43 protein-coding genes and 1 tRNA gene (1 of these 44 running past the window's edge) are annotated in these 57,671 nt (G+C 53.7%); 23 read left to right on the top strand and 21 right to left on the bottom strand.

Features of this window, described 5'->3' with window-relative positions:
• A protein-coding gene (gene ffh, locus AC5DDB_RS22935; RefSeq protein WP_491742088.1) for a signal recognition particle protein crosses the window boundary here: on the top strand, nt 1–78 show its 3' portion. Its footprint begins 1,440 nt before the window's first position; 78 of the gene's 1,518 nt are visible here — the last part of the coding sequence; the start codon falls outside the window, past its left edge; its stop codon occupies nt 76–78.
• A gap of 350 nt (nt 79–428) precedes the next feature.
• Nucleotides 429–1,700: a GAF domain-containing sensor histidine kinase gene (locus tag AC5DDB_RS22930; RefSeq protein ID WP_491742087.1), complete on the top strand. Its 1,272-nt coding sequence runs from the start codon at nt 429–431 to the stop codon at nt 1,698–1,700.
• 121 nt (nt 1,701–1,821) lie between these two features.
• On the opposite strand, the gene AC5DDB_RS22925 is transcribed toward AC5DDB_RS22930, so the two are convergent.
• The 5 genes from AC5DDB_RS22925 to AC5DDB_RS22905 form a co-directional block, all read right to left on the bottom strand.
• On the bottom strand, nt 1,822–2,238 hold the full coding sequence (locus AC5DDB_RS22925) for a hypothetical protein (RefSeq protein WP_491742086.1): 417 nt from the start codon (nt 2,236–2,238) through the stop codon (nt 1,822–1,824).
• Between the two features lie 198 nt (nt 2,239–2,436).
• Nucleotides 2,437–3,372, bottom strand: coding sequence for a DUF1559 domain-containing protein (locus tag AC5DDB_RS22920; RefSeq protein ID WP_491742085.1), 936 nt, complete (start codon nt 3,370–3,372; stop codon nt 2,437–2,439).
• 394 nt (nt 3,373–3,766) lie between these two features.
• Nucleotides 3,767–5,440: an ABC1 kinase family protein gene (locus AC5DDB_RS22915; protein WP_491742084.1), complete on the bottom strand. Its 1,674-nt coding sequence runs from the start codon at nt 5,438–5,440 to the stop codon at nt 3,767–3,769.
• A gap of 113 nt (nt 5,441–5,553) precedes the next feature.
• Nucleotides 5,554–7,500, bottom strand: coding sequence for a DUF8689 domain-containing protein (locus tag AC5DDB_RS22910; RefSeq protein ID WP_491742083.1), 1,947 nt, complete (start codon nt 7,498–7,500; stop codon nt 5,554–5,556).
• Between the two features lie 113 nt (nt 7,501–7,613).
• Complete coding sequence (locus AC5DDB_RS22905; protein ID WP_491742082.1) at nt 7,614–8,468, bottom strand: hypothetical protein; 855 nt, start codon at nt 8,466–8,468, stop codon at nt 7,614–7,616.
• Between the two features lie 536 nt (nt 8,469–9,004).
• On the opposite strand from AC5DDB_RS22905, the gene AC5DDB_RS22900 reads away from it, so the two are divergent.
• The 6 genes from AC5DDB_RS22900 (at nt 9,005) to AC5DDB_RS22875 (ending at nt 22,640) form a co-directional block, all read left to right on the top strand.
• Entirely contained in the window at nt 9,005–10,990 is a 1,986-nt protein-coding gene (locus tag AC5DDB_RS22900) for a GAF domain-containing sensor histidine kinase (RefSeq protein ID WP_491742081.1), read from the top strand.
• A gap of 12 nt (nt 10,991–11,002) precedes the next feature.
• Nucleotides 11,003–12,007 (top strand): 4-hydroxythreonine-4-phosphate dehydrogenase PdxA, encoded by a 1,005-nt coding sequence (gene pdxA / locus AC5DDB_RS22895; protein ID WP_491742080.1) that lies wholly within the window; start codon nt 11,003–11,005, stop codon nt 12,005–12,007.
• Nucleotides 12,008–12,287: 280 nt separating this feature from the next.
• Entirely contained in the window at nt 12,288–14,891 is a 2,604-nt protein-coding gene (locus AC5DDB_RS22890) for a DUF1553 domain-containing protein (protein WP_491742079.1), read from the top strand.
• 623 nt (nt 14,892–15,514) lie between these two features.
• On the top strand, nt 15,515–16,969 hold the full coding sequence (locus AC5DDB_RS22885) for a DUF1501 domain-containing protein (RefSeq protein ID WP_491742078.1): 1,455 nt from the start codon (nt 15,515–15,517) through the stop codon (nt 16,967–16,969).
• A 162-nt stretch (nt 16,970–17,131) separates the two neighbouring features.
• Nucleotides 17,132–21,433 carry an LVIVD repeat-containing protein gene (locus tag AC5DDB_RS22880; protein ID WP_491742077.1) on the top strand — a complete coding sequence of 1,434 codons (4,302 nt, stop codon included), beginning with the start codon at nt 17,132–17,134 and terminating at the stop codon, nt 21,431–21,433.
• A 166-nt stretch (nt 21,434–21,599) separates the two neighbouring features.
• Nucleotides 21,600–22,640, top strand: a complete 1,041-nt coding sequence (locus AC5DDB_RS22875; RefSeq protein WP_491742076.1) for a ThuA domain-containing protein — start codon at nt 21,600–21,602, stop codon at nt 22,638–22,640.
• A 34-nt stretch (nt 22,641–22,674) separates the two neighbouring features.
• On the opposite strand, the gene AC5DDB_RS22870 is transcribed toward AC5DDB_RS22875, so the two are convergent.
• Nucleotides 22,675–23,553 (bottom strand): UbiA-like polyprenyltransferase, encoded by an 879-nt coding sequence (locus AC5DDB_RS22870; RefSeq protein ID WP_491742075.1) that lies wholly within the window; start codon nt 23,551–23,553, stop codon nt 22,675–22,677.
• A gap of 142 nt (nt 23,554–23,695) precedes the next feature.
• Between AC5DDB_RS22870 and AC5DDB_RS22865 the strand changes: the two genes are divergently transcribed.
• The 4 genes from AC5DDB_RS22865 (at nt 23,696) to AC5DDB_RS22850 (ending at nt 26,738) form a co-directional block, all read left to right on the top strand.
• On the top strand, nt 23,696–23,950 hold the full coding sequence (locus AC5DDB_RS22865) for a FliM/FliN family flagellar motor switch protein (RefSeq protein WP_491742074.1): 255 nt from the start codon (nt 23,696–23,698) through the stop codon (nt 23,948–23,950).
• Nucleotides 23,951–24,114: 164 nt separating this feature from the next.
• On the top strand, nt 24,115–24,927 hold the full coding sequence (locus tag AC5DDB_RS22860; RefSeq protein WP_491742073.1) for a DotU family type IV/VI secretion system protein: 813 nt from the start codon (nt 24,115–24,117) through the stop codon (nt 24,925–24,927).
• Between the two features lie 118 nt (nt 24,928–25,045).
• On the top strand, nt 25,046–25,753 hold the full coding sequence (locus AC5DDB_RS22855) for a hypothetical protein (RefSeq protein ID WP_491742072.1): 708 nt from the start codon (nt 25,046–25,048) through the stop codon (nt 25,751–25,753).
• A 145-nt stretch (nt 25,754–25,898) separates the two neighbouring features.
• A complete protein-coding gene (locus tag AC5DDB_RS22850; protein ID WP_491742071.1) occupies nt 25,899–26,738 on the top strand; it encodes an ExeA family protein in 840 nt (279 codons plus the stop codon).
• Between the two features lie 112 nt (nt 26,739–26,850).
• Here the strand turns inward: AC5DDB_RS22850 and AC5DDB_RS22845 are convergent, their stop codons facing one another.
• Nucleotides 26,851–27,342, bottom strand: coding sequence for a hypothetical protein (locus AC5DDB_RS22845; RefSeq protein WP_491742070.1), 492 nt, complete (start codon nt 27,340–27,342; stop codon nt 26,851–26,853).
• 410 nt (nt 27,343–27,752) lie between these two features.
• On the opposite strand from AC5DDB_RS22845, the gene AC5DDB_RS22840 reads away from it, so the two are divergent.
• Entirely contained in the window at nt 27,753–28,697 is a 945-nt protein-coding gene (locus AC5DDB_RS22840; protein WP_491742069.1) for an AAA family ATPase, read from the top strand.
• 78 nt (nt 28,698–28,775) lie between these two features.
• Nucleotides 28,776–29,378: a P-loop NTPase family protein gene (locus AC5DDB_RS22835; protein ID WP_491742068.1), complete on the top strand. Its 603-nt coding sequence runs from the start codon at nt 28,776–28,778 to the stop codon at nt 29,376–29,378.
• A gap of 39 nt (nt 29,379–29,417) precedes the next feature.
• Here AC5DDB_RS22835 and AC5DDB_RS22830 read toward each other — a convergent pair whose 3' ends face one another.
• Both AC5DDB_RS22830 and AC5DDB_RS22825 read right to left on the bottom strand, forming a co-directional pair.
• Complete coding sequence (locus AC5DDB_RS22830) at nt 29,418–30,743, bottom strand: PQQ-binding-like beta-propeller repeat protein (RefSeq protein WP_491742067.1); 1,326 nt, start codon at nt 30,741–30,743, stop codon at nt 29,418–29,420.
• Nucleotides 30,744–31,351: 608 nt separating this feature from the next.
• The gene (locus AC5DDB_RS22825; protein ID WP_491742066.1) at nt 31,352–32,842 is read right to left on the bottom strand and encodes an AAA family ATPase; all 1,491 of its coding nucleotides are present in this window, start codon (nt 32,840–32,842) and stop codon (nt 31,352–31,354) included.
• Between the two features lie 109 nt (nt 32,843–32,951).
• Between AC5DDB_RS22825 and AC5DDB_RS22820 the strand changes: the two genes are divergently transcribed.
• Nucleotides 32,952–34,124, top strand: coding sequence for a M20 family metallopeptidase (locus tag AC5DDB_RS22820; protein ID WP_491742065.1), 1,173 nt, complete (start codon nt 32,952–32,954; stop codon nt 34,122–34,124).
• Between the two features lie 15 nt (nt 34,125–34,139).
• On the opposite strand, the gene AC5DDB_RS22815 is transcribed toward AC5DDB_RS22820, so the two are convergent.
• The gene (locus tag AC5DDB_RS22815) at nt 34,140–35,105 is read right to left on the bottom strand and encodes a glycoside hydrolase family 16 protein (protein ID WP_491742064.1); all 966 of its coding nucleotides are present in this window, start codon (nt 35,103–35,105) and stop codon (nt 34,140–34,142) included.
• Between the two features lie 249 nt (nt 35,106–35,354).
• Here AC5DDB_RS22815 and AC5DDB_RS22810 point away from each other — a divergent pair, with 249 nt between their 5' ends.
• The gene (locus AC5DDB_RS22810) at nt 35,355–35,738 is read left to right on the top strand and encodes a group I truncated hemoglobin (RefSeq protein WP_491742063.1); all 384 of its coding nucleotides are present in this window, start codon (nt 35,355–35,357) and stop codon (nt 35,736–35,738) included.
• A 23-nt stretch (nt 35,739–35,761) separates the two neighbouring features.
• On the opposite strand, the gene AC5DDB_RS22805 is transcribed toward AC5DDB_RS22810, so the two are convergent.
• From AC5DDB_RS22805 to AC5DDB_RS22795, 3 genes are all read right to left on the bottom strand, one after another.
• Entirely contained in the window at nt 35,762–36,613 is an 852-nt protein-coding gene (locus AC5DDB_RS22805) for a hypothetical protein (RefSeq protein WP_491742062.1), read from the bottom strand.
• 9 nt (nt 36,614–36,622) lie between these two features.
• Complete coding sequence (locus tag AC5DDB_RS22800; RefSeq protein ID WP_491742061.1) at nt 36,623–37,807, bottom strand: aromatic ring-hydroxylating oxygenase subunit alpha; 1,185 nt, start codon at nt 37,805–37,807, stop codon at nt 36,623–36,625.
• 233 nt (nt 37,808–38,040) lie between these two features.
• Nucleotides 38,041–39,417, bottom strand: a complete 1,377-nt coding sequence (locus AC5DDB_RS22795) for a DUF2254 domain-containing protein (RefSeq protein WP_491742060.1) — start codon at nt 39,415–39,417, stop codon at nt 38,041–38,043.
• 478 nt (nt 39,418–39,895) lie between these two features.
• Between AC5DDB_RS22795 and AC5DDB_RS22790 the strand changes: the two genes are divergently transcribed.
• Nucleotides 39,896–40,414, top strand: a complete 519-nt coding sequence (locus tag AC5DDB_RS22790) for a hypothetical protein (protein WP_491742059.1) — start codon at nt 39,896–39,898, stop codon at nt 40,412–40,414.
• A gap of 5 nt (nt 40,415–40,419) precedes the next feature.
• Here the strand turns inward: AC5DDB_RS22790 and AC5DDB_RS22785 are convergent, their stop codons facing one another.
• Both AC5DDB_RS22785 and AC5DDB_RS22780 read right to left on the bottom strand, forming a co-directional pair.
• A complete protein-coding gene (locus tag AC5DDB_RS22785) occupies nt 40,420–40,983 on the bottom strand; it encodes a hypothetical protein (RefSeq protein ID WP_491742058.1) in 564 nt (187 codons plus the stop codon).
• Between the two features lie 119 nt (nt 40,984–41,102).
• Entirely contained in the window at nt 41,103–42,830 is a 1,728-nt protein-coding gene (locus AC5DDB_RS22780; protein WP_491742057.1) for an OprO/OprP family phosphate-selective porin, read from the bottom strand.
• Nucleotides 42,831–43,472: 642 nt separating this feature from the next.
• Here AC5DDB_RS22780 and AC5DDB_RS22775 point away from each other — a divergent pair.
• Nucleotides 43,473–44,249: a TIGR01457 family HAD-type hydrolase gene (locus AC5DDB_RS22775; protein WP_491742056.1), complete on the top strand. Its 777-nt coding sequence runs from the start codon at nt 43,473–43,475 to the stop codon at nt 44,247–44,249.
• Between the two features lie 200 nt (nt 44,250–44,449).
• Here AC5DDB_RS22775 and AC5DDB_RS22770 read toward each other — a convergent pair whose 3' ends face one another.
• Nucleotides 44,450–45,112 carry a hypothetical protein gene (locus tag AC5DDB_RS22770; RefSeq protein WP_491742055.1) on the bottom strand — a complete coding sequence of 221 codons (663 nt, stop codon included), beginning with the start codon at nt 45,110–45,112 and terminating at the stop codon, nt 44,450–44,452.
• 123 nt (nt 45,113–45,235) lie between these two features.
• Nucleotides 45,236–46,495: a hypothetical protein gene (locus tag AC5DDB_RS22765; protein ID WP_491742054.1), complete on the bottom strand. Its 1,260-nt coding sequence runs from the start codon at nt 46,493–46,495 to the stop codon at nt 45,236–45,238.
• Nucleotides 46,496–46,858: 363 nt separating this feature from the next.
• On the opposite strand from AC5DDB_RS22765, the gene AC5DDB_RS22760 reads away from it, so the two are divergent.
• Nucleotides 46,859–47,212, top strand: a complete 354-nt coding sequence (locus AC5DDB_RS22760) for a hypothetical protein (protein ID WP_491742053.1) — start codon at nt 46,859–46,861, stop codon at nt 47,210–47,212.
• Nucleotides 47,213–47,817: 605 nt separating this feature from the next.
• Here AC5DDB_RS22760 and AC5DDB_RS22755 read toward each other — a convergent pair.
• The 3 genes from AC5DDB_RS22755 to AC5DDB_RS22745 all read right to left on the bottom strand — a co-directional run bounded on the left by AC5DDB_RS22755 (nt 47,818) and on the right by AC5DDB_RS22745 (nt 52,705).
• Nucleotides 47,818–48,528 carry an alpha/beta hydrolase gene (locus tag AC5DDB_RS22755; protein WP_491742052.1) on the bottom strand — a complete coding sequence of 237 codons (711 nt, stop codon included), beginning with the start codon at nt 48,526–48,528 and terminating at the stop codon, nt 47,818–47,820.
• 164 nt (nt 48,529–48,692) lie between these two features.
• Nucleotides 48,693–49,562, bottom strand: a complete 870-nt coding sequence (locus AC5DDB_RS22750) for a toll/interleukin-1 receptor domain-containing protein (RefSeq protein WP_491742051.1) — start codon at nt 49,560–49,562, stop codon at nt 48,693–48,695.
• Between the two features lie 143 nt (nt 49,563–49,705).
• A complete protein-coding gene (locus tag AC5DDB_RS22745; protein WP_491742050.1) occupies nt 49,706–52,705 on the bottom strand; it encodes a vitamin B12-dependent ribonucleotide reductase in 3,000 nt (999 codons plus the stop codon).
• Between the two features lie 675 nt (nt 52,706–53,380).
• Here AC5DDB_RS22745 and AC5DDB_RS22740 point away from each other — a divergent pair.
• Genes AC5DDB_RS22740 through AC5DDB_RS22730 form a run of 3 tightly spaced genes read left to right on the top strand, consistent with a single transcriptional unit; the run spans nt 53,381 to nt 55,664 of the window.
• Nucleotides 53,381–53,992 carry a hypothetical protein gene (locus tag AC5DDB_RS22740; RefSeq protein ID WP_491742049.1) on the top strand — a complete coding sequence of 204 codons (612 nt, stop codon included), beginning with the start codon at nt 53,381–53,383 and terminating at the stop codon, nt 53,990–53,992.
• On the top strand, nt 53,989–54,720 hold the full coding sequence (locus AC5DDB_RS22735) for a hypothetical protein (RefSeq protein WP_491742048.1): 732 nt from the start codon (nt 53,989–53,991) through the stop codon (nt 54,718–54,720). The genes AC5DDB_RS22740 and AC5DDB_RS22735 overlap by 4 nt, the downstream gene beginning before the upstream one ends.
• A gap of 17 nt (nt 54,721–54,737) precedes the next feature.
• Nucleotides 54,738–55,664 carry a DUF1559 domain-containing protein gene (locus AC5DDB_RS22730; RefSeq protein WP_491742047.1) on the top strand — a complete coding sequence of 309 codons (927 nt, stop codon included), beginning with the start codon at nt 54,738–54,740 and terminating at the stop codon, nt 55,662–55,664.
• Between the two features lie 56 nt (nt 55,665–55,720).
• Here the strand turns inward: AC5DDB_RS22730 and AC5DDB_RS22725 are convergent, their stop codons facing one another.
• Nucleotides 55,721–56,623, bottom strand: coding sequence for a DUF58 domain-containing protein (locus AC5DDB_RS22725; protein WP_491742046.1), 903 nt, complete (start codon nt 56,621–56,623; stop codon nt 55,721–55,723).
• Nucleotides 56,624–56,883: 260 nt separating this feature from the next.
• On the opposite strand from AC5DDB_RS22725, the gene AC5DDB_RS22720 reads away from it, so the two are divergent.
• Nucleotides 56,884–56,957 (top strand) — tRNA-Met (locus AC5DDB_RS22720).
• The last annotated feature ends 714 nt before the right edge of the window (nt 56,958–57,671 follow it).

Below are 57,671 nucleotides of genomic sequence, written 5' to 3'. Positions count from 1 at the left end.
GACACCACCAAACTCCGCGAAGACAAAAAGAAGAAACGCAAAGAAGCGAAAAAGAAACGCAAAAAGAACCGTAAGTAGATTCGCGGCGGTGCAGTTTCCGTGGAAGTTGCAACTTGACAGCCAAATATCCGGGATACAATGCTAGAGCTAAGAGAGCTTGCGAAAGACTCTCAAACCTCTAGCATCCGCCTCTGAACATCCGGCGATTAATCCCAGTCTCCCCCAAGTGACTCTCTCACAGGGGGCGATGTTGACTTTCAAATCTTCAAAATTCCACACCGTACAACTGTCTTCTATTTCCATCTTGGAGGCGGCCGCGTCGTTGTTTTGCAACCTCCACCCGTCAGACAGTTCGATCAATAATAATCTGCTTTCGTCTAACTTCCGTTTCGGCATGGCTGCTTATGAGTGAGTCAACGAGCGATCAAGTGTTTGATCCTGCGCGTCTGGAGAAACTGCAACAACTTGCACTTCTCGACACGCCTGCGGAAGAGGCGTTCGATCGGTTGACTCGGCTGGCCGCATTGCTGATTGAAGCCCCCGTGGCATTGGTTTCACTTGTGGACGACAAACGACAGTTCTTCAAGAGCTGCGTCGGTCTGCCGACCCCCTGGTCACAAACTCGGCAAACGCCACTTTCCCATTCCTTTTGCCAGCATGCTGTGCGTTCCGGCCAGCCATTAATTATCGAGGACGCCCGTTGTCATCCGTTGGTCGGCGAGAACTTGGCGATTCGCGACTTGAACGTGATCGCCTACGCCGGCATTCCTCTCGTGACATCGGATGGATTCGTTTTGGGTTCGTTTTGCGTGATCGACTCCGAACCCCGACCTTGGACGCCCAAAGAAATCAACATTCTTTCCGGCTTGGCGGCGTCTGTGATGACGGAAATTGACCTGCTGATTACGATCGCCAAGAAAACGAAGGCCAATGAACTGGCAGAAGCGGCCACTCGGAAGTATCAAGCCGTAGCCCATCGGCTTGCTGAGGAAGACCGAAAGAAAACGCAATTTCTTGCAATGCTCGCTCACGAACTGCGAAACCCGTTATCGGCACTTAGTCATGGCGTCGAGTTGCTGATGAGTGAGCCGGCAGGTGACAGTCAAATCCAGTCGATCCACTCGATCATGGACCGTCAAGTACAACAGATGACACACTTAGTCTCTGACTTGATGGATGCGTCTCGAATCGGGCAAGGCAAACTGAGAATCTGCAAGGAGCCGATCCGACTCCAATCAGTCGTCGAGGAAGCATTGGAGGTCGTTCGTTCCCGTTGTCAAGAGTCGGGACACCAACTGCAAGTCCAGTTTCCCGAGGAACCGGTAATCGTCAACGCCGACCATGCCAGGTGCGTGCAGATCGTTTGCAACTTGTTAGGCAATGCTTGCAAATACACCCCGAGCGGCGGCGAGATTCGAGTCAACTTACAGCGGGTGGATCACGAAGCCGTACTCTGTATCAGCGACACTGGCGTCGGCATTCCTGCGGATCAACTAGGGCAGATCTTCGAATTGTTCCAGCAGATTGACGGACGCGAAAGTCAACAGCAAGGGGGGATGGGAATCGGATTGACCTTGGTTCGCAATCTCGTCGAAATGCACGACGGTACGGTTTCCGCGACGAGCGCCGGCCCTGGCAAGGGCAGCGAATTCACAATGAAACTCCCCCTCGCAAAAGACGAGAGTTCAGAGACCAGCTGAGAACCGAATCGAGAATCAGTCGAGCGTGTCTCCGGGTCACCAAAAATCAAAACGTCGTCAACTTCGCGGGGAAGCTGACGACGTTCGTTGTTATTCGATTGCGAAGACGCGGGGGCGTCAATCACTCACCTTTGAGTTCGAAGGTGAACTCGTTCGCGCCGGAATCACTGACGGTTTCTTTGAGTGTCGAATCCGTATTGTATTCGGCCGGAACATACTGAACCTGAGATGCTCCCTCACCGGAATCGGCAAATTGACTCGGTGTAGGTGCTTCTTTGAACGCGGTGATTTCGATTTTTTTTTCGCCAGCGGTCGAATCAAGCGAGAATTTTCCATTCTCGATTTTGCCGGCCCAGCTCTGACCTTGACCATCAGCCGGACGGAAAACCACGTCACCGGCGGCCATAGGTTCCCCGTTGTAAGTTACGGTGCCAGATACGGGAAACGTCTCTGGCCCATCATTGTTTTCGCCGCAGCCTAGAAACATTACCGCACAAATCATTGGTGCCAGGAAACATCGCACCCGGTTGTCGATCATCAAGCGTCTCACTCCTCAAAGTTGGGTCATCCAGGGACAGTACAATCAGCCTGTCCCATACTGGGGATCGTTAAGTCATTCGTAGCATCGCCGTCTTGATCGGAGAATGGATGCGTAAATACCAACGACTTACGCTTCCCCAAGATCAAGACTTGCTACGCTCGAAAAGCATCATTGCCAGCGATTCAATAAAATCGCTTACGGCAGTTCGACCACTTCGCCTTGACCGGTGCTGCCGATCGCTCGCCAAACGACGAGATCGACGTTGTCCGAGAAGAATCGAACGGACCCGTCAGCCATCGTGCCTTGAACCCCGCCGGAGTGATAGCTTCGTGCAAAGTTCCGCAGATCGCTTCCGCCACCAATTGGGGTACAGGGAGCACGGAGGAAGTTGTCGTCTTTACAGTCGTAGATTTGGTCAGCAATTGTCGTGTTCGGGCTTTCGAGTGTCGTGAACCCATAAGAACCGTGTGGACCACCACCCCAGTAACCGCCAGCACCGCCCCAGCTAACGCCGCTCGGACCACTCGGACTTTTGCCGCGGATAATGGATTCGCTCACCATAATGGTGTTCGACGTTCCGTCGATGACGGTTGCCATGTCCGTCCGGGAATTGTTGCAGAACATGCCGTTGAGGGATTGGCTGTTGCGGGTCATCAACGTATTGCCGGCACACACAACATAGTTGCCTTGGAAACCATCGCCATTGGAACGACGACCACCGCCACCACCGAATCCGGGAGACATTGGATCTGAAGGGCACATCAGAATGTCGATCACAGCATCTTTCAGCTCGGGTGGGGTATCCATTACCCACTGACCGTTCCATGCTTGGTACTGTTCGAAGAGGTTGTTCTGCTCGATGAAGGGCAGGGTTTGTTGCATCCAGGTGTCGCGTCGGTGGTATGTACCAGAGTCGAAATACCCGTAAGGAAACTTCAGGAATGTGTCATGGTAGTTGTGCAATGCCAACCCGATGTTTTTGAGGTTGTTCTTACATTGCGTTCGACGGGCGGCGGCACGGGCTTGCTGGACTGCTGGCAGTAACAATGCAATCAAAATCGCGATGATTGCAATGACGACCAGAAGTTCAATCAGGGTAAACCCACGAAAAGATCTCTGTTTTCGGTCCACAAGACGCCTCTCTAGATAATAGAAGTAGAATTACTCGAAATGAGTTCACGAATGACGAATTTTATATAGACACATCTCGATAACATCAACTGTCTGCACGACCACTTGCCCAAAAATTCACAAGGGCACGCGCGTTTTCTAGACAGGGGACAGTTGATAACGAAGTATCGAAATTTATGCGGCCAGTCTCGGATTTTATTGCCGATTTCCAGGACTACATCGCCCAACAATCGAGCAGGAAGTGACTAAAAATCCGGCAGAAAACCCAACTCGTCCAGGTTTTTGTGGCGTATGTCGGGAAACACGGGAAATGGCAAAAGTGAGTGCAGATCTCGTACCATTACCCGGTTTTAAGCCCAAGCTTTCCGATTGGCACGCTTAAATCGCTCGCGGTCTACAGACGACCACTTCGGAAAATGCCGTAGATCAGCCAGATTCCGAGAAGACTTGAGACGATGAATATCGGTGCACTAATCCACACATCGATGCGAGTTCCGCCGGCCAGAACAAGTGCCGAGGCCACGATGAGTGCGGAAAGCACCATACCTATGACCAGTCGGTTGCCGCTGCGGTCGATGTCTTTCACCGCATAATCGAGGCCGTGATGTTCCAAATGGACAGTCAGTTCGCCTTCACTGATTTTTTCCAGAGTCTGGGCGATGTTCATTGGGGCATCGTGAAGCAATGCCAACAGAGTTCTCGTTTCCGAAAACAATCGCCCGGCGACTCGCGCGGGATTGAACCGATCTCGGACGACTTTCGCTACATACGGCGCCAAATGCTCGGCAAGGTTGAACTCAGGGTCCAACTCTCTGCCGACACCTTCCAGCGTCACCAAGCAGCGAATGAGCAGCATCAAGTCCGCAGGAATTCGAATCGCGTGGAAGGAAAGAATCGTGACGAAGTCGGAGAGCATTCGTCCGATGTTCACGCGTTCCAGAGGCATGCCGTAGTAGTTTTCGATGAAGTCCCGCAGATCGATCCGCAGTAGGGCATCATCAAGGGGTCGCCATGGCTGCCCGATCTGTTGAATCAACTCAACTGCCTTCACGACATCATGTTGAGTCACCGCGAGGAACAAGTCGACGACCTGTTCACGCAGTTCATCCTCGAGCCGGCCGACCATGCCGTAATCGAGCAAACACACCGTGCCGTCCGCCAAAATCCGGATGTTGCCGGGGTGTGGGTCGCCGTGAAAGACTCCCAACTCGAATGCCTGCTTCATGAAGATTCGGGCACCATTGGCGGCCACGTACCGAATCGGGATTCCGGTCTCTGCGATCTTGGCTTGCTCATCGATGCGAAACCCTTCGACGTATTCCATCGTCAGTACGCCGTCGCTGGTCAAATCCTCGAACACCCGGGGCACCACGAGGGTCGCGTCATTGCGGAACAGGCGGCGGAATTCCTCAATCGAACGGCCTTCACGAAGGAAATTCATCTCTCGTCGGATGGTGCGGGCAAATTGATTGACCAAACCGACCGGATCGAACGTGGCCGACTCAGGAATGTTCCGTTCAATGAGGGCCGCGATTTCCCCCATCAAACTGAGATCGCGTTCCACCTCGTGTGGGACATTCGGACGACGAATCTTGACGGCGACTTGTGTGCCGTCATGGTGTACAGCTCGGTGCACTTGAGCCAAGGAACCGGCTGCAAGTGGTTCCGGGTCGAAACTGGCAAAGAGTTCCTCGACGGGGGCACCGAGTTCACTCCAAATCACTTGGCGAGCCAACTCAGACGGAAAGGGCGGCACATTCTCTTGAAGTTTGCATAACTCCCGAATGATGTCCGGCGGCAGCAAATCCGGTCGTGTGCTGATCACCTGACCAAACTTGATAAAGGTCGCCCCCAGCGCTTCCAACGAAAGTCGAACACGTTCGCCACGGGTGCGAGGCGGTGCGGATTCCCCACTACGCCACCAAAACACAATTCGCTTCGTGAACTGGACGTACCGTCCCAAACGCAACCGTTCGAGGAAATCACCAAAACCGTGATGCAACAATACGGTGGCGATCTGACGGCTACGGCTGAGGTTTCTCAGCAATCGAAACGGACGCGGCTCCAAGGGGACACCTTCGGTGAGGGGTTAGGGATTAGGATTTAGAGGTTCGGGCAGAAAACCAAAGTTTTACATCACTCTGCCCCAATCCCTGAGTTCCAACCCCTAAATCCGACTTCTCACATCACAGAGAAATAGTTCTCGACAGCGAAATCGAATGCCTCATTCGTGAGGACCTTTGACGTCTTATGATAGACGCAATAGTTGCGAACTTGTAAGAGTAAGTCGCGTGGTTGGCAGGCCCGGAAAGGGCGATCCATCGGGAGATAGTGGGTTTCGATGAGGTAGTCGACCGCATCCGGCTTGAATTCGAAGCCCATGATCGGTGACATCAGTTTGAACAATGCCATGAACTCGTCTTTGCTGGGGTCCGGCACTTCGATCTTGTACGGAATCCGTCGCAGAAACGCTCCGTCGACCAAGTCTTTAGGTTCCAGGTTGGTCGAGAAAATGATGAGTTGATCGAACGGGACCTGCACCTTCTTCCCGCTCGGCAAATTTAGAAAGTCGTACCGTTTTTCGAGCGGCACGATCCAACGGTTGAGCAACTCATCGACCGGCATTGTCTGACGACCGAAGTCGTCAATTACGAGGGTGCCGCAGTTACTTTTGAGCTGTAGGGGTGCTTCGCAAATCTTCGTGGCCGGGTTTTGACAGACCTCAAGCATGGCCATCGTCAATTCGCCACCAGCGATGACGGTCGGTCGCACGATCTGCACCCAACGCGGATCGACACCCGACAAATCGAACAACCCGTCGTCCCGCGGTTCCGTGATGACTTCGTGCATCCCCGGGTCGAACACGCGAATGATGTCGCCATCGATCCCTAATGCCCGAGGAATCCAAATCGATGTGCCGAAGCACTTCGTAATACGTTCCGCGATACTCGTTTTCCCGTTGCCCGGTTCGCCGAAGAGGAACATCCCCCGACCCGAGTTAATCGCCGGCCCCAACCGTCGCAACATTGTTTTATTGATGATGAGATCGGAAAACGCGTCTTCGAGGTCTTTTTCCGTGGCTTCCTGATGGGCAATACTTTGGGCCGCCATTGCTTTGAGATAATCGCCCAACGGTACCGGTGCCGCACCTGAGTAGTTGCTCTCGGTCAGATAGGTTCGCGCGCGTTCGCGTCCGCGATCGGTGATCACGAACTCGTAGTCTCCCATTTCTGCCGCCCCGCGAAACGCGAGTAGCTGGTCATGCTTCAGTTGCTTCAAGATGGGATCGACAATCTGAAACGGCAAACAGACCCGCGTACAAATCTCCCGCCCGGTTGCAGCTCCCTTTGCCAACAGGAACTTCAAGGCGAGTTTCTCGATGTCCTCAATATCCAGACCAGTTTGGGCAAGCGTTTCCGGTGTCGGCGGTCGAAATGTTTTATCGTCTTTCGTCCCACCCAGTAACGAGTTGACTCGCTCGAACAGTGCAGTCAGAGGGCGTTGAGGTTTGGAGACATCGGGGTTCGAAGAAACAACGTGGTCGGTCGGGGTTTCGCCGAGCACACCATCGCGACGGTCGACGTCTTTAGGTAACGGCCCCAAGCGTTTCAGCACGTCCGCAATCCGCTGATTCTTATGCAACGGTTGCGGTTCTTTCGCCACCGGTTCCGCCGATTCTTCAGTCGGTTCGGCTTCGGTATTGGTTTCCCCAGAGTCCGCAGCTGACTCGGGAGTTGAATCGTCGGCATTCAGATCATCGAAATCGATTCCCAGACTGTCGAAGGGATCATCGGAATCGGTCGGTCCGTCATCGACGAGTGGCAAGTCGTTGTCGTCAACCTGTGAAGCGGTTTCCTCGACTTCATCGCCGGAACCATCTGCGACAATGGCATCTAAGAGATCGTCGACCGAGTCACTCGCGTCCGGCGGGCGGTTCTCACCGGAGTGGTCGGATTCATCGGCTACCAGAGGAATTGTCTGGTCGGAATCCGAAGATGTGGTCTCCTCCGGTTTGTTCGCTCGGTTGACTTGCGAACGCTTGCGACCGCGACCTTTGCCTCGACTTCGCGGACTTTTCAACTCCGCCAGAAGTTCTGACGGAGAAAGTTTCGGTGAATTGGCCGGCATGGGATGAAACTCATCGCGTGACAACGAAAGGGAACCCGCGTTGCAAACGTAGTTCACAGGGCCCACTTGTCAAATTTCGCGATGCAGATCCCCGCCGCGAACGACCGCATCCATTAATTCTCGGTCAGCAAGCTCGTGGCGTTGTTTCCAGCTTCGACGGCTTTCATTTCGACTTGGTATGTCGAAGCGGTCTCGAACTGGTCACGTGTGGCAAACGATTCCTTGGTTTCCTGTTGAGCCATAACAGACCACCGCACCAACCCGAACGGTGCGTCCGGTGTGTACCACATGTCAGCCGTATTGGTATTCCGCAGAATTTTGCTCTCAATCACAACCGAACCCCGAAAGTGGGTCGCCGAGGTGATACCTGCCAACGTTACATCCGGGTCCTCATCGGCTGCCACTTCTTCGAGTTCTCGGTATGCAGCCAGCAGAGTAATTGCCGGATGCACATTGAAGACCGGGGAGGCAATCGCTGCAACGGGCCCGTCACCAAACTTTCGGTACCCTTTAATCAGCGGTAGAAATGTGACCGGAATGTCTTCATTGTCGACCACAGTCTTTTCCTTTGGCGGGCCGATTCGGGACTGCAACTCTTCGACGGCCAACAACACCTTATAGATCCGACGACTTCCAGGCCCACCTGCGAGCATTCCGTCTTTTTCGAGTCCCGTCTCCACAACGAACTCCAACCATTGAGCGTCAACCGGGCTGCCACCATCGGCACCCGGCTGTTGAACACGTTCAAGGGCTTTGATCGTCAGGTGTCGTCGCCAAGGACCGATGACCAGGTCCTCGTTGTTCGGATCTTGAGGTCTACGTTCGGTTTGCGTGTAGTCACCCTCATAACGGACCCAAGTCCCAGGCTCTGGAAGTTTCCAGACTAACCCTTGGGCAGAAACCGTGTCGCTCAAGCCGACGCAGCTCCAAACCATGACAATCAAAGCAAATACGGTTCGAAGACACATCGGTTTGCGGTCCTTTGGGATCAAGTTCATCTTGGGCGCGAAGATACGCAAAGTAGGAATCGCCTGATTGGAGTTTGCCATACGCTTACACCATCGACAAGCGTCAATTCGCGTTTCAGGTAAATCCCTGACGTTTACATTTTCCAGCGAAACGAACGAACGGTTCTAGGTGTTGCCACAGTAGTGCAGCGAAAGAAACAGTGAACAAAAACCCCCAAATCACTTTTCAACGGCTTTTGTCCGATTCCGGACCAATATTTCAGATAATTCCAGTACGAGTACTTATACACGCTGCGAGTAAGAGTGGAAAACTTTGGAAAAAATTCGGTATTTGCGACAAATATCAGTGAGAATACGCATCGAGACGGGTATTTGACTGTGAACAGTTCCGCAATCTGACTACCTTACTGACTCGAGTCGCCTGGAACTCTGTTCATTCTCGGGCCTAAAAATGGGTGTAAGTCGTTATGTCCTCAGAGTTTCATTCGGACGAGACAGACGTAAGACAGGCGAATGCCGCGCTTGATACGCTTGTCATGAAGAGTCTTCCTACTGCGGCGACTGTAGTTGCGGGGCTTTACGCCTGTTTTGTCGTACTCTACTGGCTGTTGCTACCCCAGGTGTCGGCGGAGGCCCTGACCGTTTGTGCCGTCATCACGATTGCGGCGATGGCGATGCTTTACCGCACTCTGCGAAAGTATGACCCGCCTGTATCGTGGACCTACCCGTTGGCTTCCGTCATCTTTGCGTTCATTCTAGTGAATCACACAGTGCATGTGGTTGCCTCACCGATCCCGCAACAGGTAACGAACACCGCCATCATTATTATCGGGATGGGTTTGTTTTACCTGTCACTGCCTTGGATGCTGGGTGCGATTGCGTGTCTCTTGGCAGTGGTAACCTGGGCATTTTGGGTTTACGCTCCCAATTCACTCTCAGGGAACCAGTTGTATGTCCTTTTCGGTTCTGTTGCTGTTTCGGTGATGGTGCTGAAGGCACGTCGAGACCATTGCATGAAACTGATTCAGGCTCAATTCGAGCTTGAGGTAAGACGAAATGTCGAACGAACACTGCACGGAATCGCCACACGACTTCTCGCAGCCGAACCCGATGAGGTCACCGTCGCTACGGAACGAGCGCTTGCGGAAGTTCGGGAGTGTGCAAAGGCCGACGCCTCATATATCGTCCGAATTCAAGGCAACCCGCCGACCTTGAAAATGCTTTACGAGTGTCAACGTGACGGCTCGAAAGTCGCCACGGAAGCCATTAACGGCGTTGTTGTGTCCGAGTTTCCCTGGTTTTGGAGACGACTCCAGCAAGAACCGGTTTTTGCGATCGACAATGTCGAGGAGATTCCACCCGAAGGGGCCAAAGAACAAGCGGTTTACAGGGCGACCGGCGTTAAAGCGTTCTTGGCCGTGCCGATTATGTCCGAAAAGGGCCTGTGGGGTTATCTCGGGTTGGTGTCGACAGCAAAACCTCGCAAATGGGCGGAAGATGACGTCCGTTTGGTTCGGACATTGGGCCGGAACTACCTGATCGCCATCGATCGGCAATCGGCATATCAAGAAATCGAGAACCTGACGGATCGCCTGTATCACGCTTCTCGTCTGATCTCCGCTGGTGAGATGTCGGCCGCGTGGTTCCATCAGCAACGGACACTGTTCCAGAGTTCGGAACAATTCATTGGTGCTGCCCAGAATTTTCTGGCGAGCAACCCTCCTCAACTCCATAAAGTCTCCGAGGTTCTTAAAGACCTGAAAGAATGTTGTGCAACCAACCGGGAGACTCTTTCCGAATTCCTCAAGTACACCAAAACCGGCGAGACCGAACGAAAACGTTGGTCGATGCGGGACCTCGTTGGTATGGCGAATCAACTCACTCGTCATCAGGCTGAGGAACATAGTGTCGAACTCGAACTGAACCTGAATGCCCAGGACGATTACGTATGCTGTAGCGGTAACCTGATCGTCCAGGTGATTGTGAATCTGGTCCTGAATGCTGTCGAAATCCTGCGGAAATCGAAACACGAAGCGAGACCGCTGATCCAGTTAACTCTCGAAAGCCACGACGACGGGTGGGTTGAACTCTCAGTCACCGACAATGGACCGGGCGTCCCTCCGGAACTGACAGATGCCATCTTCCATCGCTTTTTCTCGACGCGGAAAGACGGGTTCGGTATTGGTTTGTTTATTGGTCGCAAGATTCTGGAATCGCATGGAGGACACCTGGAACTCAACACATTCCACGAGCCAGGTTGCGAGTTCATTGTGAGACTCCCGAAAGCCACCCGATCGGCACTGTTTGAATTGGATCAAAGTTCCGACGATCCACAACACGATTCCAAAACTCTGTTCATCAGTAAATGGGACTCTAGCCTCTCGATCAACGCTGAAACGTTTGTTGACAGCGACTCTGATGACGACTACATCATCGACAGTGACATCGATCTGAATTACAACTCCGAATCCGACTCAGACTCGGGTTCGCAAATCGCTGGCACCGGACATTCAAGCCGCTGATCAACAACCACTATGCGTCGACCTCGGATCGGAATAACACTGGGTGATCCGGCGGGTATCGGGCCGGAGATCTGTTTAAAACTTCTCTGCAGAGCTGATATTCGTCAAATCTGTGTGCCCATCATTTTCGGTGACCTTGCCGTCCTACAACGTGTTGCGGGAAAGCTTGATCTGCCGATGCGTGCGGAAGTCGTTCCATCGACGGACTGGAAATCGCAATTTCAAAACATCGTTGGACCAACCGTCTGCAACATCAATCAAACGGATGTCGCTCGGTTGACCCCCGGAGAGATCAACGCGGATTGCGGAATCGCAGCTTATCAATATTTCGATTTCGCGATTTCTGCGGCTCTCGATAATGAAATTGCCGGGATCGTGACTGCCCCCCTTCACAAAGAAGCATTGCATGCCGGTGGTGTGCCATACCCCGGACATACCGAAATTCTCGCAGCAAGGACGAACACCCCCGATGCCTGCATGATGTTGACCAGTGACGACATCACCTGCAGTTTGGCAACCGTGCATGTGGGTTATGGGGAAGTTCCCCGACTCCTCAATACCGAGCGGATTCTGGAAGTCATTCAGCTGACCGCAGCAGCTATGCGACGCATGCGTCAACGCGAACCCCGGTTGGTCGTGTGTGGCTTGAATCCGCACGCGGGGGAAGGTGGTTTATTCGGGTCCGGTGAGGAAGAACGCATCATCAAGCCAGCGGTGCAAGCGGCTCGTGATGCGGGAATCATCATCGAAGGCCCACTCCCGCCGGATACTGCGTTCGTGCCCGCCAAACGTCGCGTCACCGATGCCTACGTCTGTATGTACCACGATCAGGGACTCATCCCTCTTAAAGCATTGGCATTCGACAAAGGTGTGAACGTCACCCTCGGATTGCCCATCGTGCGAACATCGGTCGACCACGGCACAGCCTTCGATATCGCCTGGCAAGGCATCGCGGATGAATCTAGCCTCTGCGAAGCCGTTCGACTGGCAGTCCGTCTTGCTGATTCAGAAAGTTAGCTCGACCGACGGGTCCCAAACACGCTTTGGACTTCGACACGTCAACGTCATCAAGATCACAACGTGAGCCGTTGAATTGTGAACGTCGCGGCTTTTGATCCACGAAGTTCGGGGCATATTTGCGAGTCTTAATGACGGAGACGACCGTCATGCGGTTTGACCGCCGATCTCCTGCGTGAATTCTGATAAATCGACGGTTTCCATTGGCGACCCGTTGCATCTCAGGCCGACGCATCTACAATACTTAATGCGTTCTCCGCCCGCCTTCCCTCCAGAATGCATGTCCCGCCCTATGAAAGCATTCGTTTACGTTATCGCTTGGCTTGCCGCGTTTTCGACGACCGTTTCAGCTGCCCAGCCTGAGATTGCGTTCGAAACGGACATACGTCCGCTGTTCAAAGCGCGATGTTTTCACTGTCACGGCGAAGGCGAAACGGAAGGCAGTTTGGACCTCCGCTTGCGACGTCTCATCGTGCAGGGTGGAGATGCAGGTCCGGCCATTGTTCCGGGTAAAGCGGCCGAGAGTTACCTTGTCGACCGGATTCGCAGTCATGAAATGCCTCCTGAAGATTCCGGCGAACCGTTGACGGAAACGGAAATCGCGACCATTGCGAAATGGATCGATGCCGGTGCGAAAACTCTCCGGCCGGAACCGGAACAAATCGGGCAGGGTATGCTGATCACCGAGGAAGACCGCCAGTTCTGGGCCTTCCAACCGATGAAGAAACCAGCAGTGCCGACAGTCGACGGATTCGTCAGTCCAAACCCGATCGATTCCTTTATCGCGCGAAAACTCCACGAAAACGGTTTAGATTTCGCCCCAGAAGCGAACAAACGCGTCCTCATTCGACGCGCGTATTTTGATCTCATCGGCTTGCCACCGACTCCCGAAGAAGTCACCGAATTCCTTGCCGATAATCGCGAGGATGCCTGGGAACAACTGATTGACCGACTTTTAAGCTCTCCGCACTATGGCGAGCGTTGGGGACGACATTGGCTGGATATCGCTGGATATGCCGACTCCGAAGGTGCGAACGATACCGATACGATCCGCACGTGGGCATACAAATATCGCGATTATGTCATCAATGCATTTAACCAGGATAAACCGTTCGATCAGTTCGTCCGGGAACAACTTGCCGGTGACGAACTTGTCGAGCCCCCGTACAGCGAACTGACGTCCGACGAAATTGAAAAACTGACCGCCACCGGATTTCTTCGTTTGGCCCCGGATGGCACCGCTGCGTCTACCGCGGAACCCGTTGTGACACGGAACGAAGTGGTGGCGAACACCGTCGAGATTATGGCGAGTTCCTTACTCGGTCTCACGGTGCAGTGTGCACAATGTCACGAACACCGCTACGATCCGATTCCCCAAGCTGATTACTACCGTCTACGGGCGATCATCGAACCGGGACTCAATCCTAAGAAGTGGCGAAGACCGGCCAACCGCTTGATTTCTCTCTACACAAAAGCCGATCGTGAACAGGCCGCCAAGCTGGAAGCCGAAGCCAAGGCAGTGCTCGCGAAACGCACGGAACGGCAAACCGAATTGATCGAAGCGGTTTTCCGTCGCGAATTGGCAAAGCTGCCAGAAGCGGAACGCGAGGCCGTCGAAACTGCTCGGAACACGCCCGTCAAAAAACGCACGGCCGAACAAAAAGAGCTTCTGGCGAAATATCCCAGCGTGAACGTTTCCGCCGGTTCGTTGTATCTCTATGACCGGAAGGCAGCCGACGAACTGAAGAAGCTGTTAGACGATGCGAAAGCCATTCGTGATCGGAAACCGAAAGAAGAGTTTCTCCGCGTCCTTACCGAGAACCCCGGTGAAGTGCCGACGACTCATCTTTTCCATCGTGGCGATCCCGACCAACCGAAAGAGGCGATCGAACCTGCGGGTCTCACAATCTTAGCCAATGGTGAGGAGTTACCGACGTTCCCCGTGAACGCGGAAAAGATTCCCACCACGGGCAGACGATTGGCCTACGCGAACTATTTGACGAGCGGTCAACATCCGCTGCTGACACGGGTATTCGTCAACCGCGTTTGGCGACACCATCTCGGTCGCGGCATTGTGGATACCCCCAGCGATTTCGGTCAACTGGGCGATCGGCCCTCGCATCCGGAGTTACTCGACTGGTTGGCGACCGAGTTTATCGATCGTGATTGGAGCGTCAAAACGTTGCACCGGATGATCATGACATCGCAAACCTATCGGCAAGCACTTGCCACCGATGTAAAAACACTTCAGACCGACCCCGACAACCGCCTCTTTAGCGGAGCACGTTTGCGTCGATTGGATGCGGAAACATTGCGAGATTCCATTCTGACCGTATGCGGGCAGATCAACCGTGAAGTGGGTGGAAAACCAGTGCCGATTATGGCCGACCGAGCAGGGCAATGGGTGCTTGGAATCGAGAACCTAAGTGCTGGCCGCCCTGGTCCGGTGTTGCCGCTGCATGGGCAGGAGTTTCGTCGCAGCGTCTACGTGCAAGTTCGCCGATCCCGTCCATTGGGGATTCTCGATACATTCGATTGGCCACGCATGGAACCAAACTGCAACGCCCGTGCATCTTCCACGGTTGCCCCGCAATCGCTGATGCTGATGAATGGTCAGTTCACATTAGATAGCGCCGATCATCTAGCAGGCGATTTGCAATCGCAGTTTGATTCCGATGTCCCGGCTCAAATACGCGCAGCTTGGCAACGAATCCTCTGTCGACTACCTAGCGAGCAAGAACTCAAAGACGCCACCGAGTTCGTCCAAACGCAAACCGAAGACCTCGCCCAACAGCCTGATATGCAAACCGTCGCTGCTCGTCATGCCCTTGCGAGTCTGTGTCAGGTGCTACTCGGATCGAACGAGTTCTTGTACGTCGATTAGATTATGAAGGGATTGGAAGCGTGGTGAAGCGAACCGAAAGTGCAGTGGCATGAACATGTGGAAAGGCAATAAGTTGGGACTCGATAACTTTCACGATCAATGCATAGAGTTAGCGGATGCTCTCACAAAGTCCGCGTTTGAATGGCGACCAAGTTGGAACTGGCATCCTGGTGGAAAAATCAAACCGATGGGAAAGACCAGGTGCGAGTTCAATAAGCAGCGGCAACAGAAGGGGCTTGGCACAATTTACCTCCAATACATCTTTAAGCCAAATGTTATTCAAGTTGCTCTCTACCTGACATATCTAGACCTTCCCGAACTGGCATGCAATCAAATCGACACAAATCGGACACTTATTGAGCGTGAAGTAGGGCCTTGTTCGAGCTGGGACCTTGAGAAAGAAGCGAAATGTCGATTCACTATTCCGACACGAATAGAAGGTTGGCAGGATGATCGTTCATGTTGGAGCAGGGTTGTTCCAGGGTTGGTCGGTATGATGTGGAGATTTCATAAATTCACTCTTCCGATTATAGGGTACGAGCCTTCTACGTAGCAGATCGTCACTAATATTGGGTTTCATGTTACGAAGCTCATCCTGCAAAGAAATCTAGAGGCATTCCTGAATGAACCCGATTGAACATTCACGTCGCCATTTCTTGACCCAAGGTGCAACGGCCGCTGCGAGTGTGGCATTGGCGACGTTGCTGAACCAGGATGGTTTGCTCGCGGCTCCGGCGAAACCGGATTTCGAACCAAAAACCTTCGACACGTTGCCAAAGCAGCCACACCACGAACCACAAGCGAAAGCCATGATTTCGCTGTGGATGCAGGGTGGTCCCAGCCATCACGATATGTTCGATCCTAAGCCGGAACTTGCCAAACTCGATGGCAAACCGTTCCCCGGCAAGATCAAATACGACAATGCCGCCCAAGCCAGTTCCAAAGTGCTAGCTTCTCCTTGGAAATTCGCGAAGCATGGCGAATGCGGTATGGAACTGTCGGAACTGATTCCGCATACCGCGAAAGTGGTCGACGACCTCACGTTGATTCGCTCGATGCACACGGGCGTGAATAATCATGGCCAATCGATTCAAGCCCTCAACACAGGGCGGATTCTCTCTGGGCGTCCGGTCATCGGCAGTTGGCTGACTTACGGACTCGGCTCCGAAACACAGAATCTCCCCGCGTATATTTCACTCACCGACCCAGGGCAGTTGCCGGTCCTCGGAGTGGAGAATTGGTCGAACGGATTTCTCCCGGCGGTCTATCAGGGCACGGCCGTGCGACCCCAGGAACCGCGAATTCCGAACCTCGACGCACCCGCCCACTTACAAGGACAGCCACAATCCCGTGCGTTGGCATTGTTGAAAACACTCAACGAACGACACCGCAACGAGCGTCCTGGCCAAACAGATCTCGATGCCCGCATTGCGTCCTACGAGTTAGCCGCCCGGATGCAGTCAGCCGCAAAAGAAGCGTTGGATCTGTCGCAGGAGACGAAAGCCACGCAAGCCATGTACGGTATGGACGATCCGATAACGAAAGAATATGGCAGTCGGTGTCTGATTGCTCGCCGACTGATTGAACGAGGCGTGCGATGCGTCCAGGTTTTCACATCGAACCAATTTTGGGATCACCATGGAAGCATCATTTCCAAGTTGCCGGCGGCTTGCAAAAAAATCGATAAACCATCGGCTGCCCTGGTGACGGATCTTAAAGCGCGTGGCTTGTTGGACAGCACCGTCGTCCATTGGGGCGGTGAAATGGGCCGGCTTCCGGTTGTGCAGAACGATGCCGGTCGCAACAAAATTGGCCGCGATCACAACACCTATGGCTTCTCGCAATGGGTAGCCGGCGGTGGGTTCAAAGGCGGTTACGTTCACGGTGCGACGGATGAATTCGGCCACCATGCGGTGGAGTCGCCCGTGAGCCATAGTGATTATCACGCGACCTTGCTCCACCTATTCGGATTGGATCACACGCAACTGACATACCACCGCAACAACCGCGACCTCTCGCTCACCGATGGCCAAGAGTGTCAGATCGTCAATGACCTTTTGCGAAACCCGCCCAGCTGATTTTTACTCAAGTTTTGCTTAGCGAACGCATGTGAGTTGGTGAATTGCTCTTGACCAGATGGGAACATCCGGTTATCACCCTGGCCATGGTTCGCGTTCGGCGATGAAGCCGAAAATGCGCGAAACAATTTTTCGTCAGCCGGAGAGGGAGGGCCGGAAGCGATGGGTCGCGCTAAAGCACCGTTAGCCATTTTGGCTGTTTGCATCACGAGTTTGTCAGCGTTCCTCTGGTGGACGCTGCAACCCGCACCAGTTGCCCCACTGTCCGCTGCTGAAGAACCAGCACCTCGAACGCGAACGGCTGCTGCAAAACCAGCCGAACCGACGTTGGGGCAACGCATCCGCGGCGTCGTTCAACAGGTCACCGGCACACAACCGGAACCCGCCGGTGTGGGAACTGTCCTGCAAGCCGACGCAATTCTGCAAGAAGACGCGGGCACCCGTGCTCCCAATGCGACGGAGGATCCCTTCCCATTGCCACAAGGTTTTGATGCTCATCAGACGAGTCTGCTGAATCAAACCAAAGAAGACGCCATCGCCAAAAGCTTCGGTTGTGTCGAGTGTCATAAGACCGTGCACGATCCGCACTATGCTCAGTCGTTCCATCTGGGCTGTTGTGACTGTCACGGTGGGGACCCATCCGCAACCACGAAGGAACAAGCACACCCCAGCCCACGGTTCCCGGATGCATGGCGAACTGCAGCCAACCCAATCCGCTCTTACACATTGCTCAACCACGAACGTCCTGAATGGATTCGCTTCGTAAACCCCGGCGACTTGCGTGTCGTCCACCTTTCCTGTGGCGGCAGCGGGTGTCACTCGGACGTCAACTTGCAAGTCAAGAAAAGCATGATGACTCACGGCTGCATGCTGTGGGGTTCGGCGTTGTATAACAATGGGTCGGTCCCTTACAAATGGCCACGCTATGGCGAAAGCTATTCGATGCTAGGGACACCGCAACGGCTTCAAACCTATCCACTTCCGACCCAAGAAGAACTCGATAAAAAAGGTATCCTACCTTACCTCGACCCCCTGCCGAGATATCAAAATTCTCAGCCTGGTAACGTCCTGCGTGTCTTCGAACGTGGCGGTCGGTTTGTGATTGAAACCGGTATTCCCGAGCGTCTCAACGACCCTGGTAAGCCTCGTGAGAAACTTGGTGCCCGCGGACTCGGGACTCTCAACCGGACAGACCCGGTATTCGTGAGTTTGAACAAGACGCGTTTGCTCGACCCAACACTTAACTTCATGGGCACGAACGATCACGCTGGTGACTATCGTTCGAGTGGTTGCACAGCGTGTCACGTTGTTTATGCGAACGACCGCAGCCCGGTTCACTCTGGTCCTTATGCAAAATACGGTAACCGCGGCACTCGCGCGAAAGCTCCCGATGAAATGGTCGTGAGCGTTGACCCGACAATCCCGCCTGATGAACCAGGCCACCCGATTGAACACCGCTTCGTGCGAACAATTCCGTCGAGCCAATGCATGATCTGTCATATGCACCCCGGTACGACGGTCATGAATAGCTACTTCGGTTATATGTGGTGGGACCTCGAAACCGAGGGCGAACACATGTGGCCTAAGAAACAGCGATACCCCACCTCCGAAGACTATGCTCAAGGTCAAATGAACGACCCGCACGAAGCGAGTGTCAAAGGCCTATGGGGTGACAATGAATTCCTCAGCAAAGTCGCGGAACTGAATCCGTTCCTCGATAAAACTCAGTTCGCAGACTTCCATGGCCACGGGTGGGCCTTCCATTCGGTCATCAAAAAAGACCGAGATGGGATTCCGCTCGACCATAAGAACAATCGCATCGAGAACGTCGGCAATTCGCAAATGCAAATGTCGATACTTATTCCGCAATACGTGAAGCAACTCTACAAGGATCGAGACAAAAAAGATCCAGAGATGATCAAACAGATGGAAGCGCAACTCGATAAAATGCGCGACAATGTGCCAGTTCACATGCTAGACATCCACCTTGAAAAGGGGATGCACTGTATTGACTGTCACTATATCCAAGACATGCACGGCAACACCAAACTCTATGGTGAAGTGCGAGCCGCGATTGAAATCCAATGTACGAACTGTCATGGGACTTCTTCAGAGTTTGCTTGGGAAGTCAGTGAAGACGGTCTCCGCACAACCGGACCTGCCGCTGAAGAGCGTGGCCCGGACAAACCACTTGGCCGACTGATCTCGGCAATGCGAACGCCATTCGGAGAACGACGGTTCGAGTGGAAAGACGGCAAACTTTATCAGAACTCGATGGTCGAGAAGGGTCTTGCATGGGAAGTCAAACAGACGAAGCACACCATCGACCCAACCCATAAAGACTATAATGCCCAGTCCGCAATTGCGAAGACTGCCTACTTGGATGAAGAATCCGGGCAAATGAAATGGGGTATGCTCCCCGACGATCCGCGTAAATGTGCCCATGCGAGAAACAAGCTCTCATGTATTGCTTGTCACTCGTCTTGGAACCCGAGTTGTTATGGCTGCCACCTGCCTCAAAAGGCAGACCGTAAAATGCCGGAACTCCATAACGAGGGTGACGTCGACCTCAACTATACAGCCTACAACTGGCAGACGTTGCGAGACGAAGTCTATATGCTAGCTCGCGATGGGATCGTCACCGGTAACCGCATCGGTCCGGCACGAAGTGCATGTGCGATCCATGTTAGTTCCTATAACAAGAACCGCGAATCGATCTACTATCAACAACAGACAATCTCTGGCGATGGTTTGTCAGGCATTGCGTTTAGTTCGAATGCTCCGCATACCGTGCGAGGCAAGGGCGAAACGAAACTGTGTACCGACTGTCACGTCTCCGAAATGGAAGACAACAACGCCTTGCTAGCTCAACTGATGATGCAAGGCACTAACTTCATGAACTTCATTGGGAAGTATTGTTGGGTCGCTGCGGACAACCACGGTTTGTTCGCTGTCCAAGTGACTGAACGTGCTGAACCGCAAGCTGTGATTGGTAGTAAGCTGCATAAGCTCGCCTACCCGGACTACTTCGAAGAACACATCAAACGCGATGGCTACCTCGAACTATTCCACGAACACCCTGGTAAAGATATCGGCGAGAACATTTTCCATCCGTTCCAGAAGCCGAGAATTCTGAGCCTGCAACATCGCGGTGAATTCTTGTATGCCGCTTGCGGTGAGCTTGGTCTGCGAATCTTTGATATCGCATTTACAGACCATAAAGGCTTTAGCGAACGAATTGTGTCAGCTCCTGTGTCACCGTTTGGACAACGACTCTATGTGCGAACGAAGTACGCTATGGATGTCGCTGCCCCGACAACAATTGCACCGGACCCCACTCGCGTGCAACACCCAGAGAATAAAGACGCAGCCGTCCACGGACTTTACGCAAACATCTATGTAGCCGATAAGTATGAGGGGCTTGTGGTTGTTAGCGTCGGTACCTTGTTAGATGGTAATCCGACAAATAACTTCGTCGAACGTGCCGTCACCTTTAACCCTGGTGGGTTGTTGAAAGGTGCACGCAGTGTTGAGATCGTCGGCACATCCGCTTATATGTGTTGCGACGCAGGTCTCGTTGTTGTCGACCTCGAAGACCCCTTAAACCCTTGTGTTGCTAGTGTTGTCGAAGGCGTGCATCACCCGACTAGTGTCGGCGTGCAATTCCGCTATGGATTCGTCACGACTAGTGAAGGGCTAACGGTCCTCGACACGACCGACTACAAGCATCCGCATGTCGTCAGTTGTTTGCCGCTGCCGGAAGCTCATAGTGTTTATGTTGCTCGGGGTTATGCTTATGTCGCTGGCGGTCATCATGGATTGCTCATCTGTGATGTCTCGAATCCGCTCGAACCAAAACTCGATCAGTCCTTCACAGCTGGCGGGTGTATGAATGATGTGCACGATGTCAAACTTGGCATCGCATATACTAGCCAATTTGCTTACGTCGCTGATGGAAAGAATGGTCTGCGGGTTGTGCAACTGACATCGACCGACACGCCCGGTTACCGAGGATTTAACCCCCGACCGACGCCAACGCTTGTCGCGACCTTCCCGATTCCTAAGGAAGGGCATGCGGTAGCTATTGCCGAGGGCGTCGATCGAGACCGAGCTGTCGATGAGGCGGGGAATCAACTCTCTGTATTCGGACGAGTGGGCGCACGACCGCTCAATAAAGAAGAGCAGATGAAGATGATTCAGAACCGACTCACTGGTGACCTCTTCCGTGTCATCGACGGACGCCGAAATTACGGAATCCCTGATCCGACGATGCGAGAGAAGGACCTGTGGAAACAGTTGGTTGACTACTTCCCGAACTACGTGCCTTACGATCCTCGTGTCAAACGACCGAGTGTCGAAGCCGGAATTCCACGGATCAATGCGGAGAGTCCGGAAGACCTGCCAGCGAAGGAAACTCCGGGTCTAATTTACCGTCCGACGGAACTAGCCCCGCCGCCAGAATAATCGGAATCGTTCGTCACTGAATTCGACAGCCGCATCCCAACTCGGATGCGGCTTTTTCATTGGTATGATTGGTGAATTCTGCCGACAGTTGTGCAATTGCCGATGTGTCTCTAATCTTGAATTCCACACGCATGTCATTTAACGACCATAGCCTGAAAGGGAAGCGATGCGTTCAAGAATTGGGACATTGACGGTTGCGGTTACCTGTTGGTTGGGTAGCTTGATGCCGTTAGCGGCCGAGGACCTGGTTTACAAAGGTGAAGACGGGCCCGGGCAGGGCAAGCGAATCGTGCTGATTAGCGGCGACGAAGAATACCGCTCTGAAGAGGCATTGCCGATGCTGGGGAAGATTCTCAGTCAACGGCACGGATTCACCTGCACCGTGTTGTTCTCGGTCGACCCGAAGAAAGGGTACATCGATCCTAACAACCAAACCAATCTCCCCGGTTTGAATGCGTTGAAAGACGCGGATTTGATGATCGTCGCCACCCGGTTCCGACACCCACCTCAGGAAGACATGAAGCACTTTGAGGCGTACCTGGACGCCGGAAAACCGGTGATTGGGCTCCGGACCGCGACACACGGATTCAGTGGGCCATGGTCGTATTTTGGTCGACAGATTTTGGGGGAACAGTGGGTCGCGCATCACGGCGGTCACAAACGCCAAGGGTGTCGCGGTGTGATTGAGGAGGAGAACGCAGACCACCCGGTACTAAACGGCGTCAAAGATGTGTTCGCTCCGTCGGACGTTTATACCGTTTCACACCTTACGGATGCCGACACGATCTTGTTACGAGGCGCGGTGACGGAATCGCTAGACCCCAAATCGAAGCCAATCGAAGGTCCGAAGAACAACCCAATGATGCCTTTGGCTTGGATGCATCAGTACAAGTCTCCTGGCGGCGGTGAGGGCGAATCTTTTTGTACTACGATGGGAGCCGCCGTGGATTTAGTCAGTGAGGATGCCCGCCGGATCATTGTCAATGCGGCGTATCACCTCACGGGACTCGATGTACCGAAGCACGCAAACGTCGAGTTTGTCGATCCGTTCTACCCAAGTTTCTATGGGTTCACAAAGCCACCGTTCTGGAAAGAACGCGACATCTACCCATGGGACTTCGCACTTGGGAAATCTCCAAAGGCCGTCGATCCACCAGGTTCGCCGGAATGGCCATTCCGCGAGATGGGTCCGAAACACTCCAAATAGGAACACGAGCCTGTCGCAACTCGGCAGGCTTTTTTTACGTCGTCAGATAGGGTTTCAGTAGGACGTCGGCCAATCCGAGAACGAATAGCCCGACCGAAATCACCGCGTTGATTTGGAAAAACGCAATTCCCACTCGGCTGAGATCATCCGGGCGGACGATGGCGTGTTCATATGCCAGCAGAATGGAAACGCCAACAACTCCGGCAAAGAAAACCCACCCTAAGTCCGCAACCCACCACAACCCAAACAGACATGCAATTGTCAGCAGGTGACTGAGAAATGCCACTCGCAACGCCGATCTCACACCCAGTCGGGCTGGCACACTGAACAGACCGCGATTTCGGTCGAAGCTTTCGTCTTGGCAGGCATAGATGATGTCGAACCCGCCGACCCAAAAGAAAATTACGGCGGCGAGCAAAATCGGTGTCCATGCGACTGCCCCCGTCAGTGCGATCCAGGCGGCAATCGGAGAGAGCATCAGTGCCGCCGCTAACCAGTAGTGACACCACATCGTGAATCGCTTGGCATATGAGTAGCCGAGCAGAAAGAGCAATACAGGAACCGAGAGGATCAAGGGCCAGCGATTCGGCCAAAAGAGCAGGGTCGATGCAATGAACCCGCAAGACGTCAACGCGACGAACAACGTCACTGCCCGCACGGAGAGAATCCCCGCTGGTAAGTGACGACCTGCGGTGCGAGCATTCTCGGCGTCAATTTTTCGGTCGACCAGCCGATTGAATGCCATCGCTGCAGATCGTGCAAATATCATGCACAGCAAGATCCCGAGCAGATCCTGCCATCGAAATGGCACCGTCCGCCAGGCCAAAACCGAGGCCAACAACGCAAATGGCAACGCGAAAACGGTGTGACTGAATCGAATCAGGGACAAAAAATGGATGATGCGATTCCACATTGATCAAAAGCCCTTGGGAGGAGTCAAAGCAAGTCCCCGTATTCTAGTCACCCGCCATCGAATCGCCATGCCTGAAGAAATCGAGCCTATTTGGTCGATGAATGAGACAGCGGTCTTCTGCACTGACTTCCGAGGGGCACCGATGGGATCATCCACAAATGTCGACGCCAAGCGACTGATGAAGTTGCCGGTCACTGTGACTGTCCGTTTGGCAGAGCGACAAGTCGAATTGAAACAAATGCTCAATCTCTCCCCGGGATCGTTGCTGACATTCGATAAATCCTGTGACGAACTCCTCGATTTGTACGTCAACAATCAGCTTTACGGCCGTGGCGAAGCAGTCAAGATCGGGGAGAAATTCGGGTTAAAGATCAACAAAATCGGTGACACACTGTAGCTTTCGCCAAAAGGACGTAACGATTGGCGTTGCTGCCGTGGTCGCCAAGTTTCGACAGACGGTGCAACCCGTCGCAAATCAAAAAATGCCGAGTCGAGCGGGTACGCCAGTCGATCAATGACTTATCACCTGAAAGTCATTCGCAACTCGAAAGAACACGCTCGATGCACAATCCGCTGAAAGAGCGAGTCATTCGGGTTTTTCTCTCGGTGCTCGACAGCATGGAATCGCTCGCCGAAGAGTCGTTGGAAGTCGAGGACGTGCGTCCTCAGATTCAGCATCTCTTCAAGTCATGGCCTGATTCGCCGGTCGGTAGCGAGGAAAAACTCACGCAAGCCGCCTTGGTTTATTGGATCGACGATCTCCTCATCCACGAGAACTGGCCCGGGGCTTCGAAGTGGCGGGGTTATTCGCTTGAGCATGCGTTGCTCGGGACTGGTAATGGCGCTTGGCAGTTTTTTGAAGCCGCAGAAACCGCCCGGCATCTCGGGTATACCGACGCACTCGAAGTCTTTGCGGCATGTACGAGACTGGGATTCCAGGGCGTTTACCGCAAGCGACGTCATCTCCGCCAACCACAGCGGCACGTGGCGACATCTGCCCGTTCGGGATCGAGCCTGGCTTCCAATACAGCGAGGATTAGCGGCTCGGTTTCCCAGACCGCTAACTCAACTCGTCTTCAAGCCACAGCTGAAGTAGCAACCGCAACCGCTGAGCCGGCCTATAGTTCTGTCAACAGTTCTGCTCTCGAGTGGCCGCCACGTCGGACACGAGATGAAGTTCTCTCCGGTCTACCCGCCACGATCGACCAGTGGAAGCGAAGTACGTTCGGCGAACTTGGGAATGACGGTGACCTCGCGGAAATCTCGTCCCTGGCTGGGAGATCAAAAATACCAACCGTTCCTCGGTTGCTAGTCACGGCGACGGCGATGATTGCGCTCGTCGTTTCCCTATGCTGTCTTGTATGGCCCCACTGATCCACCTATCTCACCGAAACCACCAAACCGGAAAACTTGGGGAAATCCTCAAGATCCGTCACATCCTGGTCGATTGAAAAGATAGGAATAGAACCGTGCGAATCGGTGGGAGTCTGGTATGCCGCGATTCTTGAATACGTATTTCACGCAGGGCGTCCGTTTCTTCGGATGGTGCACCCAATGGTGTTTGCGTGGCGTGATTCGTTCGATCCAATTCACGGCCGTCGTGCTACGTGCAAGCGGTGCACGAGCATGGCAGTACCCTCGCACCACAGGGCTTGCGCTCGGATTGGTTGTTACGGGAGTTGCCTGTCAGGTGTTCTTTTCCGGGGCACTCTTTCCCGAGCCTGCTGATGTCGGTTCCCATGACGCTCAATCGAGCGATGAACTGACAGGCATGGACGGACAACTGTTATCAGTGCTACCGGATGTCGAACCGGCCAAACTCGAAACCGATTTTCCCATGACGGCCCTTGTTCCGAATACGGTATCGCCACCGACGATGCCTGATTTCGAACCCATTCTGCCAGTCGCTTCTCTGGGAACCGGTGAAGCAACGAATCAACCAACCTCACAGAATCACGACGTCCCGGTCGCGACCGGCTCTCAATTTGGGACGCCTCCGTGGTCGGAATCGACCATTCCGGAATATCGTCCCACAACGGACCGTTCGATTGCGGATCACTCGAATCCTTCTTCGAAACAAACTGGATCAGGTGCCTGGTTGACGGGAACGATTGAGTCCGTCACCCCGACTTCACAACCGACCTCACCAACGCGAATGGCGGGACCGTGGGGCAATTCGCAAACTCCACAACGATACTAGACCGTATGACGGTCTACTGTGTCCGTGAAGGACGCCGAAAGTGATTGTTTTCCGACCGCCACGTGACAAGTACCGCCTAGATCAAACTAAATTGCGTTAGATCGAGAGTTCCCGGACCTCGAACACTCTGGAAGAGACTCGAGACATGTACGAAGCACACTGGGGTTTGGAACAACGCCCCTTCGAAAATGATACCGCTGGCGAGTTTTACTTCCGCAGCGAAACGCACCGGGCGGCGGCTCTGAAAGTGCGATACGCCGTCGACGGTCGACTCGGGGCGGCTTTACTTTGCGGCGAAGTCGGCGTGGGCAAAACGTTCCTGTCTCATATGGTCGCGACGAAAGCCGCTACCGATGGAGTGCTTTCGCTTCATCTGACCTACCCCCGACTAACACCGAACGAACTCATCGGCTGGGTGTACGCGGAACTTCGAGGACATGGCCCGATCGACACCATCCCGGGCACATTCGATGGCACGCTACGAGCTTTGGAAGCTCGGCTGAAACAACTCACGGCCGAGAAAAAACGGCCGGTCTTGTTCGTGGACGACGCACACCTAGTGACCGATCCGGAATTGCTCCAGACTTGGCATCTGTTGTTGAACTTCCAACAACGTGCGGATATTGATTTCACGTTGGTACTGGTTGGTGAACCATCATTGTTGCCACAGATTCGACGTTGCCGACCGCTCGCAGAACGGATCGGTGTCACCGCGTTGCTGCGACCACTCGATCACGCAGAGACGGCAGAGTACATCGAACATCGACTCACCACGGCCGGGCGAACCGACGACGTTACGCAATCGCCGATTTTCTCCGACGAAGCGATCACGGCAATCTTTGAACGATCCGGCGGCGTTCCTCGACGCATCAACCGACTTTGCGACCTTGCGTTGTTGGTCGGTTATGCTGAACGATTGGAAACGCTATCCGCCACCGAAATTGAAGGCGTTGCCCAAGAACTGACTCTTGGGATCGCTGCGTAAATGTCTGCGGAGTGAAGATAGAGGACAGAGTTTCGTGGGCAAAGGCTAACGAAACTCTGGCTATCCTCGATCTTCCATTCTCCATCCTCAAAGTCGTTTCCTCAACGACTGCTCAGTCGTCTTTATCACGACGCTTCTTCGCTCGTTTCAGGCGATCTTCTTCCTGCTTACGTTGCCGCTCGATGCTCTTCAACTCCTGCTCTTGCTTGCGGACGCGTTTCTCGATGTCCTCAAGTTTCTTGCGAGCTTCTTTCAGGTTGTCATCGGTTTTCTCGCGACGTTCAAGTTCTTCGATTCGCCGTTCTTGTTCCTTTGTCAGCCGTCGTTCGAGATCGTCAAGCTCCTTGTGCGACTTCTTGACGTCTTCCTGCACAAATGCAGAACCCGGTGTGTACGCTCGACAGTTCTGAAACCCTTGGATTTCATAACCTTGGTCGAGGCTACGGAATGAGTGAGCCACATCGGACAGCTCTTCATTGACGCTCGTCGAGACCATCCCCAGCCCGACAGTCCCACCGACGACACCAACCGTGCCCAGCAAAGCGGCTTCCGCGGACAGGATGTAACCGCGTTCGTCCCGCCACAATTCTAATAACCAACTCATGACGCATTCTCCACGCAAAAAATGAAACTGCGAGTTCCGTTGATTTACGAGAGACGACATGAATCGACAAACAATCGATCGATGCCACAGGGTCAAGTCAAACGGATGAGAGAGCGTGCGTGGTCGTGGACTCACGTCTTGTTGATCGATTCCAAGAGTATCACGCCTACGACAGAGTGTAAAGATGGAAAACTTAGGATGATTAGAAAAATTGACATTTTGATTACACTCGACACAATCGGATCACGAGACATCGATAGCCCAAAGACATAAACGGCATTGGCAGTCGAGTGGTCAGTACCGCCCAGTTTCGAGAAAACTGCGAAGAAACCGAATCGCTGCGACCGCGACTTGCTATCCTCCATCGTCTCTTTCTGATCTTCCATCCTCTATCCGCGAAAACGATTTTCATGGCTCAGATCACAGCGACGGCGAAGAAGCTGATTGCGAATATTGAGACCGTCATCATTGGAAAGCGACCGGAGATCGTACAGACGATCGTGTGTTACTTCTGCGAGGGGCACATTTTGCTGGAAGATGTGCCCGGCGTAGCCAAGACAATGTTGGCCCGGGCACTCGCCGCGAGCGTGGGTGGGGAGTTTCATCGCGTCCAATGCACGCCGGACCTGTTGCCGACGGATATCACCGGGGCAAGCGTCTTCAACCCGAAGACGACCGAATTCGAATTTCGTGCCGGTCCGATTTTCACGCAGATCCTATTGGCCGACGAAATCAATCGGGCCACCCCTCGGACGCAAGCGGCACTTCTCGAAGCAATGGCCGAACGACGGGTGAGCGTTGACGGTGTCACGCACGACCTAAAACCGCCATTCCTAGTCATCGCAACGCAGAACCCGGTCGATCACGAAGGCACGTTTCCCTTGCCGGAAGCGCAACTCGACCGTTTCTTGATGCGACTGTCCCTGGGTTATCCGTCACGCGAGGCGGAAGGGCAGATGCTCGAACGACTCCGTGAGAAACACCCGATCGACGACGTAAACGCGGTCATCTCCAGTGAAGAAGTAGTGGCGTGTCAGCGAGCAGTGCGGGATGTGCACGTCGACGAGAAGGTCCGCGAGTATATCCTGGAAATCATTCACCAAACTCGCGAGCACGAAGACGTTGCACTCGGCGGAAGTCCCCGCGCTTCGATTGCGTTGTACCGGGCATCGCAAGCACTTGCTGGAATTCGCGGGCACGATTTCGTCACCCCGGATGACGTCAAACGCATTGCCGCCCCGATTCTCGCCCATCGACTTCTCATCCGCCCCGAGAGTCGCCTCCGCAAGATCACACCCGCCCACATCGTTGATCAAATTCTGAACGAAGTGGAAGTCCCGGTGCTGCGGGGATAATGGGCCAGAGACCAAAGGCGAGCGGCCAGAGTCAGAATTCTCGCCCCCATCTCGTAACTCCTACTAACGAGTTCCAACGTGGACCGATTTAATGTCGAGCGGATCGCGAATGTGGAGCGGATCAATGTGGTGGGCACGTCCGGCAGTGGCAAATCAACACTCGCATGCCGGTTGTCCGAGCTACTCAATCTTCCGCACGTTGAGTTAGATCGTCTTTACTGGCAACCGAATTGGACCACCGTCAGCAACGAAGAGTTCGACTCGAAACTTCGCTCAGTCACGGCCGATCCTGCCTGGATTCTTGACGGAAACTATTCGCGAACCACACCAATCAAATGGCAACGCGTGCAGTTGGTTGTCTGGGTGGATCTTCCTTGGCTCCGCACGGTCAGTCGGGTCACCCGACGATGCCTGCGACGAGCGTTGACCCGTCAGGAGATTTGGCCCGGTACCGGCAATCGCGAAAGCTTTCGCAGGTCGTTTCTCTCGCGGGAATCCGTGATTCTATGGTCAATGACCACTCATCGAGAAAACCGCCGGAAGTACACGGAGTTGATGAAGTGCCCGGATTACGCACACGTCTGGTTTGTGCGATTGTGTTCGCCGCGTGAAGTCGATTCGTTTCTGCACGCGGTTCAACAAGCGGCTGAAATCCAAAAGGAAAGAGCCGGACAACAGTGAAGTCGTCCGGCTTTGGTCTTTGGTCGCTCGCCTCTGACCCTATTCGGTCAAGGAGACGCAGACGATTTCCTTGTCGTTGCGAGCGTAAATCGATTGATTCGCGAACGCCGGGTGAACCCACACAACATCCCGACCAAAGGCATTGCTAGTCGGGTCGATGATGTGCACGCGGCTGAGTTCTTCGTATTTTTCCGGCGAAAGTTTTGCAAAGACGAGATCGCCGGTTTCGCTGAACAGGGCGAAACGATCCGACGGTTCATGATAGACGATGAACGCCGTTCCGTGTCCCGCACGTCGATCGCCCGTGGTAGGTTTGAAGGTTTCCCACAGGCGTTTGCCATCTTCGAGATTCACTGCCCGCAACGCACCCGGTCGGCAATCACAACCGTAGATCGTGCCGTCCTGAATGAACGGCGTGCTGTTGGCGGCGTACAAACCGGTTTGCGAATCACCGCGCCACACGACTTCAGCAGCGGGTTTCTCGGAGTCAAGTTTCATCAAAGCCCCGATGTTCCCAATGCCGCTGGCGAACAGATAATTGCCCGATTTCTGCGGGGCCATGATCGACATCGCATAGTCGGGTTTCAGCGGAATTTTCCAGTAGAGTTCGCCGTTCTTGGGATTGACGCTGTTGATATTGTCAGCGTCCCAAATCAGCAACTGTTCGGTTCCACCCGCTTCGATGAGTGTTGGCGGAGCATAGCCGACACCACTTGCCGACAGGGTTCGCCACTGTTCCTCACCGGTCTTCTTGTCGAACGCGACTGCGACACTTCCTTCGCCACCGACCAAACAGACCAGCGAATCACCGTGCACAAGGGGGTGCGAGGAGTATCCCCAATACGGAACCTCCGCGTTGTAATCGTCCGTAAATGACTTCGACCACACAACCGAACCGTCGCTCACATTCAAGCAGAACAAATTGCCTTCGGCTCCCAAGGTGTAGACACGATCGCCATCCACTGTTGGCGTGCAACGCGGACCGTTGCCGTAGGAGATTTCATAGGGGCAATCGTAGGCGTGTTCCCAGAGTTGTTTGCCGGTCTTGCCGTCGAGACACAACACCCGTTCCTTCCCAGTGAGTTTGTCCGCCACGCCGGGATTGAACACGACGTTGCCGGAATCTTTTTGGTAATCCATCACGAAAACTTTGCCGTCCGCAACCGCCGGCCCTGCGTAACCACCACCGATCTCCACTCGCCACGCTGGCTTCAAACCATTCTTTGAAAACGATTCAACAATACCGCTTTCCCGCCAAATGGCATCGCGTTTCGGTCCCATCCATTGCGGCCAATCGTCGGCTTGGGAAACATTGCTGACAAAGCTCAACGACAGCACACTCAACATACACATCCAGCGAAGCATTCGTACGTTCCTTGAAGAAGATTTCGGAATCCGTATTCGACGTTGCCTATTTGTTCTATCGCCGACATTTTAGCAATGAGTTACGTCGAGTGTAGCGGACCGTCGCAAAACCAAACTGTGAGATTCGACACGTTTCGAAGCTCAGCGCGTCGTAGGGTGCGTGAAGTGAAACACAACGCACTAATCCGGTGAATGCGGAATGTTTGATGCGTTTTGCTTCGCTCTTACGATTGCCATTTGCAAGATTGCAAGATTGCAAGAAATGCAAGCTATGACAAGCAAATAAGTTGTGTGCCACTGCTAGCTTGCCTAGCAGTGCGAGTGACCAGCCGTCCGGGAGTCGCCAAAAACACTTCTGGACCAGCCAGTAGTGCAGGGAATTGCATGGAATTAGCGTCGGGGGGTGGCATGCCCACGGTTTTACGTGGGCATGATTGGACATTCAAACATCGCTGGCCCATGCCCACCCCAAACGGTGGGCATGCCACCCAAGGATAAACCGCATTGAATGTTGCGTAATATTGTTCTTAATACATGCAATTTCCAGCAGTGGCACTAGTTAACTCTAACAAATGCGAAATCGTATTCCCCACACCCGACGTTTTCTCTCAATCGGCGGAGATACAGCGATTGTGGGCCCAGCCACGGAGTTCGTGGATGCGTTCTTCCATCATGAGCGCGAGCGGGCGGGTGTTGCCAATTTCTTCGAGCAGATGTTCGTCCGATAGTTGGCGACGTTCCGAGAACGCGGAGAACATCGCTGCGACGATCACTTGCTCCAATTCCGATCCGCTGAAATGCTCGGCGGCTTCAGCGAGACGTGGCAAATCATATTTTGCCGGGTCACGGTTGCGGCGTTTTAGGTGAATCGCGAGAACTTGCTCTCGGACGTGTTGGCTGGGCAAATCGACGAAGAACACTTCATCAAATCGGCCTTTCCGCATCAATTCCGGGGGCAGGGCGGAGATGTCGTTTGCGGTGGCGATGATGAAAATCGGATGCCGATGGTCTTGCATCCAAGAGAGCAGTGTCCCGAACATCCGCTTCGACAACCCGCCGTCTCCGCCACCTTCACCCGAAGCCGACGCAAACGCTTTTTCGATTTCGTCGATCCACAACACCACCGGCGCCATCGCCTCGGCTTGCAACAACGCCCGCCGCAGCTGGCTTTCGGTTTCGCCGATGAACTTGTTGTAGAGCACGCCGGGGTCGAGCCGCAACAACGGCATTTTCCAATCCGACGCGACGACTTTCGCGCACAGGCTTTTTCCGCACCCCGGTACGCCGAGCATCAACATGCCCCGCGGCGACTCCAAACCGAACTCGCGGGCTTCTTTCGAAAACCCTCCGCGTCGTCGTTTCAGCCAGGCTTTCAAATTGGCGAGACCCGCAAGTTGATCGGGTTCGATGTCCGCCGCGATCGCCTCTAAACATCCCGCGCTGCCGAGCAATGTCCGTTTGCCCTCGACAATACTTTGCAGGTCGTCCGCACTCAGTTTGTTGTCGGCATAAATCGCGGCTGCCACCACCCGCTCGGCTTCGGCACAACTCAGCCCGCGAAGATTCTGCACCAACTGCTCGAGTTCTTTCCGACGCAGATTCGCGGTGACGTGTTCCTGGCTTTCATCGCGAATCTTTTGGTAGGTCTTTTTGACGCACTGCTCCAACTCCTCGGCATCCGGCCAACCGACTTCAAAGCGGATCGTGAAGCGTTTGATTTCCTCGGGCAGCGGCAAGGCATCAATCAGAATGAGGGTCGACTTCGTCCCGGTACACAGGCGGAGCAAGTCCCGAATTGTGCGATGCACCATTGCGTCTCGACAGTGCGGACCAAGGTCCTTGAACACAAACACCGATCGCTGGGCGATGTTGGGAATGTGCTCCAGCGTTGGCATTACTTCGCCGCCATCGACCAACGCCCGCCCCGATCCACCATCGGCAACGGGTCGCAAGCCGGTCGTCAACGACCACTCGTAAAGTTTCTGCTGCATTGGCAAGACGACATTGCGAACCAACTGCGTCGCGCGGTCTTCGTCGGTGGTCTCGATGGCGATCAGCGGATTCCCGGCGCGAATCAGTAATTCGAGTGAATCCCGCATGGCAATGTCCCCGCTGATAAGTTCAGTATGTTTGCGGCTGGAATCTCATCATACTTGCAATCACACTCAATGCACGCTCACCGATGAATCTCAAACAGCGGACCGATTCATGCTTGTAACTGATCGACTGAAAGAACTCATTGCCATCCCCAGCGTCAACCCGATGGGACGCGACATCACAGGGCCGGAATACTTTGAAACTCGCGTGACGGAATACTTGGTCGGCGTGTTCGAATCGTGGGGCGTTCCGTTCGAAGTGACGGAAGTTTCACCCGGGCGTGCGAATGTCGTCGCGCGATGGGACGGAACCAGCGGACGGACGGTGCTGCTAGATGCTCATCAAGACACCGTACCCGTCGCCGGCATGACGATTCCGCCATTCGAACCGGAAGAACGTGACGGAAAAATCTTTGGACGCGGCTCGTGCGATGTGAAAGGTGGATTGGCCGCCATGCTGACTGCCTTTGGCCGTCTCGTTCACGAACAACCGACAAACGCCGCGACTGTGTTTCTCTCGTGCACATGTGACGAAGAAGCCGGAGCGCGGGGTGTGACGCGAATGTCGCAACAAATTGACGAGGCGACGGAATCGTCGTTTTTTTGGCCGCGACCGGATGTGGCGATTGTCGCAGAGCCGACGAATCTCGATGTCGTCGTGGCTCATCGCGGGGCAGTGCGGTGGCGTATTGCGACGGCAGGGCGGGCGTGTCATAGCTCCCGACCAGAGGACGGCATCAACGCGATTTATCGGATGGCTCGTGTGCTCACTGCGCTCGAGGAATACGCCGGAATTGTAGGCGACACCGTTCCGCCACATCCGTTGTGTGGACCAGCAACGCTGAGTGTCGGACGAATCGAAGGCGGCCAAAGCGTGAACATTGTGCCGGATGCGTGCGCTATTGAAATCGATCGTCGCGTCATTCCCGGTGAGGACGGCGAGACCGCACGCGACAAAGTGGCAGAGTTCTTGCGGTCAAAACTCGATTTTGATTTCGAAATGCAACCGGCCTGGATCGCCAGTCCGCCGTTGCCCGACGATATTAATCACGAACTCGCCGACGGGTTACTCAAGACGATTGAAACCGTTGTCGGTCCGCGTTCACGGATCGGTGTTCCCTACGGAACGAACGGTTCCCGTTTGGCTGCCATCGGTGTGCCGACGGTCGTGTTCGGTCCCGGCGACATCGCTCAGGCGCATACCAAAGATGAGTGGATCGACATCGCCGAACTCGAACAGAGCGTCGAAATCTATTACCAATACTGCGTCGCCGGATCACTCTGATCTGATCAACCGCATTCAGAATGGAAGTGCCGATTTCTCTCGCGAGGGTGCCGGTTTGTAGCCGTCAGTTTTCTCATAAACGCGGACATAATCGACGATCATCTCCGCCGGGAATTTTGTAGAGGCATCGGGATTGCCGAGGAAGTTACCGCCGACGGCGACATTCATCACCAGATAGAAAGGCTGATCGAACGGAGCAGGCCAAGGGTTAAGATCGGCTTCGGCTTTCGGTTTCGCACCTTGCCCGTTTTCGGTTTTGGAACTGCTCCACCAGGACTTTTGCGTGGCGAACTGGTGACCATCGACGAACCAACGGATCTCGCCAGGTTCCCACTCCACTGCATACGTGTGAAAGTCCGCGATGGTTCCGTTATTGGGAAAAGTGTATTCCTCGCCGCTGTGTGCATTCGCCGGCCAACGTGAACCGTAATGGATCGTGCCGAGAATCTTCTGCGGTTCTTGTCCGCGTGCTTCGAGGACATCGATTTCCCCGGACGCAGCCCATGGTCCATATTTTTCTGCTTGAGGGAGCATCCACAACGCGGGCCAAATGCCCTGGCCGGTGGGCAACTTTGCCCGGAATTCAAAGCGACCATACGTCTGATTGAAGAGCGGACCACCATCTCGTTTACGGGTCTTCATACGGGCGGAAGTGTAACCGCAACCGTGCAGAGACTCTTTGAGCACACGAATGTGAAGTTCGCCGTTCTGCAGAAACGCGTTGCGTTCGTCGTTGGTGTAGTACTGCAACTCATTGTTTCCCCAGCCATGAATCCATTGGCTCGCCTCGTAGTTGTAGAATCCGTTTCCAATGTCGAAGTCCCATTTCTTGGGGTCAATTGATTCCTCATCGAACTCGTCACTCCAAGTCAACGACCATCCAGAACGCGACGGTTCCTCCGCATGAGTTTGCGAATGCCCAGCCAGACTATTGCCCAAGACAAAGAGACCGACAATGGCGATTCGATATAGGTTTTGCATAGGTTCGTCGCGTCTAAGAAGTTCGATGTTGAAGACCGGTTCTGATGGAGGAATCGTACGCGATTTGTCTTGGAACCGACAAGAAACTGAAGCCGTTGGTTTGAGAACTGGTCACGCGTTCGGTAATTCATCACGAGTGGTTTGAGCAACACGCCCACGCCCGCACGGCCGCGCTGGAACTGACCGAACGGGAACAGCATAATGAATGGCACGTTCTCCTGCTCCTCGCAAACCAAGGTACCTGGAATCATGAGCTCCGTCGACGAAACTCTTTATGATCGATTGGGCGGGGCCGATGTGGTTCCCGCAATCGTGGATGCGATGTATGTCCGCGTATTGACAGACCCGAAGTTGAAACCGTTTTTCGAGAGCGTGAACTTGGAAAAACTTCGCCGAATGCAATCCGAGTTCATGGGAGCGGCATTGGGGGGACCGGAAGTCTACAGCGGGTTGGAACTGTCGCACGCCCATCAAGGTATGGGGATCACGAACTTGCACTTTTCCGCGTTCGTCGGACACTTACTCAATGTGCTGGAAGCCCGTGGCTGCTGTGAGCAAGACATCCAAGATGTGGCCCGCCGGATCAACACCTATGCCAGCGATATTACCGGGAACGTGTCGACCGACGGCTGATGAACTGGCTGAAAACGTGCAAGCTACGAGCGAAGTTCATCGACGAACTTTTTCGCTTCCGTTGCCGAAAGACCGCGTCCACGTCGAAGCATTTTGACTGCATCCAGGGTGCGACCTTGCATGGTGAGTTGCACGACGAGATCGTCAAACTCTTGTTCGTCCAATTCGTCCCAGCGAGCGAAACGATGTTCGAGTGTCGGCGTCACCGTGATGTGATCCGTCAACCGATCGAGCACAACTTGCAACTTCGGCACGACCAGGTCTCGGGGACTCCGCCAAGTGATTCGTAGCACATGGTCTTCGGGAATCGTGACCGGATCGTGATTCATTTTCGATCGAACCGTCAACCCTCCCAAATAGGTGCGTTCCCGTACGGATCGTTTTCGTTCTTCTACAAGAAGATCTCGCAATACATCCGTGTCGATTTCCGGTGAAATCTGTAGCTCGAGAAATTGCGACTTCGAGTGGACCGTACCACCACCTTGCATGGAATCCGGCAATTTGTGAGATTCGCGGACTTCACGAGCGGATTCAATTTCGCGAAAGGGCAACACCACTGCCTGGGAAGGGTTATCCGGTGTTGCGTTTGCGTACGAACGGAAATTGAGAACGAGGTCGCGGTCGCGAACGATCAGCAACCAATTTGTGCTTCGTAGACTCGCAATCACCGAACGGAGAATCGGTGGAACACAAATCACCGCGACACCGGCACACAGAATCCACACGATCGACGGGGCTTCGACGGACCACCAGAACACCGGTGCTCCACAGAGCACGAGTGCAATTACCAAGCCCCCGATCGCCGTTCCCGCCCGAGAGGCCCGGCAAACCAATCCGTGTGTCAAATCAACTTCGTCAGAGCGTTGAATTTCCATTCGCTGCCATCATCGTGAAGGTTCCAAATGGTCGTAGTCGGTGATTGCCTCTTCATCGGTCATGTCGGGTCTATCGACGAACGGAGCAACTTCACGACCCAAGTTTTCCATGCACCAACGATGAAACATGTAAATGCGTTCCTCGCGAGTACCAAGTACACCGGGATGACGACTCGTTTCCAATCCACGTTGCTGATCCGCGAAAATGCTGAGATCCTCCAGCATGATTTTCCGCATCGTGTATCGACTGTACTTCGCCAAAATCCAAGCGACATACCGGGCCCAAGGATTCGTTTTTTGCCCTCGATAACTATACATCCTCAGCCGCACTCGTGTCATCCGTGGAGACACCGGCAGGTAGTTGACGATGTAACTAAACAACGACGAGGTCACCACGATCGTGTGCGGATGAATGTGCCGATGAACGTGGATGTTCGTGGGTTCGGTTCCCAACCATTTCGCGATGCGGCCTTGCCACACGTCAAGCCGGGGATCTTCACCGGTATCATATTCGATTACGGTGTACCGTTCGTCGAGAATGTGATTGATGGCCGGTTCGCTGGGGTAAATTCCGCCAAACGTCTCCGGGTGCACGCACGGAATGTGATACGTCTCCAGCGTATTCTCAGCGGGCACTTTCCAATTGCTGGGGCAGTCGTATTCCCACACGTCTTTCAACTGCCAAGTCGGCGTGGAGAAATACTCCTCCATCGTCTCGTTGAACGGGTCGAGAAAATCCCGCAGTGGGCGGCCATGTTCGTTTAACGCCACGAAAATCAGGTCGCCACAGGTCTCGACGCGGTAAGTCCTTAGCCGCGAGTTTTCTCGATCCCATGGGCGAAAACACCGGGCATCAGGAATCTTGCCGGTGCTGCCGTCTTTCTTGAATTCCCAGCCGTGATATTGGCAGCGAATGGTCGGGCTATTGCCCTTCGCCTCAGACGACAGCAAACAATGCCGATGCGTACAGATGTTTTCGTAGGCGAAATATTGGCCCTCGAAATTTCGGATCTGCACGGGGTTTCCGAACAGTTCGAACGTGACGAAATCGCCGCTGTTCGGCAACTCCGATTTGGTCGCCCCCAGATGCCAAGCCGGGACGAATAACTTCTCGACCTCAGCTTGCCGATGCTCCTCGGAGCGGTAATCGTCTGAATCCAACAGATACTCAAGCTGACTCTTATGAACAAACATAGGCGTTTGCCTCGATATGCAACAACCAGAAGTGGAATTCCACACAAAAGGCCGTCATCGTCTTGACACTCAATCGATTCCAATACCTCCACGCTAAGTTTCGATGACACCCGACGTCGAGTATTTTTCGCGACGAAAAGCTTCACGGCAAGTGGCACGATTGTTGATCGTCTAGCAACACCGAATGTGCGGACGTTATGCCCGTGTTGCCCGAATGCACCGCAGCCGTTTTGTCACTGACCCAGTGGATCGTCAGCAAGCCGCGCAAGCATCGCATGACCGATCGTCTCGATTTCCTCGCGATCTTCCGCGAGCGGCGTTGTCCGTTTCACATCCGCCAGTAAACATTTCGTCTGGCGAACAATCTCCGCACGATCGGCAGCGCGAATACAATGCTGACTGATTCGATCCAGACTGACCATCAATCGCATAGCCACCATGAGAGAATCCGCCCCGTCCTGGCGAATCGGCTGGAACACCTGCCGAAGTAGTTCCGGAAACTGAACCTGCTGAAATACGATCTGCGGGCAATTGTCGTCGTCTTGCCGACACGGTTCGGGAAACCGGCGTTGGGCGAGTCGTACAAACGAAGCCGTCAGTCGATCGATACACACAATCGCCGTGAATGGGTCGTTGATCCCCGGCGACAACGCGCGGAGTGCGATCTCAACAAGATTATCGAGGGCACAACAGACGTCTTGGTGCGGCGTTCGGTCCCGACCGATGAGGAAAAAGCTGTTCAAACGCTGTTGGACAGAATCATCGACTTCCCATTGATCCTTGCCTTCGTCGGTCGAATCCTCACGGTGGAGAATATGCAAAAGCACCGAATCACGGATCACAAACGATCCCAAAGATTGCCCAAGCACCAACGTCACATTGTGGCTGCAAGCAGTTTCGTGAAGTGCATCTAAGTCGACCGCCTGTAGATAACCTTCGGACTCGGAGCGTAAAGAATGACGCGACGACGTTGGCGTATTCATCAACTCGCGACGATCGTTCGATTGGCTATCGTGACAAGCGGCCGAGTCCTCCGATTCGCAATCGGGAAAGAATCGTTCGATCACGTCGTCCAAATCTGCAGCGGCCTCTTTGACAACCGTTTGTGCTTGAATCGCCACACTGACGTGATGCACGAATCCAATCATGACCGCGAGACTGATCAACGCGAAGCCACTGGCGACAGCCACCGCCAGGTGCGGCACGAAAGGCGATTCTGCAAGGGCGGGAATGTACCGCTGTACGATTAAACAATAAAACGCGGTGGCAAGAAACGCACCAAGACCGACTTGAGTGGTGAGATCGGTAATAACCGTTCGCAACAATCGGGAACCGAACTGCGATGACGTCAGCGACAGCGTCACCATGGTCAACGAGAACACAACCCCCGCGAGTGTGATCATCGTCCCGCTTAAGAGCGAGAGAGTCGAGCGGGCCGAGTCGGCACTCGTCACGAGCCAGTTCCAATATTCCGTCTTGCCGTTGTCGAAGACGGTATCCAACTCGCACAGCGCAAACGCCATCGCGGCCGCCGCGAACATCATGGTGCTGGGAACAAACCAGAAACTCCCGCGAAGCTGTGCCCAAATCCGCAAAAACCACAATCGCATGTTCACAAGCTCCGAAGCGTCGGGGAGTCGTCTCACAGCCAGCATAGTGAATGACGACAGACAATCGGAAGGGTCATGGATGAGGTTTCAGCGGAGTAACACAGAGTGCCCCGAAAACACGAGACACATCACAGGACATGTTCAACCGAACCGCATTCAACATACTTTGCGAAGACGGCTCCGGTCTCCGATCGTCATACGATCAGGTCCCGGTCAGTCCGTATTATCCGAAGTTTCTCGTTGAAAACAGTCTCTATCACAGGTGAGGATGAAACAGCGAATCCATTGGCGCAGAAGTTGCCTTGTAAAGACTGTCTCCGTGCAATTCCTTCACAATCTGAACCTCAACTAAAGACTATCAACCGATGAATTTCCGGGCTGACACCCATCAATGGCAGTGGCGAAACCGTCTGCAGCCATTCGCCGGCACACAGCAGATCTGTTCCTTGAACTGTCAGGGTGACTGAAAGGAAACCAAATGGCTGACAGTTGTATCCATATCGCCAATCTGTTTTATCTGGCGTCGTTTCTCGTGCGAGACATCCTCTGGCTACGCACGATGACATGCGGCGGCCTGATCTTTGGGATTCTTTTTTTCACCTGCCAAACCACACCGTTATACGGTCCCACGTTTTGGCATATCACGTTTCTGGGAATCAACCTGTATCAGATTCTCCGTCTACAAGCCGACCGTCGCCGACTGCAACTTTCGCCAGAGCAGGAAGCAATCCGCCGGGGAATCCTCGAAGGCATGACCGACGAGGAGTTGCTCAATACGTTGGCTCATACCGTTCAGTTTCGCGGTCAGGCCATCGAATTGCTCAGCGAGAATGACAAATACGAACTGACGGAAGACGAAATTGCGTTTCGCAAGATCGCTTTTGCTCAACTCTCACGCGATGAGTTGCTCAATCTTCTCTCACGTGAGATGTGGCAGTCGATGCAGGAATTTCGATCGTTGGCAGAGAGCGAGACCCTACAGACAGCGTCACGTTGATCGTCTTACGGTGTCTCGCTTTGCATGAGCCAGACGTACCAGCGTCGAGCTAGCAGTTCCGCAAAACGCCGAGGGCTCATCTCTCGCCCGGAGACTTGAAGCTCGTATTCCAAGCGAAAGAACTCCGCCCAGACGTTGCCAGCTTCATCGAGGTAGTCCGCAAGCAGTGACAACACCATCAGATTCGGGTCTTGCTCACCATACGCAAAGTCGAGCACCATTTCGCGGGCAGCTTCGTCGTCACGTCCGACCACTCCCAGCACGTCGTAGAGATCCGGCCCGACGATCATGCGGTCTCGCATGATTGCTCGACAACCTCGACATGATAACCGCTCGGTCGGTATCTCTGGTTGCGGTCCATGGAAGCGAAAGACGCGACCGCATGCGGTATGCCACTTCCCGCCAGCAAGCCCCAGACAGAAACAGTGTCGGCGATCATCACGACTGACGGCCGGAACCCGGTTATCATTGCCTCTCCACAACGACGCCGGGTCCCTTTCGCCTGAACCAACATAATCGTGCGATTGATGTTCCCGTTCGGACCGCCGATAGCGAGTCGGTTCGCTCATCGAGTACCGTCGCCATTCTAGACCGCTTTACAGTCTTCTGTGTCCGTGAAGGCCCAAAGGGGGCCTTTGTTTTTCGAACTCCACAAGACACAAGCCGTCACGATGCAATGGGAACTGCTCTAGAAGTCGATTCGTGCTCGCAATCCGAGGGCTTCGTAATCCCCCTCGGTATAGATTTCATTGTCGACTTCGACCATTCGTTCGCTGATGTTCCCCCAAATGTAATTGAATTGGAGGTTAGCATTGGCGTTCCAGTACCAAACCATTCCCAACGTCAGCGACTCACCAACGCCACCGAAGATGTCTTCATCGGTGAGGTCGGCATACGAGTACCGAGCCGCGACTTGCCAGGCTCCCCAACCGCTATTGCCTTCGCCACAATTCCCGCTCAGCTGATCAGCCAAGTGAAAATTCTCGAAGGGCTTGATCCGCCCCAAGGTCCCGGTCTTTCGTTCCCAGGGCATGTGCTCGCCGGTCAGGAAATAGGCGGCGTAGATATATCCACCGTGTAGGAACACGTCCTTATCAATCCCCGGAGGAAGGATGACATCGGTCCGACTAACGGTATTGAACTGATATTCACCGACAATTTGTAACGGACCGAAGTTGACCACATGCTCCAAGGCGAGCAGGCGATACCAGTCGGCTCCCTCGATAATCCCGGTGTCGATCCAGCGACTCACAGTACGAGCTTCTGGTCGGTGACGAAATCGAGCTTCGTTCTCCGCTTGAACAGGGTTTGGATCGCCGTCCGGCTCCGCAAGTGTTCCTGCAATAGCCGCGTGAGCGTAGTACCGTCCGTCTGTGTCTTCATCCCACCAGTAAGTCGTCGCGAAACGCCCAGCAACTTCTCCCTGAAGATGGTCGCTAATGTATTGGCCTTCATCCTGAATCAGACGTTGGTTGAATACACCAAACCGCCAGTTGAACACTTCATCGTCCGAGACGCCATAAGACTCGATCCCCAAACGCCGAGCATCGATATTGAACGACTCGATAATAAAGGGTCGTTCAATGAACACGTTGTATCGGCTACTGTTCAAGTGATCCAGACCATAAGGACGCTTCTGGTTTCCGATCAACAGAGTCTGGAGAACCGGAAGATCCTCGAACCCGATCCACACATCGCGGAACTCGACATCGTTTCCACTCGCGAATTCCATTTCGATGCGGTAGTTCATTTGCTCTTCGACCTCACCCCGCACACCGAATCGCATCCGGCGAAAACCAAGCCGGTTTTGAGGTGTGAACCGAGGATCGCCATATTCGAAGACATTCACACCCGGCGAATCACCAGGATAGCCCCACGCATCGATATGAACTCGGCCTGCCACTTTCATGGTCGATTTGCTGGTCCCCGTCAGCACGAAACCATCCAAGTCGTTGTTCAAGGCCTTGATGATGCCGTCCTGCTCGTCGAGTCGCTTGGACAGATCGTCCAATTGATCCGAAAAGCTCTCGGAGTCCTCATCGGCGTCGTCCTCGGAGTCTGGTTCAAGTCCGGGGATGGCGTCTGGTTCGAAGTCGTTCGCCGTCGTGGCCCCAGGAGCAGGGGGGACGTGCTTGAGAAAATTGACAGGATGCCCAGGAAGCGAATCCACCTGAGCCGTGCCAGGCGATTCACTAGTGCCCATCAAAGTCGGCACTGGTTCGGGGCGATTCTCCAGTTCTTGAATACGTTGCTCGGCATTTTCGAGTCGCTCCAACAACTCCTGAACATTCAAACCGTACGGCTGGGCAGGGGTCAAGTCCTGTGCACAGACCGTCGATCGTCCAATGAAGCCGGTCACGGCGATAATCGCGAACAAGAGGTGACGACCTGGAACGCAAGGTAAAGTCTGCCTCATGAATTGAATCCCTAACTGCAGTAATCTCTGACCCGATTTCGGCACAACTGGCAAATTCCATACAAGCCGATTCTTTTACCATATCGGCCAATTACAGAACCTCGGCCAGACATTCATAAATTCTTAACCAAAATCAATTTAACTCTGAGCGTTCTTACACCCGAATAGGCCGCCACCGCACAAAAAGGTCACCAATTCCCACTCAACGCGTCCTCAAACACTCGAACCCTTCGCGAATTCTGCCCGAGTGCTTCAAAAAGGCTCAAGTATCCCCTTACGAACGGAGCGGAATGCGTGGGCAACCGAAGTCCGTCCGCTTGCTACCGCGAATCTCGATTTCGAAGCGGGACCCGCCCGAGAATTGCGCAGTGTCATCCGCCAAACGCGAATCGTGGACTTTCACCCGCGTACCGATGGGGTGTGTTCGAACTTCTAAGTGATGACGGAATCACTGCTTGCGTTCGCAACGCATAAATTCACAGAAATGGGTTATGGTTCGGTACAACGATTGCAAAACGACGAACATCACGAGCGCTAGACAGACCATGAGCATGTTCGCTGCTTGGTGTTGCTGCGAGGGCAAGAAGTCACGATTCAGTGAACCACCCAGTGAACATGCTCACGCATAGAGGATGAATTTTGATGGCCGAAGGCTACTTGATCGACATGGATGGAGTGATCTACCGTGGGAGTGAGTTAATTCCCGGTGCAGACCGATTTATCAATCATCTGCTCGATAACGACATCCCGTTTCTGTTCCTAACGAACAACAGTCAACGAACGCGACGAGATGTCGCCAAGAAACTGGACCGGATGGGAATTTCGGTCCCTGAGTCGCACGTCTACACATGTGCCATGGCAACAGCAAGATTCTTGGCACAGCAAAAGCCGAATGGAACTGCGTACGTCATCGGCGAAGGAGGGCTGTTACAAGCATTGCACCTCAACGGTTACGCAATCGTCGACCATGACCCGGACTATGTGGTCGTCGGGGAGGGCCGTGCCTTCAACTTCGAGATGCTCGAAACCGCGGTTCAAATGATTTCGCAAGGGGCGAAACTCATTGCCACAAACATGGACCCCAACTGCCCCACGCAGAATGGACTTCGTCCCGGATGTGGAGCAATTGTCGCGACCTTGGAGGCTGCAACCGGTCGCAAGGCGTTTAGCGTCGGCAAACCGAGCCCAATCATGATGCGGGCAGCTCAAACGGAACTGGGGCTGGATGTTGACGAGACCATCATGATCGGCGACACCATGGAAACCGACATCCTGGGCGGTCTACAAGTTGGTTACCGCACAATCTTGGTTCTAAGTGGCGGAACGTCGGAAGAAGACTTAGTGAACTTCACGTACCGTCCCGACGAGGTCGTCGGTTCCGTTGCCGAACTCGTCGATAATGCATTGTGCGTTGTCTAACGTAATGGTTGCGATTCGATTGCAAGTCCACCGTTTCTAACAGATGCCTAATGAGCGAACACGTTGCAGTTGCCATGAATTTCGGCAACTGCAACGTGTTTTAACTCGGCACTGTCTTATAGGTACCTAGAATATAGGCTGTTTTTATCTCGGCAGTGTTGAAAAACGAGATAGAGTTTACTAGTCGCCTGAGACCACATTTAGTTCGGATAGGTCAAGACCTGGCGAATCGGTCTTTTGATTAGTTGGGCAATCATCGAGCCCAATACGATAAGGGCCAGACCACCCACGATGATCGACATCCAAGTCGGTCCGATCTTATAGCCCACCCAATTCAGCAAATTTTTCATACCCGATCGCCGCCCGGTTGCCTCATAGTTTGGTTCACAAATTGTCGTAAACCAAATTAGAAATCCGCCAATAACGCCAATCACCGCCAGGACAAACAACGGCGATTGCATGACCGACCAGGCATCCGCTTCCTCTTCACTCTCCACGCCGCCTAGGTGCTCCTTGATCGCGTCGAAAACCAACGCTTGTTCTTTTCCTTCGGGCACTTTGATTTTCTGCTGACTTTGATCAAACAACGCCAACTGATTCAACTGCGGCGTATAAGTCGCCTTTGCAAGTTCGCTAGCCGATAGGGATTGGACTTTCGGGTGCTCCTGCAACAATGAAGACGCATCGTTCGGCGAACTCTCCGCCGCCACGACAATCTTCTGCCACTCCTTATAATCCTTCACCTTGAGCACCAATAGAATCCCTTCGCTGGAAACATGGGCCATATGATATTTCTTGTCGTCACCGATTCCTTCTTCCCACGAGACGAATGTCCCGACTGTTGAATGCGTAGAACCTGTCATAGATGGAGCGCTCCGATTTGAGACGAGATTGGAATTCCACGTTCCCAAAAACGAAGCGCAGTTTCAACAAGAAATTTTGAAACGTGACGAAAAGCAGCATTGACCAGTTGGAACCAGGTATTCTTAGGTCTTCCAGTACCATGATTCGTTCGGCACGGAATACTTGACATTCATTTCGGGTGTGTCGATGCGTTTCTGTCCCGCATGTAGGGACGTCATGCCACCAATGACCATGCCCGATGTCAGCAACGTACGCTCCACCGGATAATTCGTACGACGATGCAAAAACAAGTCTTCCATGTGACGCGTCAACGGATTGAAAAAATCAGCCGTCGTCGATCCGCGATTGGGCATGGGAAGATACATTTGGCAAGAGAACACTTTGTCCTCTTTTTCCAAGTACCCGGCATAGTTGAAGTCGCGAATCTCGGTCAGGAAAATCGTCGTCCGAAAGCCGTCACAGTGTTCGACAAAATATGCGGTCGTGTCCGGTTGATTTCGTTTGAACCATTCATAACTCACAGGCTTCGTCGGGAACCCTCCTTCAACCGGTAAGTTGTGACTACGATTCAGTGCAGAAACTAGTAGTCGTCGTGTTAACTCACGATCGATTTTCTCTAACAGTTCCCAAAGTTTCTCGCCGCGAACAGCATGCACACTTTGCACACCCACTTCACCGCCGCGTCTTCGTTCAGACATACACTGAGCAGTCTCTAAGGCATGGAAGTCATAACTATCGACGAGTCCGTACGCGACGCACACACTTTCTTTTAAGTCTGAATTCCAAGGCATCTCGACTGCTGGAAACCGTCGTGTGACCGGCAACGATGAACCTGCCAGAAATGGAAAATCCAACCGACGACTATCACGAACCATCTCCACACATTCCTCCCAAGATGTCGACAAATGCTTGTCATTGAATATCGGTACCGAACGCTGAGACTGTTCGAAGACTTTGACACACTCCTGAAACCAGTCATAACGTGGGTATCGAGTCTGCCCGAGTTCTGTCGTCGGGTAATCGCCGTGCTCGCCGATAAGTACCACCCCATCGACAGCGAGTGAGCTCGAACCAAGTGTCAGAGCATCAACAACTGAGGGATAGAGTTTTAATCCATACTTCTTGACTCGACTATGACCCAAGTCGTCGCTTGGAAACTGATCGATATAGACACTAGCAACTTCAACGCGTGGTTCTTGCCAACGCCCGTCCCAGGTATAGCCCAACGACAAGCGATCCAGAAAATGCTGGGCATGCGAATGTTGGCGGACGACTGTCCCGAGGAATGCGATTCGCGGTTTCCGTCGTTCGGCTCCGAATGCGGAAAATGTCGGCAGCACACATCCGCCAGCAACAGACATCAAGAAATCACGACGACGCATCGAACAAACCTCGTTTCCGAATCACAGAATCCACCCTGGCCGAGCGTACGCAGGATATCGCCCAAAGCATAAACAAGCATTTATCAGAACACGCCGCCCGTCATTCTGCAAGTCAAAGCTCGAGCGAAGAGTCAGACTGTGCCTGACCTCCGGCGAACTAGTCAATAAGTCCCGAAGGCTGTGTTAGGAAAACGTGACCCAGCATTCGATACAGCATTGAAATGTCAGAAAGCTAGGTGACGAGCCGGCCTACATTGCTATTGCAATGTTGCATACGCATATCGTTTGGCTCGCGATTTGCTACCCAGTTCTGCGAAATGGGATTCTCCCATGCCAATTTCATTCGAAATGAGGAACACGACCATGGCACACACAGACTACACCTATACGGACGATGAATTGTCTTCCTGGGAACGCATCAAGAAAGCGTTTGCGAACGACTGGGAGCAAACCAAGGCGGATTTCGGTTCCGATGAAGCTCGCGACATGGATCAGGATGTCGATGATACCCTGAAACAAGCGGTCGGAGCGGACGACGCCTTTGAAAATCGCGAGCAGGCATTTCGGTTTGGCCACGTGGCTCATCAGCGATATCACAACGATTTCGACCAATGGAACGACGATTTAGATCAGCGTCTCCGTCAAGAATACCCCGGTGACTACGACCAAGACCGCCCCTATATCCGGCATGCCTACGTGTACAAGTACGATCGGTAAGGGCGAGGAACCCAAGCCCGCCGGTCCGGAACGGCTGAACCTAATCAAGCCAGCCTGGCCGAAAAACGGTCACACGCGACGTGCCAGCCGAGAGGACAAATTCGAATCCAATAGAATCTTTTCGAACTCTCACATCACTTTAATCACCCAAGCCGTGACTTGATCGGCTTGGGTGATTTCGTTGAATCAGTCTTGGAGTTTGGTGTAACGGCAATCGTAGGGGGCGTCGTGACGCACCCCTTCAAGGGACGTGTTCTCAACAAAGGTGCATTGTAACCCACCCTATGACTTGAGTCAGGCACAGCCTGACCTACCTTGTTGGCTATTTTCGACGCGGGCCAAGAGGCTGCATGAACGACATCAAAAGTAACAGGAATCCGACACCAAATCCCCACGGCCAAACTTGACCTCGATAAGCCATATAGGCTGAGATCCCCAAAACCAATGCCGCACTTCCAAACTTGATCCATTTGGGAAGAAAAGTCCATTGGTCTAACACAACAAGCCTCTTCCGCTATATGTGACAAAGCAGTAGGTCAGGCTGTGCCTGACATCGAGAACACAAGCACCCCGAATTCGTCAGGCACAGCCTGACCTACAGGGACTTAGCCATTTAACAGGGTTGTCAAAGAGCTTGGCAAATCCCGTTTCCAGCTTGCGATTGTGTGGCCGCCCTCGAATTCTTCATACGAGACGAGATGACCCTTCGCTAGCAGTGCTTCACAAGTGGCTTGATTCGCTTTCAGCTGAGATGTTCGCTGAATGAGATTCATGCCATGCTCGACATAGTCCTGCGTTTCCTCGGTTCCGCAGGTGATGCGAAAACGCTTAGACGCACTGGTTGAACGTTTGACGTCCTCAATGAAACAGCAGTCGTCCCACCAAAATGAGGCCGACTGGCAAAGTGCCCCCGCGAAGTTTTGAGGGCGTGTCAACACGGCATGAGCGGCAGCTAGGCCGGTGAGACTCAAGCCACCAAGATAACAGGGCACCGATTGATCAGAGATGGAGAATCGTTGCCACGCCCATGGCTTGATTTCCCGGCTGAGGAACTCGGCAAACGCCGACTGACAGAACGAATTCATCCACCGCGTCGCGACATCGAGGTGTGATACATAGACCACCGCGGTCGATGGAATCAAAGATTGAGTCTGCAGATTCGCAATCAGTTCGGAAGCCGCGATATGGTCAATGTAGTATTCACCATCGAGCAATATCAGCATCGCCTCGGGCGAATCAGATACTAGCGTCGGCTGAACCCACAATGGTCGCAGCTCGCTCAAAATCCGACTCTCAATCACCGTCGTTTCAATCATCGAAAACAAGCTTGGTTCCGGTGTGTCTTAGTAGGAAGAAAGGTCCATTGGTCTAACACAACAAGCCATTCCCGCTGCATGTGACGAAGTAGTAGGTCAGGCTGTGCCTGACATCGAGAACACGAGTACCTCAAATTCGTCAGGCACAGCCTGACCTACAGGGACTAAAAAGGAACGCCTTCATCGTAGTCCCCGAAGTTAGTCGCATCTTCATTTCGGTCATTTGAATCATTATTCAAAACAACTAGAGTCTCTTGGTGCAACTCAAGTTGCTCCCATCCAGAAAGTGTGATTTTTACTAGGTAGTATAGATCACCATCTCTATCTTCTTTCGAAATCATCTCAAGCAACCCCAGACGACACAGCTTTGCCATCGCGATTTTCAACGCGAAGTTGGTGAACCCGGCTTTGACGTATTCTCGTGGCAATGCGCGGGAATACACGTACGCTTCCGGTACATCCACTTCCTCTGCAATCGTTACTAATGCTGCGAGTTCATGAGGTTTAAGGTCATTGTCAAAAGAGTGTTCTGTCCGCTGTTCAAAGTTTGCAATCTCTTCTGACGTGTTTTCGTATATCTTGACCGCCTTAGCAAAATCATCAATTGGCACGTTTTCCGGCACTCCACAGCCAATTGACTTAGCCAATACCGGAAGAATTTGTTTGATTCGAGCACTGTCAGTTGCAACAACGGCTTGGAGAAAGCAAAGGGGCTTTGGGAGTTTGTCTGGAAACATCCCAGAGTGACAGAAGGGTATGACTGGAACATCACGAACGTATCCAGCTCCAGCTTCGAAGTTGATCCACGGCCTAGCAACAGACCTCGGACTAGCAATGATGATTTCGACTGCGCAGTCTTGGAGAGCCTGAGTAATTCGACTTAGCCATTTCTCTCCAGCAGGTAAACTTCGCGGATCTGACGATACAAATACATCAATCATGCCTAAAAAAGCTTGGTCAAGAAGCTTTTTTAGGGCGATCGCAATCTCGCGCTCTTCATTAATATGGGAAATGAAAACACATTTCTTTTCCATAATGTCGTACCTACAGATATGGAGAGTAATCCGTAAGAGTTGGCTGGGTTAGTAATCGTAGGGTGCGTCGTGACGCACCACTGTGAAAGGCGTTTTTCGACAATGGTGCGTTGCAACGCACCCTACGACTTTGGTTCTATTACTTAACTACAGCCCATTGAGTTGCCGCAGTTGTGGCATAGGTAGCAGTTACCGTTGCGGACTGTGATGGCTCCGCAGTTGTCGCAGGTGGGGGCGTCGGATTGGAAGCGGGCGAATTGTTCGCTGCGGTTGCTGTCCGGGGCGGCTAGGCTTTCGCGTTCGATCGTGAGCGTGGCGGCGGGTTCGGGTTTGGGACCATGTCCGTTGCCGTTTCCATTGCCATTCCCGTTACCGTTCGCCTTGGGACTACTCGATTTTTTGATGCCGCTGAGTTCGCGGTTGATCGCCTTTTCGATGTAGTTCTGCACGGCGGCGGGGGTATCGGGCACTTCTTCGGCGGAGACGTCGCGGTTGGGTGTGTTCGCTTCGCGATAACCGGCGAGGAATTGAATGCCCATCCAACGGTAGATGTAGTCCACCACGCTTTTCGCCTGCGGGATGTCTGGGTTGCCGGTCCAGCCGGAGGGCTCGAATCGCATGTGCGTGAACTTGTTGATCAGCACTTCGAGTGGCACACCATACTGCAGAGACATACTGGTGAGCGTACCGATGGTGTCCATCAAACCGCCGATGGTGGAACCTTCCTTCGCCATCGTGACAAACAACTCGCCCGGCGTGCCGTCTTCGAACAAGCCGACGGTGATGTAACCCTCGTGTCCGCCTACGCTGAACTTGTGCGTGATGCTCTGCCGAGTTGCAGGCAACCGACGTCGCACGATCTTGCGAGCCGATTCGAAGTCGACCGGAGCCGGTGCAGCCGGTTTGGCTTCCTCGGCTTTCTTGCCTTCCTTCTTCTTGGTGTTGAGTGGTTGCGATTGCTTGGAACCGTCGCGGTAGATGGCAAGAGCTTTGAGCCCCATCTTCCAACCGGCCTTGTAGGCTTCTTCGATGTCCTCGACGGTGGAGTCGGCGGGCATGTTGACGGTTTTCGAGATGGCCCCCGAAAGGAATGGCTGAGCAGCGGCCATCATCGTGACGTGAGCCAACCACTGAATGCTGCGGGTGCCGTTCGCGGGTTTGAAGGCACAGTCGAAGACGGGCAGGTGCTCGTCCTTCAGATCGGCGGCACCTTCGATGGTGTCGTGCTCGTCGATGTAAGCCACGATCCGGTCGATGGCGGCTTGGCTGTAGCCTAAGTTCTCAAGAGCCATCGGCACGGTGCGGTTGACGATCTTCATCATCCCGCCGCCGGCAAGTTGCTTGTACTTGACGAGGGCGATGTCCGGCTCGATGCCGGTCGTATCGCAGTCCATCATAAATGCGATGGTGCCGGTCGGTGCGAGCACGGTCGCTTGTGCGTTTCTGTAGCCATATTTTTCACCGCTGGCGACGACGGCATCCCAGACGTTCTTCGCAGCGTCGCGGAGATAGTCGGGGCAGGAGGGGTGAATCTCATTGACGGCATCGCGGTGCATCCGCATGACATCGAGGAACGGCTCGGCGTTGCGTTGGTAATCCTCGAACGGCCCCATGTGACCGGCGATTTCGCTGCTGGTGAGATACGCTTGGCCGTTGAGCAGGGCGGTGAGGGCACCGCACAAACCGCGACCTTCATCGCTGTCGTAAGCGTAGCCCATCGACATAATCAAGCTGCCCAGGTTCGCATAACCGAGACCAAGTGGCCGATAGATGTGGCTGTTGAGCGCGATCCTCTCGGTTGGGTAGCTGGCGTGATCGACGAGGATTTCCTGAGCAGTAATGAAGATCGCACAGGCTCGGCGGAAACGTTCCACGTCGAAAGTGCCGTCTTCTTTGACGCACTTCTTGAGGTTGATACTCGCCAGGTTACAGGCGGAGTCGTCGAGGAACATGTACTCGCTACACGGGTTCGACGAGTTGATCGGAGCCGTGTTTTTGCAGGTGTGCCACTTTTGAATCGTGTCTTCATACTGCACACCGGGATCACCACAGTACCACGTGCCCGAAGCGATTTCGTGCATCAGATAAGAGGCATCGTATTCCGGGCCGGCAACGTTCGGATCGGTGACCCAACGCGTGGTCCATTTGCCACCCGCTTCCAGCGTCATCATGAAGCGATCGCTGAGGCGGACCGAGAAGTTGGAGTTCTGGAACATGATCGAACCGTACGCTTCGCCATTGAAGCTGGAATCGTATTCGCCGGAGTCGATCAGTGTGCGGGCTTTGTTTTCTTCGTTGGTCTTGGCTTGGATGAATTCGAGGACATCGGGGTGCCAGTCTTTGAGGGTCTCCATCTTAGCGGCTCGACGGGTCTTGCCACCGCTTTTGACGACCGCACCGATCTGGTCGTAAACCCGCATGAAGGACAGCGGACCCGACGGTTTGCCACCGCCCGAGAGCTTTTCCCGGCTCGAGCGGATGGTGCTGTTGTCCGTTCCCGTACCGGAGCCGAACTTGAACAACATGCCCTCGGCTCGCGCACGATCGAGGATGGAATCCATGTTGTCGTCAACAGATTGAATGAAGCACGCCGACCCTTGTGGGTACTCGTAAGACGACGGTGCCCGCTCGACTTGCTTGGTCTGCTTGTTGAAGAAGTAGTTGCCGATGCTGCCTTTGATGCCGTACTCGTGAAACAGTCCGACGTTGAACCACACCGGCGAGTTGAACGCCCCGTGCTGATGAACGCACAGCCAGGCGAGTTCTTTGTAGAAGTTCTCGGCGTCGGCATCGGAGGCGAAATAGCCGTCGGCTTTGCCCCAGTCTGCGATGGTGCGAGCGACGCGGTGAACAACCTGTCGCACGCTGGTTTCCCGTTCGTCAGTGCCGGGTTCGCCGTAAAAGTACTTGCTGACAACAACATTCGTCGCCAGCGGCGACCAAGACTTGGGCACTTCGCAGTCGGTTTGCTCGAAGATCAGCTCGCCGTTTTCATCCTTGATTTGAGCGGTTCGCTTATCCCATTCGACAGTCTCGAACGGATCAACCCCTTCCGGACAGAAATATGGCTCCACACGTTGGGCAGATGCCTGAGAGTTTGAGGATTCGACGGAAGCGACAGGGGAATCCGACTGAAATTGCATGAGAGATCCTTCAGTGCAATAAAGCAAAGGGGTGAAATGGCTATTGTGAAGAATTTGCGAATCCGTCAGCGGCTCGATTATGGAATGTCGAGGCGTCGGTGTCCGTCCCAAACGTGTTGCAGCCTGCAAAGCATTCACATTCCATTCACAATCTCGACAAGATTGTTCTCAGGAATGGACCACAATCACTGGGTAAAGTTATCAACAAGATACCCACATGTTGTGTTGACTTCATCCTCTCACATCTCGTCCAATCTTTCAACATTAGCTGACAGAATCTTCACAAAGATTGAGCGTCGCGAACGAGCCGCTCACCGCAAAACGGTCGTGTCGGCCAAGAGATCTGCAGACATTCAAATTTTTAGGCTGCAGAAAAATTTTTTGAGTCAGACTCAAACGCCCGACAAGACCCCACACCGATGCCTCCAACGATACATCTAAACACTCCTAAATCCGAGTCAAATCTTGACCTTGTCGGAAGTCAAACAAGCGACATGAGATACGCCCATTCGCCGACTGCCGTTGTCTAGTTGCCTCACATCAACCCCCTGCGATAGGTCCTTAAAAATCACAGCACACATTCCGGTTTCCCCTGGCGAAATCGCCTCTAGAGTTGCAATGCTATGCCATTTGGTTAGACTGCGTGCTCATAGCTTGTCGCCAAGGAGTTCGCCGATGGATTCACTACGACTACCAATGAACCCCACCGTACAACGGGCAACACGTTTGCCCTCGAAGACGGAAGACTGGGCAGCGATTGTGGATCATCTCCTGCTGGTTGGTTTCGGTGTGTTGGCTGCGACGTTCACGATCCTGGCAGACTTCAACTTGCGTGTTCCGGGTCATGCGATTTTGCGGGTCGTGTTGCCATTCGCTTGTGGACTGGCCTTCGTTCCACGACACGGGGCGGGTTCGGTGATGGGGTTGGGAGCGATTCTCGGGGCAAGTGCCTGGATCGGAATTGGTCACCGAGAACTTGGTGTCGGTGCGATGACGAGTTTGGTACTGACCGGCCCGATTATGGATGTCATGATGCGAAGTACGAAACCGCACCAATCGCTTTACTGGCGGATGGCGCTCGCCGGTTTTCTCGCCAATGCGGGGGCGTATCTTGTGCGTGGCGGTTTCAAATGGATCGAATCGCCAGGAGCCGGCAAACCATTGTTAGCTGCATGGGGTGGCAAAGCCCTGGTGACATACAGTTTGTGTGGGTTGCTCGCCGGCTTGGTGAGTGCATTTGTCATATTCCGCTGGCACACCGATTCAGCCACGGATACGCAGTTATGACCGGCCAATTATTTCTGGTCGGCGTGGACGACACCGACACGCTCACGTCGCCAGGCACGAATCGGCTGGTGAAAGAAATCGTCGAGGAACTTGCTGACCGTTTCTCATGTAAGCTGATTCTTCGGCATCAACTGCTTGACGACCCGCGAGTGCCATACACAAGCCAGAACGGCTCCGCTTCGATCTGGCTAAGAGCAACAAACCACGCCATTGCCAATACTTCCACAGAAGATTTGCTTGATGAACTGCGAGACCGAATGCGTACTGGACTGCGGGACCGCTTTGTCTGCGGTAGCGATCCGGGGCTAGTCGTCACAACGACGGTGCCAAGACCAGTGATTGAATTCGGCCGTCGCTGCCAACGCGAGTTGGTCTCGCAAGCAGAAGCCCGTGCGGTCGCGGAATCATGTGAATTGGTTTTGGAAGGCCTCGGTGGAACGAACGATGGCGTTATCGGAGCCTTAGCCGCAATCGGATTGGCCGCCACGCGATCGGACGGACGTATTGTTCGACTGGGCAACCGTCTCGATGAAATTTCCGGTCAGCAACCGATTGCGGAAATCCGCAGCCGAGGTGTCCGGGTTCAGGAAATCACGACTCGACAGACCATTCAAAGCGGCACGGTCGATGTTGGCAAAAAACTGCGTGCAAACCTACGGGATGGACAACCGACTTTGTTCGTTACTGTCAACGGCCCCGGAAGTTGGCAAGCGTTAAAACTCCCCTGATGACTTGAAGATCGAATATGGTCCAGCCAGGAAAAATCGACGTGCGACGCGGATTCACGCTGATCGAATTGTTAGTCGTGATCGCGATCATCGCGATTCTGATTGCCTTACTGCTCCCGGCGGTCCAGCAAGCCCGGGAAGCAGCCCGGCGAGCACAGTGTAAGAACAACCAGAGACAACTCGGTTTAGCCATCCATAATTACCAAGGTACGTACAATCAGTTTCCGACGGGAGTGCTAGGAACTTCCGGCACACCGACCGCCAGCGAACCCTTGCACACTTGGGGCACGTTGATTTTGCCGTTCGTCGAACAAAACAATCTGCACGATTCCTACAACTTCGGCGTGGCTTTCGACGATGCAAGCAATGCCGATGAAGTGATCGTCAAAATCCCGACTTACCTCTGCCCGTCGCAACCGGAAGACGACATTGTCGACAATTTATATGGCCCGAATCACTACGCGGGAAACGCGGGGGTAACGCCCGGAGCGGACGACGGAATGTTGTTCCCAATGTCGTCAATCAGCTTCCGCAACATCACCGACGGGACATCGAACACGCTTGCAGCGGGTGAACTGTCTTTCGAATTTGGCGGCTGGGCTCGCGGAGCGTATGGCGGCAGCTCTGGTGGTAGCGGAGGAGGAAGTGGTAGTGGAGGAGGTTCTGGTGGTGGAAGCGGTGGAGGAGGTGGGCAGGGGTTCGCTCGTGGGGTGTTGCGTTGGTGGAAAGCCAGCCCCAACTGTGCAGTCGCCGGGCTCAACCCGCGACCGTCAACATGCTCGAACAACTCGGAGCAGCGATTCCAGTTTTCCAGCCCACATCCTGGCGGGGTCCATTTCACGTTCGCCGATGGCCACGCAACGTTTCTCAGCGAGAGTATCAACATCGACACCCTCCGTGCCCTCGTCACCCGCAACGGCAGCGAAGTCATCCCCGAGTACTAAAGCCCCCACGCCTAGAACTCCTAATCCCTAATCCCTAATCCCTAATCCCCAACTCCTCACCGAATCCGTTCTCGCCGCCGCGTAAGAATAGAGCGAAGAGCGATATCCAACGGCCAATCCGTCCGCACGAAGACATAGTCCATGTGCAGATTTCTGCAGCCCACTCGAACCTGGGAAAGGAAATCGTTGAACTCTTCTTGATAGGCTTTCTTCAAAGCTTTCGGATCGGTCATCTGCTGACCGGACTGCTCAAGCCCTTTGAAAAGAGTGGGATCTTCGAACGGAAAATCCTGTTCTGCAGGGTCGATGATATGCAACACACTGACGTCGTGTCGCCGATGACGAAAATGCTTCAGACCCAATAGCAGTGATTCTGGATCGTCAAACAAATCGCTCAACAAAATGACCAACCCGCGTTTGCGGATACGTTCCGCAAGACTGTGCAAAATCGGCCCCAATGCGGTTTCCCCCGCAGCTGGAGCGGCTTCTAAGAGATGCAACACGTGCTTCAGATGTGACGGTTGGCTAGACGCCCGTAGAAAATTCGAGACGTCACGGTCGAAAGTGGCTAAACCAACCGCGTCTTGTTGCTGAACAACCAACCACGCCAGAGCTGCCGAAAGATGCCGAGCGTACTCCAATTTCGACATCGCCGCGTTTTCCGAGCGGTACTGCATCGATTCGCTCGTATCCGCAAGCAACCAGCAGGAAAAATTCGTTTCCTGCTCGTACTGCTTAAGGTAAATACGGTCGCTTTTGCCGTAAACTTTCCAGTCCACATACCGCAAATCGTCCCCAGCCACATACTCCCGGTGCTCCGCAAACTCCACCGAAAACCCATGGAACGGACTCTGGTGAGCCCCCGAGACGTACCCCTCGACAATCATCCGTGCCTTAAGATCCAATCCTTTCAGCCGGGCTAATGTGGCTGGATCCAGATAATTCGGTGATTCTGCCATACAAGTGCCTCGAAGACCTAAAAATTCGCGAACCGAACCCGTTCAGACGTTCTCCAACCAAGCCCGAATGCAAATTGGGCGGCCGGTAAGAAAATCTAAGAACAAAAACCGGCCAGATGTTTGCCCGACTGCACGGGATCCACTATACTTCGCTTTCCTTCAACCGAATCGATCTAGTTCAAGCAGAGATTGTACCAGGTTGAGGGGCAGCACCGAAATTGTGACAGCAAAAACCGTCACAATTTCACGCAAACACATTTGGCGGTGTAGCTCAGTTGGTTAGAGCAGCGGAATCATAATCCGCGTGTCGGGGGTTCGAGTCCCTCCACCGCTACCTGCACAGATGACACGAAGTGCCCTGGATGGTCAAACACTGACTTTTCCAGGGTTTTCGTGTTTTGTGTCTCTGCTTGACCGCCCCCGGCGTGCACTGACTGCGTCGGATTTTGCGTCGCTTTTCGAAGTGCTCGTCGGTCACTTGGAGGTAGTGTTTCGCAGCGACCGTCTTCGAGTTCCCGATCCACTCGCACACAACATGAAGCGGATACTCCACGGCTAATTCCGTCTCTCGCGTGGATCGCGGATTCTGAAACAGTTTCGGCCCACCGGAATAGACTTTCGCGCGGTTCAACGGACCGGGAACAACCAAACATTGAACTGCGGCCTGCGGGATCTTCGCTGCAATCCCTAACGCCGCAATTGTTGTCGAGAAGCTGCAGCCTCCTGATGAGGCGAATCCGGCAGGCACACTTTGCAGAAGACTGTATCAAGAAAACGAGAACTGGTTCAGTCGACCGTTGAAATTCGATGCCACGTTTAACTGTTGATAGGACGCAACTACTTGAAATTTCCGTGATCGAAACGGATACTCCTGAACAGATCGTTAGTTTGGTTCTGGTAACAAACATGAATCCGGTGATACACAGCCAAGCTGTCTTCTATGCATCTGGAATCAGCCGTCCCCAGAACGGGAGTTCGCCCCTGTCATCATTGGCATGAGTCGTCGGTTTCCAAGGCAATTCGCACCGCAGCCCGCCAGAGCGATATC

The organism is Thalassoroseus sp. (genome assembly GCF_984380535.1).
This window is presented reverse-complemented; position numbering and strand designations above follow the sequence as displayed.

Coding starts and splice junctions, on each gene's coding strand:
- AC5DDB_RS22925 (WP_491742086.1), bottom strand. CDS start 2,238: ATGATCGACAACCGGGTGCGATGTTTCCTGGCACCAATGATTTGTGCG.
- AC5DDB_RS22910 (WP_491742083.1), bottom strand. CDS start 7,500: ATGCCGGCCAATTCACCGAAACTTTCTCCGTCAGAACTTCTGGCGGAG.
- AC5DDB_RS22905 (WP_491742082.1), bottom strand. CDS start 8,468: ATGTGTCTTCGAACCGTATTTGCTTTGATTGTCATGGTTTGGAGCTGC.
- AC5DDB_RS22900 (WP_491742081.1), top strand. CDS start 9,005: ATGAAGAGTCTTCCTACTGCGGCGACTGTAGTTGCGGGGCTTTACGCC.
- pdxA (WP_491742080.1), top strand. CDS start 11,003: ATGCGTCGACCTCGGATCGGAATAACACTGGGTGATCCGGCGGGTATC.
- AC5DDB_RS22890 (WP_491742079.1), top strand. CDS start 12,288: ATGTCCCGCCCTATGAAAGCATTCGTTTACGTTATCGCTTGGCTTGCC.
- AC5DDB_RS22885 (WP_491742078.1), top strand. CDS start 15,515: ATGAACCCGATTGAACATTCACGTCGCCATTTCTTGACCCAAGGTGCA.
- AC5DDB_RS22880 (WP_491742077.1), top strand. CDS start 17,132: ATGGGTCGCGCTAAAGCACCGTTAGCCATTTTGGCTGTTTGCATCACG.
- AC5DDB_RS22875 (WP_491742076.1), top strand. CDS start 21,600: ATGCGTTCAAGAATTGGGACATTGACGGTTGCGGTTACCTGTTGGTTG.
- AC5DDB_RS22870 (WP_491742075.1), bottom strand. CDS start 23,553: ATGTGGAATCGCATCATCCATTTTTTGTCCCTGATTCGATTCAGTCAC.
- AC5DDB_RS22865 (WP_491742074.1), top strand. CDS start 23,696: ATGGGATCATCCACAAATGTCGACGCCAAGCGACTGATGAAGTTGCCG.
- AC5DDB_RS22860 (WP_491742073.1), top strand. CDS start 24,115: ATGCACAATCCGCTGAAAGAGCGAGTCATTCGGGTTTTTCTCTCGGTG.
- AC5DDB_RS22855 (WP_491742072.1), top strand. CDS start 25,046: ATGCCGCGATTCTTGAATACGTATTTCACGCAGGGCGTCCGTTTCTTC.
- AC5DDB_RS22850 (WP_491742071.1), top strand. CDS start 25,899: ATGTACGAAGCACACTGGGGTTTGGAACAACGCCCCTTCGAAAATGAT.
- AC5DDB_RS22845 (WP_491742070.1), bottom strand. CDS start 27,342: ATGAGTTGGTTATTAGAATTGTGGCGGGACGAACGCGGTTACATCCTG.
- AC5DDB_RS22840 (WP_491742069.1), top strand. CDS start 27,753: ATGGCTCAGATCACAGCGACGGCGAAGAAGCTGATTGCGAATATTGAG.
- AC5DDB_RS22830 (WP_491742067.1), bottom strand. CDS start 30,743: ATGCTTCGCTGGATGTGTATGTTGAGTGTGCTGTCGTTGAGCTTTGTC.
- AC5DDB_RS22825 (WP_491742066.1), bottom strand. CDS start 32,842: ATGCGGGATTCACTCGAATTACTGATTCGCGCCGGGAATCCGCTGATC.
- AC5DDB_RS22820 (WP_491742065.1), top strand. CDS start 32,952: ATGCTTGTAACTGATCGACTGAAAGAACTCATTGCCATCCCCAGCGTC.
- AC5DDB_RS22815 (WP_491742064.1), bottom strand. CDS start 35,105: ATGCAAAACCTATATCGAATCGCCATTGTCGGTCTCTTTGTCTTGGGC.
- AC5DDB_RS22810 (WP_491742063.1), top strand. CDS start 35,355: ATGAGCTCCGTCGACGAAACTCTTTATGATCGATTGGGCGGGGCCGAT.
- AC5DDB_RS22805 (WP_491742062.1), bottom strand. CDS start 36,613: ATGGAAATTCAACGCTCTGACGAAGTTGATTTGACACACGGATTGGTT.
- AC5DDB_RS22800 (WP_491742061.1), bottom strand. CDS start 37,807: ATGTTTGTTCATAAGAGTCAGCTTGAGTATCTGTTGGATTCAGACGAT.
- AC5DDB_RS22795 (WP_491742060.1), bottom strand. CDS start 39,417: ATGCGATTGTGGTTTTTGCGGATTTGGGCACAGCTTCGCGGGAGTTTC.
- AC5DDB_RS22790 (WP_491742059.1), top strand. CDS start 39,896: ATGGCTGACAGTTGTATCCATATCGCCAATCTGTTTTATCTGGCGTCG.
- AC5DDB_RS22785 (WP_491742058.1), bottom strand. CDS start 40,983: ATGAGCGAACCGACTCGCTATCGGCGGTCCGAACGGGAACATCAATCG.
- AC5DDB_RS22780 (WP_491742057.1), bottom strand. CDS start 42,830: ATGAGGCAGACTTTACCTTGCGTTCCAGGTCGTCACCTCTTGTTCGCG.
- AC5DDB_RS22775 (WP_491742056.1), top strand. CDS start 43,473: ATGGCCGAAGGCTACTTGATCGACATGGATGGAGTGATCTACCGTGGG.
- AC5DDB_RS22770 (WP_491742055.1), bottom strand. CDS start 45,112: ATGACAGGTTCTACGCATTCAACAGTCGGGACATTCGTCTCGTGGGAA.
- AC5DDB_RS22765 (WP_491742054.1), bottom strand. CDS start 46,495: ATGCGTCGTCGTGATTTCTTGATGTCTGTTGCTGGCGGATGTGTGCTG.
- AC5DDB_RS22760 (WP_491742053.1), top strand. CDS start 46,859: ATGGCACACACAGACTACACCTATACGGACGATGAATTGTCTTCCTGG.
- AC5DDB_RS22755 (WP_491742052.1), bottom strand. CDS start 48,528: ATGATTGAAACGACGGTGATTGAGAGTCGGATTTTGAGCGAGCTGCGA.
- AC5DDB_RS22750 (WP_491742051.1), bottom strand. CDS start 49,562: ATGGAAAAGAAATGTGTTTTCATTTCCCATATTAATGAAGAGCGCGAG.
- AC5DDB_RS22745 (WP_491742050.1), bottom strand. CDS start 52,705: ATGCAATTTCAGTCGGATTCCCCTGTCGCTTCCGTCGAATCCTCAAAC.
- AC5DDB_RS22740 (WP_491742049.1), top strand. CDS start 53,381: ATGGATTCACTACGACTACCAATGAACCCCACCGTACAACGGGCAACA.
- AC5DDB_RS22735 (WP_491742048.1), top strand. CDS start 53,989: ATGACCGGCCAATTATTTCTGGTCGGCGTGGACGACACCGACACGCTC.
- AC5DDB_RS22730 (WP_491742047.1), top strand. CDS start 54,738: ATGGTCCAGCCAGGAAAAATCGACGTGCGACGCGGATTCACGCTGATC.
- AC5DDB_RS22725 (WP_491742046.1), bottom strand. CDS start 56,623: ATGGCAGAATCACCGAATTATCTGGATCCAGCCACATTAGCCCGGCTG.